General features: G+C 64.1%; 58 protein-coding genes (2 of these 58 cut by a window edge). 29 read left to right on the forward strand and 29 right to left on the reverse strand.

Annotated features, from left to right (window positions below):
- From coaBC to C8K44_RS11510, 8 genes are all read left to right on the forward strand, one after another.
- Positions 1–51: the 3' end of a bifunctional phosphopantothenoylcysteine decarboxylase/phosphopantothenate--cysteine ligase CoaBC gene (gene coaBC / locus C8K44_RS11475; RefSeq protein WP_109575919.1), read on the forward strand. 1167 nt of this gene lie to the left of the window's left edge; the window shows 51 of its 1218 coding nt (coding positions 1168–1218); its start codon lies off the left edge, out of view; it ends in the stop codon at positions 49–51.
- A gap of 101 nt (positions 52–152) precedes the next feature.
- Complete coding sequence (gstA, locus tag C8K44_RS11480) at positions 153–758, forward strand: glutathione transferase GstA (RefSeq protein ID WP_109575920.1); 606 nt, start codon at positions 153–155, stop codon at positions 756–758.
- A gap of 423 nt (positions 759–1181) precedes the next feature.
- Positions 1182–1271 (forward strand): K(+)-transporting ATPase subunit F, encoded by a 90-nt coding sequence (gene kdpF / locus C8K44_RS11485; RefSeq protein WP_067954606.1) that lies wholly within the window; start codon positions 1182–1184, stop codon positions 1269–1271.
- A 31-nt stretch (positions 1272–1302) separates the two neighbouring features.
- A complete protein-coding gene (kdpA, locus tag C8K44_RS11490; protein WP_109575921.1) occupies positions 1303–3006 on the forward strand; it encodes a potassium-transporting ATPase subunit KdpA in 1704 nt (567 codons plus the stop codon).
- Positions 3007–3043: 37 nt separating this feature from the next.
- A complete protein-coding gene (kdpB, locus tag C8K44_RS11495) occupies positions 3044–5116 on the forward strand; it encodes a potassium-transporting ATPase subunit KdpB (RefSeq protein ID WP_109575922.1) in 2073 nt (690 codons plus the stop codon).
- A gap of 12 nt (positions 5117–5128) precedes the next feature.
- Positions 5129–5698, forward strand: coding sequence for a potassium-transporting ATPase subunit KdpC (gene kdpC / locus C8K44_RS11500; protein WP_109575923.1), 570 nt, complete (start codon positions 5129–5131; stop codon positions 5696–5698).
- 56 nt (positions 5699–5754) lie between these two features.
- Positions 5755–8478 carry a sensor histidine kinase KdpD gene (locus C8K44_RS11505; protein WP_109575924.1) on the forward strand — a complete coding sequence of 908 codons (2724 nt, stop codon included), beginning with the start codon at positions 5755–5757 and terminating at the stop codon, positions 8476–8478.
- Positions 8475–9167, forward strand: a complete 693-nt coding sequence (locus C8K44_RS11510; RefSeq protein ID WP_109575925.1) for a response regulator transcription factor — start codon at positions 8475–8477, stop codon at positions 9165–9167. The genes C8K44_RS11505 and C8K44_RS11510 overlap by 4 nt, the downstream gene beginning before the upstream one ends.
- A 112-nt stretch (positions 9168–9279) precedes the next feature.
- Here the strand turns inward: C8K44_RS11510 and gyrB are convergent, their stop codons facing one another.
- Entirely contained in the window at positions 9280–11727 is a 2448-nt protein-coding gene (gene gyrB / locus C8K44_RS11515; RefSeq protein ID WP_109575926.1) for a DNA topoisomerase (ATP-hydrolyzing) subunit B, read from the reverse strand.
- A gap of 502 nt (positions 11728–12229) precedes the next feature.
- Between gyrB and C8K44_RS11520 the strand changes: the two genes are divergently transcribed.
- Entirely contained in the window at positions 12230–14131 is a 1902-nt protein-coding gene (locus tag C8K44_RS11520; protein WP_109575927.1) for a PAS domain-containing protein, read from the forward strand.
- Between the two features lie 62 nt (positions 14132–14193).
- Here C8K44_RS11520 and C8K44_RS11525 read toward each other — a convergent pair whose 3' ends face one another.
- Positions 14194–14640: a response regulator gene (locus tag C8K44_RS11525; RefSeq protein ID WP_109575928.1), complete on the reverse strand. Its 447-nt coding sequence runs from the start codon at positions 14638–14640 to the stop codon at positions 14194–14196.
- 136 nt (positions 14641–14776) lie between these two features.
- Positions 14777–15346 carry an NADPH-dependent FMN reductase gene (locus C8K44_RS11530; protein WP_109575929.1) on the reverse strand — a complete coding sequence of 190 codons (570 nt, stop codon included), beginning with the start codon at positions 15344–15346 and terminating at the stop codon, positions 14777–14779.
- A 182-nt stretch (positions 15347–15528) separates the two neighbouring features.
- Here C8K44_RS11530 and C8K44_RS11535 point away from each other — a divergent pair, with 182 nt between their 5' ends.
- Both C8K44_RS11535 and C8K44_RS11540 read left to right on the forward strand, forming a co-directional pair.
- Entirely contained in the window at positions 15529–16899 is a 1371-nt protein-coding gene (locus C8K44_RS11535; protein ID WP_109575930.1) for a cytochrome P450, read from the forward strand.
- Positions 16900–17104: 205 nt separating this feature from the next.
- A complete protein-coding gene (locus tag C8K44_RS11540) occupies positions 17105–17389 on the forward strand; it encodes an acylphosphatase (protein WP_109575931.1) in 285 nt (94 codons plus the stop codon).
- Positions 17390–17546: 157 nt separating this feature from the next.
- Here C8K44_RS11540 and C8K44_RS11545 read toward each other — a convergent pair whose 3' ends face one another.
- The 4 genes from C8K44_RS11545 to C8K44_RS11560 all read right to left on the reverse strand — a co-directional run bounded on the left by C8K44_RS11545 (position 17547) and on the right by C8K44_RS11560 (position 19854).
- Positions 17547–17777: a DUF3297 family protein gene (locus C8K44_RS11545; RefSeq protein WP_109575992.1), complete on the reverse strand. Its 231-nt coding sequence runs from the start codon at positions 17775–17777 to the stop codon at positions 17547–17549.
- Between the two features lie 164 nt (positions 17778–17941).
- A complete protein-coding gene (locus C8K44_RS11550; RefSeq protein WP_109575932.1) occupies positions 17942–18313 on the reverse strand; it encodes a YraN family protein in 372 nt (123 codons plus the stop codon).
- On the reverse strand, positions 18306–19205 hold the full coding sequence (gene rsmI, locus C8K44_RS11555) for a 16S rRNA (cytidine(1402)-2'-O)-methyltransferase (protein ID WP_109575933.1): 900 nt from the start codon (positions 19203–19205) through the stop codon (positions 18306–18308). The genes C8K44_RS11550 and rsmI overlap by 8 nt, the downstream gene beginning before the upstream one ends.
- 217 nt (positions 19206–19422) lie before the next feature.
- Entirely contained in the window at positions 19423–19854 is a 432-nt protein-coding gene (locus tag C8K44_RS11560; protein ID WP_109575934.1) for an EamA family transporter, read from the reverse strand.
- Positions 19855–19955: 101 nt separating this feature from the next.
- Between C8K44_RS11560 and C8K44_RS11565 the strand changes: the two genes are divergently transcribed.
- Complete coding sequence (locus C8K44_RS11565) at positions 19956–20423, forward strand: GNAT family N-acetyltransferase (protein WP_109575935.1); 468 nt, start codon at positions 19956–19958, stop codon at positions 20421–20423.
- 3 nt (positions 20424–20426) lie between these two features.
- Here the strand turns inward: C8K44_RS11565 and hemW are convergent, their stop codons facing one another.
- The 4 genes from hemW to rph form a co-directional block, all read right to left on the reverse strand.
- Positions 20427–21581 (reverse strand): radical SAM family heme chaperone HemW, encoded by a 1155-nt coding sequence (gene hemW, locus C8K44_RS11570; RefSeq protein WP_109575993.1) that lies wholly within the window; start codon positions 21579–21581, stop codon positions 20427–20429.
- A 182-nt stretch (positions 21582–21763) separates the two neighbouring features.
- Positions 21764–22411 (reverse strand): RdgB/HAM1 family non-canonical purine NTP pyrophosphatase, encoded by a 648-nt coding sequence (gene rdgB / locus C8K44_RS11575; RefSeq protein WP_109575936.1) that lies wholly within the window; start codon positions 22409–22411, stop codon positions 21764–21766.
- Positions 22411–22839 (reverse strand): VOC family protein, encoded by a 429-nt coding sequence (locus tag C8K44_RS11580; protein ID WP_109575937.1) that lies wholly within the window; start codon positions 22837–22839, stop codon positions 22411–22413. Before C8K44_RS11580 ends, rdgB begins: the two co-directional genes overlap by 1 nt.
- A gap of 10 nt (positions 22840–22849) precedes the next feature.
- On the reverse strand, positions 22850–23566 hold the full coding sequence (gene rph / locus C8K44_RS11585; protein WP_109575938.1) for a ribonuclease PH: 717 nt from the start codon (positions 23564–23566) through the stop codon (positions 22850–22852).
- A 150-nt stretch (positions 23567–23716) separates the two neighbouring features.
- Here rph and hrcA point away from each other — a divergent pair, with 150 nt between their 5' ends.
- On the forward strand, positions 23717–24787 hold the full coding sequence (gene hrcA / locus C8K44_RS11590) for a heat-inducible transcriptional repressor HrcA (protein ID WP_109575994.1): 1071 nt from the start codon (positions 23717–23719) through the stop codon (positions 24785–24787).
- Positions 24788–24819: 32 nt separating this feature from the next.
- Entirely contained in the window at positions 24820–25017 is a 198-nt protein-coding gene (locus C8K44_RS11595; RefSeq protein ID WP_109575939.1) for a hypothetical protein, read from the forward strand.
- Positions 25018–25042: 25 nt separating this feature from the next.
- Here C8K44_RS11595 and C8K44_RS11600 read toward each other — a convergent pair whose 3' ends face one another.
- Entirely contained in the window at positions 25043–26299 is a 1257-nt protein-coding gene (locus C8K44_RS11600; protein WP_109575940.1) for an Hsp70 family protein, read from the reverse strand.
- A 212-nt stretch (positions 26300–26511) separates the two neighbouring features.
- On the opposite strand from C8K44_RS11600, the gene C8K44_RS11605 reads away from it, so the two are divergent.
- Both C8K44_RS11605 and cysK read left to right on the forward strand, forming a co-directional pair.
- A complete protein-coding gene (locus C8K44_RS11605; protein ID WP_109575941.1) occupies positions 26512–27129 on the forward strand; it encodes a LysE family translocator in 618 nt (205 codons plus the stop codon).
- A 145-nt stretch (positions 27130–27274) separates the two neighbouring features.
- Positions 27275–28255: a cysteine synthase A gene (gene cysK / locus C8K44_RS11610; protein WP_109575942.1), complete on the forward strand. Its 981-nt coding sequence runs from the start codon at positions 27275–27277 to the stop codon at positions 28253–28255.
- Between the two features lie 161 nt (positions 28256–28416).
- Here cysK and C8K44_RS11615 read toward each other — a convergent pair whose 3' ends face one another.
- Together C8K44_RS11615 and C8K44_RS11620 are read right to left on the reverse strand one after the other, a co-directional pair.
- Positions 28417–29661: a DUF6596 domain-containing protein gene (locus tag C8K44_RS11615; protein WP_109575943.1), complete on the reverse strand. Its 1245-nt coding sequence runs from the start codon at positions 29659–29661 to the stop codon at positions 28417–28419.
- Positions 29662–29663: 2 nt separating this feature from the next.
- Entirely contained in the window at positions 29664–30014 is a 351-nt protein-coding gene (locus C8K44_RS11620) for a YciI family protein (protein ID WP_109575944.1), read from the reverse strand.
- A 225-nt stretch (positions 30015–30239) separates the two neighbouring features.
- On the opposite strand from C8K44_RS11620, the gene C8K44_RS11625 reads away from it, so the two are divergent.
- The gene (locus C8K44_RS11625) at positions 30240–30860 is read left to right on the forward strand and encodes a glutathione S-transferase family protein (protein ID WP_109575945.1); all 621 of its coding nucleotides are present in this window, start codon (positions 30240–30242) and stop codon (positions 30858–30860) included.
- Positions 30861–31119: 259 nt separating this feature from the next.
- Here C8K44_RS11625 and C8K44_RS27690 read toward each other — a convergent pair whose 3' ends face one another.
- Together C8K44_RS27690 and C8K44_RS11630 are read right to left on the reverse strand one after the other, a co-directional pair.
- Positions 31120–31272, reverse strand: coding sequence for a hypothetical protein (locus tag C8K44_RS27690; protein WP_199227073.1), 153 nt, complete (start codon positions 31270–31272; stop codon positions 31120–31122).
- A gap of 276 nt (positions 31273–31548) precedes the next feature.
- Positions 31549–32229, reverse strand: a complete 681-nt coding sequence (locus C8K44_RS11630; RefSeq protein WP_109575946.1) for a winged helix-turn-helix domain-containing protein — start codon at positions 32227–32229, stop codon at positions 31549–31551.
- A gap of 82 nt (positions 32230–32311) precedes the next feature.
- Here C8K44_RS11630 and C8K44_RS11635 point away from each other — a divergent pair, with 82 nt between their 5' ends.
- A complete protein-coding gene (locus C8K44_RS11635) occupies positions 32312–32515 on the forward strand; it encodes a DUF1127 domain-containing protein (RefSeq protein WP_245417454.1) in 204 nt (67 codons plus the stop codon).
- A gap of 67 nt (positions 32516–32582) precedes the next feature.
- Entirely contained in the window at positions 32583–32915 is a 333-nt protein-coding gene (locus C8K44_RS11640) for an NIPSNAP family protein (RefSeq protein WP_109575947.1), read from the forward strand.
- 95 nt (positions 32916–33010) lie between these two features.
- Here the strand turns inward: C8K44_RS11640 and mbfA are convergent, their stop codons facing one another.
- On the reverse strand, positions 33011–33994 hold the full coding sequence (mbfA, locus tag C8K44_RS11645; protein ID WP_109575948.1) for an iron exporter MbfA: 984 nt from the start codon (positions 33992–33994) through the stop codon (positions 33011–33013).
- A gap of 177 nt (positions 33995–34171) precedes the next feature.
- Between mbfA and C8K44_RS11650 the strand changes: the two genes are divergently transcribed.
- Positions 34172–34492: a hypothetical protein gene (locus C8K44_RS11650; protein ID WP_109575949.1), complete on the forward strand. Its 321-nt coding sequence runs from the start codon at positions 34172–34174 to the stop codon at positions 34490–34492.
- A gap of 130 nt (positions 34493–34622) precedes the next feature.
- Here C8K44_RS11650 and C8K44_RS11655 read toward each other — a convergent pair whose 3' ends face one another.
- The 5 genes from C8K44_RS11655 to C8K44_RS11675 form a co-directional block, all read right to left on the reverse strand.
- Entirely contained in the window at positions 34623–35438 is an 816-nt protein-coding gene (locus C8K44_RS11655) for a DUF2066 domain-containing protein (RefSeq protein WP_109575950.1), read from the reverse strand.
- A 57-nt stretch (positions 35439–35495) separates the two neighbouring features.
- The gene (locus C8K44_RS11660; protein WP_109575951.1) at positions 35496–36647 is read right to left on the reverse strand and encodes an ABC transporter permease; all 1152 of its coding nucleotides are present in this window, start codon (positions 36645–36647) and stop codon (positions 35496–35498) included.
- Positions 36644–37561 (reverse strand): ABC transporter ATP-binding protein, encoded by a 918-nt coding sequence (locus C8K44_RS11665; RefSeq protein ID WP_109575952.1) that lies wholly within the window; start codon positions 37559–37561, stop codon positions 36644–36646. Before C8K44_RS11665 ends, C8K44_RS11660 begins: the two co-directional genes overlap by 4 nt.
- 82 nt (positions 37562–37643) lie before the next feature.
- On the reverse strand, positions 37644–38594 hold the full coding sequence (locus C8K44_RS11670) for an HlyD family efflux transporter periplasmic adaptor subunit (RefSeq protein WP_109575953.1): 951 nt from the start codon (positions 38592–38594) through the stop codon (positions 37644–37646).
- Positions 38591–39274: a CerR family C-terminal domain-containing protein gene (locus C8K44_RS11675; protein WP_109575954.1), complete on the reverse strand. Its 684-nt coding sequence runs from the start codon at positions 39272–39274 to the stop codon at positions 38591–38593. Before C8K44_RS11675 ends, C8K44_RS11670 begins: the two co-directional genes overlap by 4 nt.
- A 78-nt stretch (positions 39275–39352) precedes the next feature.
- Here C8K44_RS11675 and C8K44_RS11680 point away from each other — a divergent pair, with 78 nt between their 5' ends.
- From C8K44_RS11680 to C8K44_RS11690, 3 genes are read left to right on the forward strand one after another with little or no spacing between them, the layout of a single operon-like run.
- The gene (locus tag C8K44_RS11680) at positions 39353–39826 is read left to right on the forward strand and encodes a CYTH domain-containing protein (RefSeq protein ID WP_109575996.1); all 474 of its coding nucleotides are present in this window, start codon (positions 39353–39355) and stop codon (positions 39824–39826) included.
- The gene (locus C8K44_RS11685) at positions 39823–40749 is read left to right on the forward strand and encodes a CHAD domain-containing protein (RefSeq protein WP_109575955.1); all 927 of its coding nucleotides are present in this window, start codon (positions 39823–39825) and stop codon (positions 40747–40749) included. Before C8K44_RS11680 ends, C8K44_RS11685 begins: the two co-directional genes overlap by 4 nt.
- Before the next feature lie 52 nt (positions 40750–40801).
- On the forward strand, positions 40802–41617 hold the full coding sequence (locus tag C8K44_RS11690) for a YiiX/YebB-like N1pC/P60 family cysteine hydrolase (protein ID WP_109575956.1): 816 nt from the start codon (positions 40802–40804) through the stop codon (positions 41615–41617).
- Here C8K44_RS11690 and C8K44_RS11695 read toward each other — a convergent pair.
- The 3 genes from C8K44_RS11695 to C8K44_RS11705 form a co-directional block, all read right to left on the reverse strand.
- Entirely contained in the window at positions 41598–43310 is a 1713-nt protein-coding gene (locus C8K44_RS11695) for a SulP family inorganic anion transporter (protein WP_109575957.1), read from the reverse strand. The genes C8K44_RS11690 and C8K44_RS11695 overlap by 20 nt on opposite strands.
- A gap of 78 nt (positions 43311–43388) precedes the next feature.
- Positions 43389–43640, reverse strand: coding sequence for a helix-turn-helix transcriptional regulator (locus C8K44_RS11700; protein WP_109575997.1), 252 nt, complete (start codon positions 43638–43640; stop codon positions 43389–43391).
- A gap of 78 nt (positions 43641–43718) precedes the next feature.
- Positions 43719–44414 carry a phosphatase PAP2 family protein gene (locus C8K44_RS11705; RefSeq protein WP_109575958.1) on the reverse strand — a complete coding sequence of 232 codons (696 nt, stop codon included), beginning with the start codon at positions 44412–44414 and terminating at the stop codon, positions 43719–43721.
- A 231-nt stretch (positions 44415–44645) separates the two neighbouring features.
- Between C8K44_RS11705 and C8K44_RS11710 the strand changes: the two genes are divergently transcribed.
- Positions 44646–46637, forward strand: a complete 1992-nt coding sequence (locus C8K44_RS11710) for a PhoX family phosphatase (RefSeq protein WP_109575959.1) — start codon at positions 44646–44648, stop codon at positions 46635–46637.
- Between the two features lie 46 nt (positions 46638–46683).
- On the opposite strand, the gene C8K44_RS11715 is transcribed toward C8K44_RS11710, so the two are convergent.
- From C8K44_RS11715 to C8K44_RS11725, 3 genes are all read right to left on the reverse strand, one after another.
- The gene (locus tag C8K44_RS11715) at positions 46684–47022 is read right to left on the reverse strand and encodes a hypothetical protein (protein WP_109575960.1); all 339 of its coding nucleotides are present in this window, start codon (positions 47020–47022) and stop codon (positions 46684–46686) included.
- 65 nt (positions 47023–47087) lie between these two features.
- Positions 47088–47861, reverse strand: coding sequence for a hypothetical protein (locus C8K44_RS11720; RefSeq protein ID WP_109575961.1), 774 nt, complete (start codon positions 47859–47861; stop codon positions 47088–47090).
- A 39-nt stretch (positions 47862–47900) separates the two neighbouring features.
- On the reverse strand, positions 47901–48497 hold the full coding sequence (locus C8K44_RS11725; RefSeq protein ID WP_245417455.1) for a GNAT family N-acetyltransferase: 597 nt from the start codon (positions 48495–48497) through the stop codon (positions 47901–47903).
- 284 nt (positions 48498–48781) lie between these two features.
- Here C8K44_RS11725 and C8K44_RS11730 point away from each other — a divergent pair, with 284 nt between their 5' ends.
- Both C8K44_RS11730 and C8K44_RS11735 read left to right on the forward strand, forming a co-directional pair.
- Positions 48782–49132: a hypothetical protein gene (locus C8K44_RS11730; RefSeq protein WP_109575963.1), complete on the forward strand. Its 351-nt coding sequence runs from the start codon at positions 48782–48784 to the stop codon at positions 49130–49132.
- Between the two features lie 44 nt (positions 49133–49176).
- Complete coding sequence (locus C8K44_RS11735) at positions 49177–49494, forward strand: hypothetical protein (RefSeq protein WP_109575964.1); 318 nt, start codon at positions 49177–49179, stop codon at positions 49492–49494.
- Between the two features lie 47 nt (positions 49495–49541).
- Here the strand turns inward: C8K44_RS11735 and C8K44_RS11740 are convergent, their stop codons facing one another.
- Positions 49542–50483, reverse strand: a complete 942-nt coding sequence (locus C8K44_RS11740; protein WP_109575998.1) for a homocysteine S-methyltransferase family protein — start codon at positions 50481–50483, stop codon at positions 49542–49544.
- Between the two features lie 232 nt (positions 50484–50715).
- On the opposite strand from C8K44_RS11740, the gene C8K44_RS11745 reads away from it, so the two are divergent.
- From C8K44_RS11745 to C8K44_RS11755, 3 genes are all read left to right on the forward strand, one after another.
- On the forward strand, positions 50716–51363 hold the full coding sequence (locus tag C8K44_RS11745) for a TetR/AcrR family transcriptional regulator (RefSeq protein WP_109575965.1): 648 nt from the start codon (positions 50716–50718) through the stop codon (positions 51361–51363).
- Between the two features lie 60 nt (positions 51364–51423).
- Complete coding sequence (gene lepA / locus C8K44_RS11750; RefSeq protein WP_109575966.1) at positions 51424–53232, forward strand: translation elongation factor 4; 1809 nt, start codon at positions 51424–51426, stop codon at positions 53230–53232.
- 307 nt (positions 53233–53539) lie between these two features.
- Positions 53540–55357 carry the 5' portion of an NAD(P)-binding protein gene (locus tag C8K44_RS11755; RefSeq protein WP_109575967.1) on the forward strand. 156 nt of this gene lie beyond the right edge of the window, so only the first 1818 of its 1974 coding nucleotides appear in the window; its start codon is at positions 53540–53542; the stop codon falls past the right edge of the window.

Here is a 55357-nt window from a genome sequence, read left to right on the forward strand (position 1 = left end):
GCGCGGCTGGCGGCGCTTGTCGCCGAAAGGCTGAAGACAATCACCGTCTGAGCCGCCTCGCTTCGGCAACATAGTGTTCACCGATTGGGTGCTTGGAGACTTCTCCCGCGCGTGCGAGGGGAGGGCATCAACATTCGGAGTTTCCCCGCGAAATGAAGCTTTTCTACATGCCCGGCGCCTGCTCGTTGGCCCCGCACATCGTCGCCAACGAAGTTGGCATCGACCTCGAGCTAGTCAAGGTCGACGGCAAGACCAAGACCACCGAAGCCCAGCAGGACTTCCTCGCCACCAACCCCAATGGCTACGTTCCGGCGCTGGTGCTCGGCGACGGCGAGCTGATGACCGAATCTTCCGTTCTGGTGCAGTACCTCGCCGACCAGAAGCCCGAGAGCGGCCTTATGCCCAAGGCCGGCGACATGGCGCGCTACCGTGTCCAGCAGTGGCTGGCCTTCGTCGCCACCGAACTGCACAAGGTCTTCGGCGCGTTCTTCAAGCCCAACACGCCCGAGGCCACCAAGGAAATCAACCGCGAGCTGCTCGCCAAGCGCCTCGCTTATGTCGACGGCAAGCTCGAAGGCCGCTCCTACCTGATGGGCGATGCCTTCACCGCCGCAGACGCCTATCTCTGGACGATCCTCGGCTGGGCCAAGCACGTCGGCATCGACCTGTCGTCCTTTGCCAACATCCAGCGTTATCTCGGCACTGTGGCCGCCCGCCCGGCGGTACAGAAGGCTCTGCGCGCCGAAGGCCTGGCTTGATCCTTGCCTGACCTGCCGCTGCCATCGCGGCAGCCTCGAACCTGACGATCGACGGCCCTCAGGCAACCGCCTGGGGGCCGTTTTGTTTATGGAATTCCTATTTCTTTCCGCGCCCCGCGCTCTCGAACCTTAATGCGGTTCGGGACCACATTGTCTCCTGAAATCCCAGCGTATCGGCCCCAAGACCTATCCGGTCTTCGGCAAGCACGATGCGTCAAGCAGATGCCACGTCCAACGTCGTCAGCTGAGCTGACGCCGTTGTTTCGCGTGGCTCATGGTCTTTTGCGCCACGGTGCAAGGCCGCAACGGAACAGGAGCCTTCGAAGATGGACATCTTCGTTCTCGCCATAGGCGTCGTCTTCTTCGCCTTGTGTTTTGCCTACGTCAAAGCCTGCGACATCCTCTGAGCGGAAGGACGCAAACATGTTGCTCGAATACATTCTTGGCGGCGCAGTGACCGTGTTCCTGCTTGCCTATCTGACCTACGCGCTCATCCGCCCCGAACGGTTCTGACCGTCCAGCGCTCGCACGGAAAGTTTCCCAAATGACCATCAATGGCTGGATACAGATCGCCGCGTTCTGCGGAGTTATCATTCTGCTCGTGAAGCCGCTCGGCGGCTACATGACCCGCGTCTTCAGTGGCGAACGCACGCTTTTGTCGCCCGTTCTCGGCCCCGTCGAGCGTGTGCTCTACCGGCTCGCCGGCACCAGCGAGCGCGAGGACCAGCACTGGACCGGCTATGCCGCTGCCATGCTGTCGTTCAACATCGCCGGCTTCCTGCTGCTTTACATGCTGCAGCGGTTCCAGGGCTCGCTGCCCTTCAACCCGGCTGCCATGGGTGCTGTGCCGCCGGAACTCTCCTTCAACACCGCCGTCAGCTTTGTCACCAACACCAACTGGCAGAACTACGGCGGCGAAAGCACGATGTCTTATCTTGTGCAGATGGCCGGCCTGACCGTCCAGAATTTCGTTTCCGCCGCCACCGGCATCGCCGTCGGCATGGCGCTGATCCGCGGCTTTGCCCGCGCCTCGGGCAAGTCGATCGGCAATTTCTGGGTCGACCTGACCCGTTCCACGCTCTACGTGCTGCTGCCGCTCTGCGTCGTGCTGACGCTCGCCTATGTCTGGCTCGGCGTGCCGCAGACGATCGGCTACTATGTTGCGGCGACCACTGTCGAGGGCGCCCAGCAGACAATCGCCGTCGGCCCGGTTGCCTCGCAGCTGGCCATCAAGATGCTCGGCACCAATGGCGGCGGCTTCTTCAACGCCAACTCCGCGCACCCGTTCGAAAACCCCGACGCCATCTCCAACTTCATCCAGATCGTGTCGATCTTTGCCATTGGCGCGGCGCTGACCAACGTCTTCGGCCGCATGGTCGGCAACCAGCGCCAGGGCTGGGCGATCTTCGCCACCATGGGCATCCTGTTTGTCGCTGGCGTTGCCGTCACCTACTGGGCCGAAGCCGCTGGTAACCCGCTGGTCCATGCGCTCGGAATCGACGGTGGCAACATGGAAGGCAAGGAAGTGCGCTTCGGCATTGTCCTGTCGTCGCTCTTTGCTGTGGTCACCACCGCCGCCTCCTGCGGCGCGGTCAACGCCATGCATGGGTCGTTCACCGCACTTGGCGGCCTCATCCCGCTCATCAACATGGAGCTCGGCGAAGTCATCGTCGGCGGCGTCGGCGCCGGTTTCTACGGCATCTTGATGTTCGTCGTCATCGCCATCTTCGTCGCTGGCCTGATGGTTGGGCGCACGCCGGAATATCTCGGCAAGAAGATCGAGGCCAAGGAGATCAATATGGCGGTGCTGGCCATCCTGTGCCTGCCGCTCGCCATGCTCGGCTTCACCGCGATCGCGGTGCTGATCCCTAGTGCCGTGGCGTCCGTCGGCACACCCGGCCCGCACGGCTTCTCCGAGATCCTCTATGCCTACACCTCAGGCGCCGCCAACAACGGCTCGGCCTTCGGCGGCCTGACCGGCAACACGCCCTGGTACAACATCACAATTGGCCTCGCCATGCTGATGGGCCGCTTCCTGGTCATCATCCCCGCATTGGCAATCGCCGGTTCGCTGGTCACCAAGAAAACGGTACCCGCTTCCGCCGGCACCTTCCCGACCGACAGTGCGCTGTTCGTCGGCCTGCTTGCCGGTGTCGTGGTCATCGTTGGCGGCCTGACCTTCTTCCCGGCACTTGCCGTCGGCCCGATCGTCGAGCACCTCGCCATGATCGTCGGCCAGACCTTCTGATGCAGCGCCGCAAAACTAAAGGACTGGAGTCTCTCACATGAGTGCCCACAAATCCGCGAGCCTGCTCGACGCTCGCATCATCCTCCCCGCCGTCGGCGACGCGTTCAAGAAGCTTGACCCGCGCAGCCTGTCCAGGAACCCGGTCATGTTCGTCGTCGCCGTCGTTTCGGCGCTGACCACCGTTCTGTTCGTCAAGGATCTGGTCACCGGCGCGGGCGGCCTCGGCTTCTCGTTCCAGATCATCCTGTGGCTGTGGTTCACCGTGCTGTTCGCCAACTTCGCCGAGGCCGTCGCCGAAGGCCGCGGCAAGGCTCAGGCAGACTCGCTGCGCAAGGCGCGCACCGAAACCCAGGCCAAGCTGCTCGATGGGGAAAGCCGTACCGCCTACAAGATGGTGCCGGGCACGGCCCTCAAGGTCGGCCAGGTCGTGCTCGTCGAAGCCGGCGACATCATCCCTTCCGACGGCGAAGTCATCGAAGGTGTCGCCTCCGTCAACGAAGCCGCCATCACCGGTGAATCGGCTCCCGTCATTCGCGAGTCCGGTGGCGACCGCTCGGCCGTGACGGGTGGCACGCAGGTACTGTCCGACTGGATCCGCGTGCGCATTACCGCTGCCGCCGGCTCGACCTTCCTCGACCGCATGATTTCGCTGGTCGAGGGTGCCGAGCGCCAGAAGACGCCGAACGAAATCGCGCTCAACATCCTGCTTGCCGGCATGACGCTGATCTTCGTTCTCGCCGTCGCCACCATCCCGAGCTTCGCCACCTATGCCGGCGGCTATATCCCGGTCATCGTGCTGGTCGCGCTGTTCGTCACGCTGATTCCCACCACCATCGGCGCGCTTCTCTCGGCCATCGGCATTGCCGGCATGGACCGTCTGGTGCGCTTCAACGTGCTTGCGATGTCGGGCCGCGCCGTCGAGGCAGCAGGCGACGTCGACACGCTTCTGCTCGACAAGACAGGCACCATCACGCTCGGCAACCGCCAGGCCACCGAGTTCCGCCCGGTCAAGGGCGTCACCGAACAGCAACTGGCCGACGCAGCCCAGCTGGCCTCGCTCGCCGACGAAACGCCCGAAGGCCGCTCGATCGTCGTGCTCGCCAAGGAACGTTATGGCATCCGCGCCCGCGATATGGGCACGCTGCACGCCCATTTCGTGCCCTTCACCGCCCAGAGCCGGATGAGCGGCGTCGATTTCGACGGCTCCTCCATCCGCAAGGGTGCGGTGGATTCGGTGCTCGAATACGTCAGGTCCTGCGCCGCGTCGGCTTCAGGCACGCGTGTCGACACGGAAGCCGTGCGTGGTATCCAGGCGATCTCCGACGAGATCGCCAAGCTCGGCGGCACCCCGCTTGCGGTTGTTCGCGATGCCCGCCTGCTCGGCGTCATCTACCTCAAGGACATCGTCAAGGGCGGCATCAAGGAACGCTTCACCGAGCTGCGCCGCATGGGCATCCGCACCGTGATGATCACCGGCGACAACCCGATGACGGCAGCCGCCATCGCAGCCGAAGCCGGCGTCGACGATTTCCTCGCCCAGGCGACGCCGGAGAACAAGCTCGGCCTCATCCGCGAGGAGCAGGCCAAGGGCAAGCTGGTCGCCATGTGCGGCGACGGCACCAACGATGCCCCGGCACTCGCCCAGGCTGACGTCGGTGTCGCGATGAACACCGGCACTGTCGCAGCGCGTGAGGCCGGCAACATGGTCGACCTCGATAGCGACCCGACCAAGCTCATCGAGATCGTCGAGATCGGCAAGCAGTTGCTGATGACCCGTGGCGCGCTCACCACCTTTTCGATCGCCAACGACATCGCCAAGTATTTCGCCATCATCCCGGCGATGTTCCTGGCCTTCTACCCGCAACTCGGCGCGCTCAACATCATGGGGCTGGTAACGCCGCAGAGCGCCATCTTGTCGGCGATCATCTTCAACGCGCTGGTCATCGTCGCCCTCATCCCGCTGTCGTTGAAGGGCGTGAAGTACCGGGCGATCGGTGCCGGCTCGCTGCTCCGCCGCAACCTGCTCGTCTACGGCCTCGGCGGCATCATCGTGCCCTTCATCGGCATCAAGGCCATCGACATGGCGATCAACGCCATCGGCCTCGTGTAAAGGACCTTCATTATGTTGAAGCAACTCAGGCCTGCACTTGTCATGATCGCGGCGCTCACCGTCATCACCGGCCTCATCTATCCCCTGGGCATGACCGGCATCGCGCAAGCGCTGTTTCCCCATCAGGCCAATGGCAGCCTGGTCGTCAAGGACGGCAAGGTCGTCGGCTCCGAGCTGATCGGCCAGGCCTTCACCGGCGAGCGCTACTTTCATGGCCGCCCCTCGGCCGCCGGCGACGGCTACAATGCCGCCGGCTCCAGCGGCTCCAACCTCGGCCCGACCAGCGCCAAGCTGATCGAACGCATCAAGACCGAGGCGGACACGCTCAAGCAGACCGATCCTGGCGCGCCGGTGCCGATGGATCTGGTCACCGCATCGGGCAGCGGCCTTGATCCGCACCTGTCGCCCGAGGCCGCCTACTTCCAGGTGGCACGGGTGGCCAAGGCGCGTGGCGCCAACGAAGCTGTCATCCGCAGCCTCGTCGACCAGTATGTCGAGGCACGAGAACTCGGCTTCATGGGCGAACCGGTGGTCAACGTGCTCAAGCTCAATTTGGCCCTCGACGCAGCGGTTGCGCCCTGACAAGGTCGCGCCGGAGTTCCAGCAGAACTCCGGCGCGCCAGACTGTAAAAGAACAGATGCCAGACGATATCAGGGACAAGGAAGCCAGGCCTTCGCCGGACGCGCTGCTTGAGACAGCCGAGCGTGAAGGACGAGGCCGTCTGAAGATCTTCCTCGGTGCTGCCCCCGGCGTCGGCAAGACCTATGAGATGCTGATGTCGGGCCGTGCCCGGCTCGCCGACCACACCGACGTCGTCATCGGCGTGGTCGAGACCCATGGCCGGCGCGAGACCCAGGCGCTGGTCGAAGGCTTCGAGGTCATCCCGCGCAAGGCGGTCGACTACAAGGGCCGCAAGCTCGACGAGATGGACCTCGACGCCATCATCGCGCGCAGGCCGGCACTGGCCCTTGTCGACGAACTTGCCCACACCAACGCGCCCGGCAGCCGCCATCCCAAGCGTTATCTCGATGTCCAGGAACTGCTGACCCAGGGCATCGACGTCTACACCACGCTCAACATCCAGCATGTCGAGAGCCTCAACGATATCGTCGCCCAGATCACCCGCGTTACCGTGCGCGAGACGGTGCCGGACTCGATCATCGACCGCGCCGACGACGTCGAGATCATCGACCTCACGCCCGACGACCTGATCAAGCGCCTGCATGAAGGCAAGGTCTATGTCCCGAGCACGGCGCGCCGCGCCATCGAGAACTACTTTTCGCCAGGCAACCTGACGGCCCTGCGCGAACTGGCACTGCGCCGCACCGCCCAGCGCGTCGACGAACAGCTTCTCACCCACATGCAGGCCCATGCCATCGAGGGGCCTTGGGCCGCCGGCGATCGCCTGCTTGTCGCCGTCGACGAGGATCCGCGCGGTGCTTCGCTGGTTCGTTACGCCCGCCGCCAGGCCGACCGCTTGCGCGCGCCGTGGGCGGCGATCCATGTCGAGACCTCGCGTTCGGCCAATCTGCCAGATGCCGACAAGGACAGGCTCGCCGCCACCATGCGCCTGGCCGAACAGCTCGGCGGCGAGGCGGTCACCATTCCTGGGCAGTCGGTCGCCGAAGACATTGTCCGCCATGCCAGCACCCACAATTTCACCCACATCGTCGTCGGCAAGGCGAGCAAGCCGCGCTGGCGCGAATATTTCGAAGGCTCGGTCACCCACGCTCTGATCCGCCAGGCCGGCAACATCAGCGTCCATGTCACTTCGGGTAGCGAGCAGGATGCGGCCCTCGCTGCGCAGGGCGTGAAGACGGCTCCCCAGCGCCGGCGTTTCGATCCGTGGCCTTATCTGACGACAGCGCTCCATGTCGTTGGCGCGCTCTTTGTCGGCATTGCGTTGCAGCAGTTCCTCGACGTTCGCAACATCGCCCTGGTCTTCCTGATGGCGGTGCTGAGTTCGGCCGTGACGTTCGGCCTGTGGCCGGCATTGTTCGCTTCCTTGCTCAGTGCCGTCGCCTATAATTTCTTCTTCCTTGCGCCGCTCTACACGCTCGACATTTCCGACCCCGAAAGCGTTGTCGCGCTGCTGTTTTTCCTCATTGTCGCGGTCATCGCCTCCAATCTGACCGGACGTGTCCAGCGCCAGGCTGCCGCCGCACGCGAGCGTGCGCGCATGACCGAGGACCTCTATCTCTTCTCGAAAAAGCTCGCCGGTACCGGCACGCTCGACGACGTGCTTTGGGCAACCGCCTTCCAGATCGCGTCGATGCTCAAAGTCCGCGTCGTGCTGCTTTTGCCCGAGGACGGCACCATCGCAGTCAAGGCCGGCTATCCGCCCGACGATACGCTTGTCGATGCCGACATCGCCGCCGCCAAATGGGCCTGGGAGCACAACCGCGCCGCCGGCCGTGGCGCCGACACCTTGCCAGGCGCCAAGCGCCTTTATCTGCCACTGCGCACCGGGCGCATGGCGGTCGGTGTCGTTGGTCTCGACAATGACCGCCAGGGCCCGCTTCTGACGCCCGAACAGCAACGCCTGTTCGATGCCCTCGCCGACCAGGCGGCAGTCGCCATCGAGCGTATTCAACTTGTCGCCGACGTTGACCGCGCCCGCCTTGCCGTCGAGGCCGACAGGTTGCGTTCGGCGCTGCTGACGTCGATCTCGCACGATCTCAAGACCCCGCTCGCCAGCATCATGGGAGCTGCCGGCGCGTTGCGCGAATTCGGCGTTTCGTTGCCAGAGGAGGGCAGGGCCGAGCTTGTCTCGACCGTGCTCGACGAATCCGAACGGCTCAACCGTTTCATTGCCAATCTGCTCGACATGACCAAGATCGAGTCGGGCGCCATGGAGCCCAACTACGCGCTCCACTACCCCGGTGACATCGTCGGCAGCGCGCTCCGCCGCGCCGCCAAGATCACTGCCAATCACAAGCCCGAAGTCGACATGCCGGCCGACCTGCCGATGCTGAAGCTCGACCCGGTGCTGTTCGAGCAGGTGTTGTTCAACCTGCTCGACAACGCCGCGAAATATGCCCCCGAGGGATCGACCATCCGCATCCGCGGCTGGGCCGACAGTGCGTCGGTTGCGATCCAGATCATGGACGAAGGCCCGGGCATTCCGCAGGCCGATCTCGAACGCGTCTTCGATACGTTCTATCGCGTGCGCAAGGGCGATCATGTCCGCGCCGGCACCGGGCTCGGCCTGTCGATCTGCCGTGGTTTCGTCGAGGCGATGGGCGGCACCATTGTCGCCTCGAACCGTGCCGACCGGCCCGGCGCGGTCTTCACCATCACCATGCCGGTACCGGCCGAGCGGCCAAACTTGGACGGACCAAACTTGGACGGAATTGCATGACCAACGCTTCGGTGAAGATCCTGATCGTCGACGACGAGCCGCCGATCCGCAAGCTGTTGCGCGTCGGTCTGTCGACGCAGGATTACGCCATCCTTGAAGCGCCGGCTGCAAAGCCGGCCATGGTGATGGTCAAGGCCGAGAAACCCGACCTCATCCTGCTCGACCTCGGCTTGCCCGACATGGGCGGCCACGACCTGCTCGCCATGTGGCGCCAGGAGGGCCTTGAGGTGCCGGTCATCATCCTGTCGAGCCGCACCGACGAGGCCGGTATCGTCAAGGCGCTCGAACTCGGCGCCGACGACTACGTGACAAAACCTTTCGGCATGAACGAATTGGCCGCGCGCATCCGCACCGCCCTTCGCCACCGCCTGCAGCAGCAGGGCGAAAAGCCGGTGTTCCAGACCGGCGAACTGTCGGTCGACCTGGTCAAGCGCATCGTCAGGCTGGGCGGCCAGGAGGTGAAGCTCTCGCCCAAGGAATACGACATCCTGCGCGTGCTGGTTCAGCATGCCGGCAAGGTCTTGACCCACCGCTACCTGCTCGAGCATGTCTGGGGCGGCTCGGCCGACGTGCAGTATCTCAGGGTCTATGTCCGCCAGTTGCGCCAGAAGATCGAAAAGACCCCCGACGAGCCGCAATACATCACCACCGAAACCGGCGTCGGCTACAGGCTGCGCGAGGCTGATTAGCGCCGCCATCGCACCGCCGGCGCTGGTTTCATTGGCAAGACGCCTGCCTTGAAAACGAAATCGCCCCCTCCGTGTTACGGAGAGGGCGATGAAGTTTGTCCGAACGAGCGTCTTAGACGTCCAGGTTGGCGACGCTGAGCGCGTTCTCCTGGATGAAGTCGCGGCGCGGCTCGACCTCGTCGCCCATCAGGCGCGAGAACAGCGCATCGGCGTCGGTGGCATCGTTCACCTTCACTTGCAGCAGCGAACGGACATTGGGATCGAGCGTCGTCTCCCAAAGCTGCTCGGCGTTCATTTCGCCAAGGCCCTTGTAGCGCTGCATGGTCAGGCCCTTGCGGCCCGAGGAAAACACGGCGTTCAACAGGGCCAGCGGTCCTGCCAGGGTTTCCGATGTCTCCTTGCGGCGCAGCACCGGCGGTTGGGCATAAATCTCGTTGAGGCGGCCGGCATACCGGTCGAGCGCGCGGGCGTCGGCCGAATTGATCAGCGCCATGTCGAGATGAATGCTTTCCTTGACGCTGCGTAGCGTGCGCTCGAAGACATAGCCGCCCGAACCGTCATTGGAGGTGGAGATGTGGCCGGTCCAGCCGCGCTCGATGTCCTCGGAGATCAGGTCGAGGCGCTGGGCGATTGTTTCGGTCATCGCCTTGGCGCTGCCGAGATCGTTGAAGATGTCGGGGTTGAGCGCGCCGGCGATCGCCGCCTGCTCGACCACGGGGCGCGAATAGCGCGTGTGCAGGCCTTCGATCAGCGTGCGCACGCCAAGCGCGTCGGTCACCGCCGCGCGCAGGTCCTGCCCGGTGCGCACCTCGCCCGACGGCAGCGTCAGCGACGCCTCGTCAAGGCCGACATCGATCAGATACTCCTCGAAGGCGCTTTCGTCCTTGAGGTACTGCGAGCTCTTGCCGCGCGTTACCTTGTAGAGCGGCGGCTGGGCGATATAGAGGTGCCCGCGCTCGATCAGCACCGGCATCTGGCGGAAGAAGAACGTCAACAGCAGCGTACGAATGTGCGCGCCGTCGACGTCGGCGTCCGTCATGATGATGATCTTGTGGTAGCGCAGCTTGTCGGCGTTGAACTCATCCTTGCCGATCGAGGTGCCGAGCGCGGTGATCAGCGTGCCGATCATGTCCGACGACAGCATGCGGTCGAAGCGCGCGCGCTCGACGTTCAGGATCTTGCCGCGCAAGGGCAGGATCGCCTGGTTCTGCCGCGAACGCCCGCTCTTTGCCGAGCCGCCTGCCGAGTCACCCTCGACGATGAAGATTTCGGACTTGGCCGGATCGCGTTCCTGGCAGTCGGCGAGCTTGCCGGGCAGCGAGGTGATGTCGAGCACGCCCTTGCGGCGGGTCAGTTCGCGCGCCTTGCGCGCCGCCTCGCGCGCCGCTGCGGCTTCCACCACCTTGGCGATCAGCGTCTTGGCTTCGGCAGGGTGTTCCTCGAACCAGGTCCCGAGCGCTTCGTTGACCAGGCTTTCCACGACAGGGCGGACTTCCGAGGAAACCAGCTTGTCCTTGGTCTGCGACGAGAATTTGGGGTCCGGAACCTTGACCGAAAGCACCGCCGTAAGGCCCTCGCGGCTATCGTCGCCGGTGATCGAGACCTTTTCCTTCTTGGAGATGCCGGACGTTTCGGCGTAGCTGGTCACCTGGCGGGTTAGGGCACCGCGGAAGCCGGCAAGGTGTGTGCCGCCGTCGCGCTGCGGGATGTTGTTGGTGAAGGCCAGCACGTTTTCGTGGTAGCTGTCGTTCCACCACATCGCCACTTCGACGGTGATGCCGTCGCGCTCGGCACGGATGGCGATCGGCGCGCTGATCAGGGGCTTCTTGGCGCGATCGAGATATTTCACGAATTCGATCAGGCCGCCGTCATAGAGCAGTTCCTGCACCTTCACGTCGGCATGGCGCTTGTCCGAAAGCACGATGCGCACGCCCGAATTCAGGAACGCCAGCTCGCGCAGGCGATGCTCCAGCGTGTTGTAGTCGAACTCGACCATGGTGAAGGTTTCGGACGAGGGCAGGAAGGTCACTTCCGTGCCGGTCTCGTCGCCGGCCTGACCGACAACCTTCAGCGGCGCAACCGCGTTGCCGTGGTTGAAGGTCATCTCGTGGATTTCGCCCTTGCGGCGGATCCTGAGCTTCAGCCACACCGAAAGCGCGTTGACCACCGACACGCCGACGCCATGCAGGCCGCCCGAAACCTTGTAGGAATTCTGGTCGAACTTACCGCCGGCATGCAGCTGCGTCATGATGACCTCGGCGGCGGAAACGCCTTCCGAGGGGTGGATGTCGGTCGGAATGCCACGGCCGTTGTCGGTGACGGTCACGGAGCCGTCGGGATTGAGCGAAACCGTCACCAGCGTGGCGTGGCCGGCCAGCGCCTCGTCGATGGCGTTGTCGACGACTTCGTAGACCATGTGGTGCAGGCCCGAACCATCGTCGGTGTCGCCGATATACATGCCAGGGCGCTTGCGGACAGCGTCCAACCCCTTCAAAACCTTGATGGAATCTGCGCCGTACTCGGCTTGTTCGCCGGGAAGGTTCTCGGACTGGTCGCTCATGAAAAACTTTCGTCTGACTGCCGCAGGAGGACGCGGCAAAATCGGCCCCGAATCGCACGCCCGTTGGTCTCCAAGATATAGGCGTTAAGTGTGGTTTTTCCAAGTTTTACGGGCCGTTTGCGCGGAGATAACCGCCTCTCGCTACAGCGTGCCATGGCGCACAGGTCGGCTTGGCATATCCCCCCGCCGGCAGGCCGAGCCTGGCTGGCGAAAACGGCAAACAGGTCCGCTCACATGCAGCCGCGCCGACATGCCGCATGCCTCACCTTCCGGTGCGAATAGCAGTACTGGCGTTCCCCAGCGGAATGATCGGAGTTGTTGGCAGGCGGCTGGATTTATGTGACTTTCCGGTCTCTTGTGCCGCACGGGTTCGGAACGAATTCCGCTTTGGCGCATTCCTGCTGGTCAATACTATGAGCGCCGCTTCCGTTTCACGCTGCGGGGCCGATTTTTACTGGCAGACACTTGCCGCAACGGATTTGAGCCGAGAACATACGCACCCATGCCCACCACAAGACCATTGAAGGCCAGCGACAAAGTTTCAAATCCGATCGTTTCGGGCGAATTGGCGGGGCTTATCGAGGCGCTCGACTGGTCGTCGACATCGATCGGCCCTATCGCTTCCTGGCCGGCGGTGGTGCGCATGACGATCCGCATCATGCTGGCTTCGGCCATGCCGATGTGCCTGCTCATCGGCCGCAAGGGCGTGATGATCTACAACGACGCCTATCGCGATATTGCCGGCGGCCGGCACCCGGACTGCCTGGGTACGTCGGTGTTCGACAGCTGGCCCGAAGTCGCGGAGTTCAACCATGTCGTCATGGAGCGCGTCTTTTCTGGGGAGACGTTGACCTTCGAGGACCAGGAGTTGGTGCTTCTGCGCAATGGCAGGCCCGAGCGCGTCTGGCTTGAACTCGACTACAGCCCGCTGCTCGACGACGATGGCGAAGCTGTCGGCGCGCTTGCCCTCCTGTCGGAAACCACAAAGCGCGTGCGGGCGGAAAGAGCACTTGCCCGTAGCGAGGAACGCCTGTCGCTGGCGCTGGAGGCGTCGGGCATCGTTGGCACCTGGGAACTCGACGTGACCAGCAGACTGGTAACTGCTGATGCGCGTTTCGCCGAAATGTTCGGCGTCGAGGTTGCGGACGCCGAACAGGGCATTTCGGACGACACCTTCTTGCGGCGCGTCCATCCCGCCGATCGCGATTTGGTCCTGCGCAAGACGGAAGAGGCGATCGCCACCCGTGGCGGTCTTCGAACCGAGTATCGTCTCATTGATGGCGACGGCGGTATCCGCTGGGTTCTCGCAACCGGCAGGTTCTTTGGCAATGCCCTCGGCGGCAATCCGCGCCTGCCGGGCGTTGTCATCGACATCACAGAGCGCAAGGCGGTCGAGGCCGCGTTGGCGGCCAGCGAGGCCGGCTTCCGTACGCTTGCCGACACAATGCCGCAGATGGTCTGGTCGACGCGGCCCGACGGCCACCACGACTACTACAACGCCCGCTGGTACGAATTCACAGGCGTTCCACAGGGCTCGACCGATGGCGAGGCCTGGAACGGCATGTTTCATCCAGACGACCAGGACCGTGCCTGGGAGCTGTGGCGCCATTCGCTGGCGACCGGCGAGCCTTACCAGATCGAATATCGCCTGCGCCACGCCAGCGGCGAATATCGCTGGACGCTTGGCCGTGCACTGCCCATCCGCAACGAGGCCGGGGAGATCATCCGCTGGTTTGGCACCTGCACCGACATTCACGAAACCAAGCTGGTTGCGGAGGAGCGCGAGGTTGTCGCGCATGAGCTCAGCCATCGCATCAAGAACATTTTTTCCGTGCTCAACGGCATCATCAGCCTTTCGGCACGCTCGTATCCCGACATCAAGCCGCTGGCTGATGAGCTCCGGCAGCGCATCAGCGCCATGGGAAAAGCACATGATTTCGTGCGTCCGCACAGTCAGGCGTCGCGGCCGCAAGGCAATCAGTCGTCGCTGCGGGCGCTGGTTGAGCTGTTGCTCGCGCCGCATGTTGGCGAAGTGCCCGGCCGCTTCGCATTCAATGGCGACGACGCCACAATCGACGATGGTGCCGCGACCCCGCTGGCGCTGCTGTTTCATGAGCTTGCCACCAATGCGGCGAAATACGGTGCGCTGGCCGAGGCCGATGGCCGCGTGGTCATCGACGCCGCTCGCGCCGGCGATCAGTTTCACATCGTCTGGAGGGAAACGGGCGGTGCACCGGTGTCGGGTCCGCCCCCTGGCGAAGGATTCGGCAGCCGCCTGATCACGCTCAGTGTCCAGGGGCAGCTTGGCGGTAGGCTTGAGCGCCGCTGGCTCCGCGACGGCCTCGAGGTCGAGATCGTCGTGCCGGCCTGCCAGTTGGACCGCTCAACGACGCTTCGCCGCTAGTTTTGGGCGACCAAGGGCGTACGGCATAGGCCTGAGCGCCCTTGCATCATCAATTGGCTCCGTCAGGCTCTCGCCTCGAGACCGTCTTCGGGATCGTTGGAATTATCAGCCGCAAACAGCTTCAGCCGCGCTGGCGGTTCGGCGGGCAAACGGTGGCGGCGTGCAACCGCGTATCGCACCGCTTGGCGCAATTCATCGTCAATCACCGGCTTGGGTAGCACTCCGATCGTGCCGGGAACGCCGTCGCCGAGTTGCGATGGATTGGCAGTCATGAACAGGACCGTCACGCCGAATTTCTCGGCCAGAATTCTGCCCAGCAAAGGTCCGGTGGGTCCGTCCCGGAGATTGAGGTCAACGAGCGCCACTTCGGCATGCTGCGCCAAGTCGAGTGCGCTCGTCGAATCCATGGCGATGCCGACCGGACGGTGCCCGAGCTCTTCGATCATGCTTTCGATTTCGGTGGCAACGAAAATCTCGTCTTCGACAACCATGATGTTGCAGTTCGTCATGTCACTCTTACACGCGTATTCCCTGTTTCCCGGTCGTTGGCCTAACGCTGCCACCAGCGATAGGTTGCACGTGAATCCGTTGATTTCTGGCAAAGATAATGCCGTTGCCCCGGGGTTTGGCCCGGGTGGCAATCGTTCATGCAGCCCGCAGGGGCTTCAGCGCCACGCTCCAGCGGAACAGCTCGTCGAGCATTACCTTGGCGCTGTCGTCGATCAGTGCGTTCGACTTGAACTCGCCGTTCTCGTCGAGATGCTGGGTGAAGGCCGGGATCGCGATTGCCTCGGGGATCGGCATGATCTTGACGGTGGTCAGCAGCATCTTTTCCGACTGCACGGCGCGCAGGCCGGCCGAAACGCCGCCATAGCTCAGGAAGCCGGCTGGCTTGTAGTTCCATTCGCGGGAGAGATAGTCGATGGCGTTCACCAGCGCGGGCGCCGCGAAGTAGTTGTATTCGGGCGTCACGAACACGAAGGCGTCGGCGGGATTGATCGCTTCCGACCACTGCTTGGTGTGCTCGTTTTCGTATTGGCCCAGGCGCGGGTGCTTGGGTTCGTCGAAGATCGGCAGGCCGAAGGCGTCGATATCGGTGATCACGGGTTCGAACTTGCCGTGCTCGCGCGCATAGGCTTCGAGCCAGCGCGCGAAAACGGGGCCGACGCGGCCAGGCCGGGTGCTGGCGACGACGATGTTGAGCTGGTGTTTCAAGATTTTCAGTCCTTGGTGCAAGGTATACAATGGTAACTGTCGGGGACATAGTCGCCGGAACCCTCCAGTGGCAAGAAGGCACTTTCCGGTAACCCAATCACATCCGGGTTACCTCGGCATGTCGGCCGCATGGACGCCTGCATCCCCTGCGCCTACATTGCGCCTGTGAGGCAGAGCATTTGATGGATACCAGACCAGAACCCTTCGTTCCCCCGGCGCCGACACCGCGAGCCACGCCGCCCTCGACACTGGAGATGATGCGGATCGTCTACCGCAACCCGCTCGAGCTGTGGGGCGAGCCTTCCTACAACGAGCCATGGATTTCGGTCACGGGCATTGGCGGCCCCTTGGTCATCGCCAACGATCCCGGCCTCATCCGCCACGTCCTGGTCGACAATGCCAGGAACTACAAGATGGCGACGGTCCGCCAGATGATCCTGCGCCCGATCCTGCGCGATGGGCTCCTGACCGCCGAGGGCGATGTCTGGAAGCGCTCGCGCAAGGCCATGGCGCCGGTCTTCACGCCGCGCCACATCTTCGGTTTCGCCAGGCCGATGCTTGCCTGCACGCTCGACTTCGTCAAACGTTACGACGACGTCTCCGACCCGGTCGACGTCGCCCACGACATGACCATGCTGACCTACGATATTCTGGCCGAGACGCTGTTTTCGGGCGAGATTTCAGGCGAGCCGGGCAGCTTTGCCCATGAGATCGACCGTCTTTTCGAGACCATGGGCCGCGTCGACCCGTTCGACTTTTTGCGGGCGCCGGAGTGGCTGCCGCGATTGACGCGCCTGCGCGGCCGCAAGACCATGGCCTATTTCCGCAAGATCGTCACCGATACGGTGGCGATGCGCAGCGAGAAGCTCGCGCGTGACGCCGACAGCGCGCCGGAGGATTTCCTGACCCTGCTTTTGCGCGCGGAAGGCCCCGACGGGCTGTCGCGCCAGGAGATCGAAGACAACATCATCACCTTCATCGGCGCTGGCCACGAGACCACCGCACGTGCGCTCGGCTGGACCATCTACTGCCTTGCCGAGGCGACCTGGGAGCGTGACCGCGTCGAGCAGGAGATCGATGGTGTGCTTGCGCGCGAGCCCGACCCGGTCAAGTGGCTCGACGCCATGCCCTATACCCGCGCCGCCTTCGAAGAGGCGCTCCGCCTCTATCCGCCGGCGCCCTCGATCAACCGCGAGCCGATCGTCGAGGACGAATACAAGGGCTTCAAGATTCCGCGCAAGGCGCAGGTGCTGGTCATGCCCTGGACGGTGCACCGCCACCGCAAGCTCTGGGACAGGCCCGACGCCTTCATGCCCGAGCGTTTCCATCCCGAAAACCGCGACAGGATCGACCGCTACCAGTACCTGCCGTTCGGGGCTGGCCCGCGTGTCTGCATCGGCATGAGCTTCGCCATGCAGGAAGCGATCATCGCGCTCGCCATCCTGCTCTCCCGCTTCCGCCTCGACACCACCGCCGAAACCAGACCATGGCCGGTGCAGAAACTGACCACTCAGCCGCAGGGTGGCCTGCCGATGCGGGTAACGAGACGTTAGGCGGCCTCATCCTGAGCCTGTCGAAGGATGGGGCAAGCGTCCTGAGCCTGTCGAAGGATGGGGCAAGCGCCACGCCGACGCCTCCCTCCCCCTTGTGGGGAGGGATAAAGGGTGGGGGTAAATCGAGGGGCGACGACGCTTGGGGCACCCCCATCCCTAACCCCTCCCCACAAGGGGGAGGGGAATCCTCGCGGTAGGAGGCCTCATGCCAGACGACCAGAAAGCCGTTCTCGTCCGCATATCAGGCCACGTCCAAGGCGTCAGCTTCCGCGTCTGGACGCAGCGCGAGGCAAGGCGTCTCGGCCTGAATGGCTGGGTCCGCAATGAGCGCGACGGTTCCGTCACCGCCCTGATTTCAGGCCCGGAAGAAGCGGTCGCGTCGATGCTGGAAGCGTTCTGGCAGGGGCCGCCGGGCGCCGAAGTCAGGAGCATCGTACCGGAGCCGGCCGATCCGTCCGGCGTGGCCGCAGGCTTCGATATCACCGGCTGACAAGTACACGTCGGGTCGTGTTCGCGCGCATGCCGGCTGATCGTGGGGCAGCGGCCGCAATGACTGGTGCTTCCTCTCCCCGGGCAGGGGGAGAGATGGTTCGCGCAGCGAACCGGAGTGGGGGTGCTTACCGCCTACGCCTGGCGGCAAGCCGCTATCACGGCTTCGGGAACGGCTCGACAGTGCCCTTGAGCTTGATGGTGATCGGCTCGCCGTAGCGGTCCTTGGACTTGCCGGCCGGCACGCGGATCCAGCCTTCGCTGACGCAATACTCGCTCACGTCCTGGCGCTCCTTGCCGTTGAACAGGATGCCGACGCCCGCCTGCAGCGCCTCGGCGTTGAAAAACGGGCTGCGCGGGTCGTTGCTCAGGCGGTCGGGAAGGGACATGGCCATCTCCAGTAACTCAGGCGCCTTCCGGCGCGAACCTTCATTTCCCGCATCGCGAGCTTTGCGAGGCCTGTTAAGGGCATTGGCGCCGAGCGTAAAGGCCTCGCCGCATCTGCTATGCAATCAGAACCGTTTTTCGGCATGCGCGATGCGCGGGATCGAGCTCAATTCCGCCCGTAAAACGCGTTCTCGACATGCACCGGCCAGCGCCACGGCAGCACCGCCACCATGTCGAAGCGTACCGACAGCCGGCCATAGTCGGGCTGGCGGGCGAGCCATAGGTCGGCGGCGCCCTCGATGCGCCGCTCGGAGCCATGGGCCACCGCCTCCATCGCCTCAACAAGTGTTTTCCGCGCCTTCACCTCGACGATCAGCACCAGGTCGCCGCGCCGGGCGATCAGGTCGATCTCGCCGAGCTTGGTCTTGTAGCGCCGGGCAACGATGCGAAAACCCTTGAGCATCAGCGCCAATGCCGCCAGCCACTCGCCGCGATGTCCGAGGCGCTGTGCTTTCTGGCGGCCAAGGCGGTCAGTCATCCGACCCTTCGCGCAGTTCCAGCAGGCGGCGATAGAGAGCTGGCTTTTGCCCGCCGGTCATGCGCGCTGCTTCCGCTGCCGCCTTCGATGCCGGCATCTCCTTGGCCAGCGAAAGCAAGAGCTTGTCGACATCCTCGGCCGTCTCGGCCCGCTCCTCGGGCGGCGCCACGCAGATGACGATCTCGCCCTTGGGCGTGTCCGCCTCGGCATAATGCGCGGCGAGCTCAGCCAGCGTGCCGGTGCGGATTTCCTCGAACGCCTTGGTCAGTTCGCGGCCGATCGCCGCCTGCCTGATCCCGAGCACGTCGGCCATGGCCGCGAGCGTATCGGCCAGCCGGCGCGGCGATTCGAAAAAGATCAGCGTACCCGGCACGGCCTTCACTTCCTCAAGGCGCGTCCGCTTCTGGCCGTCCTTCACCGGCAGGAAGCCGGCGAAGAAAAACGCATCCGACGGCAGGCCCGAGGCGGTAAGTGCGGCAAGCACCGCCGAGGCACCGGGAATCGGCACGACGCGGATGCCGCGCTCCTGTGCCTGCCCGACAAGGCGAAAGCCGGGGTCGGAAACCAGCGGCGTTCCGGCGTCCGAAACCAGTGCCACGCTGCGGCCGTTCTCCAACGCCTCGATCAGCCGTGGCCCGGCTTCGCTGGCATTGTGCTCATGATAGGCGGTCGGCCGCTGGCGGATGCCGTAGCGGTCGAGGAGGACGCGCGTCACCCTCGTATCCTCGCAGGCGACATGGTCGGCCGCAGCCAGCGTTTCGAGCGCCCTGAGCGTGATATCACCCAGATTGCCGATCGGCGTCGCCACCAGATAGAGCGCGGGCGTCAGCGGCCGCGCCGCGATTTCGGTCTGGCCGATGACATAGACCCGCTTGTTTTCGTTGTTCTGCACGCCGCCTCTCTTTCAGCCTTTCATTGGCATGGCGCCGAAGCACATGCAAAAGGATGTGATCGCTTTTGCCTTGGCTTTGCCACAGTGCGGGAAACAAATCGCCGCCGCGGATCGGAAACACAGCGATTCGTAAACAGAGGCAATCGTACTGGCCATGTCCCATCGCTTCGACGCCTTCATCTCCCGCCTTGACGCAGCCACCAAGGCGGCACCACCCTCACGCCTTGTAGGCGACCAGCACCGCTCCCGCCGCGATCAGCGCGACGCCGAGCCAGTTCGCCGTGCTAAGTCGCTCGCCAAGGAAAATGACGCCAAACACCGCAACAAGAACGACGCTTAGCTTGTCGATCGGCGCCACCTGCGCCGCGTTTCCGAGCTTCAGCGCGCGGAAGTAGCACAGCCACGACGCTCCCGTGGCGAGCCCCGAGAGCACCAGAAACAGATAGGTCTTGCGCGAGATTTCGCCCAGCGGCTGGAACTGGCCGGTGGCGGCGATGATCGCGCCGAGCACTAGAAGGATCACCACCGTACGAATCAGCGTGGCGAAGTCGGAATTGATGTTTTCGATGCCGACCTTGGCGAAGATCGCCGTAAGTGCTGCGAAAACAGCGGAAAGTATCGCCCAGAATTGCCAGGTTTCGTAGGTCATGTCTGGCTCCGTGATTATGATCTGTTGGCCGCTGGATATTTGCTCATGCGCCTTGTACCAGTCGCCGCCTCTTCGAAAGTCCCGAATAGGCAGCAGGCACCATGACGCACAAGACGTATTCCATCTCCGATCTTCGCGACAGGCCGGAATTCGCCGCCGATGTCGCCGACCGCATCTGGAATGCGTGGTGGCGTGACGACGGCCACGAACTCGCTTTCATCAGGGGCCTTGTGGACGAGAATTTTGCCTCGACCGGCCCGCGGGCGCTCGTCGCCCATGATGGCGACAGCTTCCTCGGCACGGCGCATCTGATCGACAACGATCTTGAATCACGGCCCCAATATTCGCCGTGGGTCGCGGCGGTCTGGGTCGATGAAGCCGCCAGAAAATCCGGTATCGGCGCGGCGCTGGTGCGGGCAGGTGCCGAGGCCGCGTTCGGCCAAGGCTTCGACACCGTCTATCTCTGCGCAAAACCAGCCAAGTCTGCCTTCTACGAGCGGCTGGGCTGGCAGCGGATCGAAGAGGACGTCGAAGGCCTCAACGTGTTTTTGATGAAGCGCCCGGCCTGATCGCTACCGCGCCAGGTCGGCAACCACCGCGTCGAGCACGATCATGCCTTCGGGCGTGGCGCGCAGGCGCGAATTGCCGATCGGCGCCACCAGGCCCTCGCCCTGCAGGATCGACAGCCGCGCCGATGACAGCGACTTGCCTGACAGCACCTCGTAGCGCGCGAGGTCGATGCCCTCGACAAGCCTGAGGCCCATCAGCAGGAATTCGTCGGCCTCTTCCGAGCGGTTGAGCATCTCGCCACCGGTGATGCCGTGGCCGCGTTCCTCGACCAGTTCGGCCCAGCGTTCAGGCAACCGTTCAGCAATCGTCACCACCCGGGTGCCGTTTTCGACAAAGCGGCCATGCGCGCCAGGGCCAACGCCGACGTATTCGCCGTATCGCCAGTAGGTCAGGTTGTGGCGGCTCTCGGCGCCCGGCTTGGCGTGGTTGGAAATCTCGTAGGCTGGCAGGCCGTGCGCCGCCGTCACCTCTTGGGTGATCGCATACAGCTCCGCAGCGTGCTCGCCATCCGGAATCTCGAACTTGCCGGCGTTGTAGAGCTGGAAGAAGCGCGTGCCTTCCTCGATTGTCAGCTGGTACAGCGACAGGTGGTCGACGGCATAGCTGATCGCCTGCTCAAGCTCGGCGGCCCAGGCGTCGGGTGTCTGGCCGGGACGGGCGTAGATCAGGTCGAACGACAGGCGCGGGAAGATTTCGCGCGCGAGCCCGATGGCATGCAGCGCTTCGGGAACATTGTGGAGCCGGCCAAGAAAGCGCAGATCGGCGTCGTTCAGCGCCTGCACGCCGAGCGACACCCGGTTGACGCCGGCTGCGCGATAGCCGCGAAAGCGTTCTGCCTCCACCGACGAGGGGTTGGCCTCGAGCGTGATCTCGGCATTGCCGGCAATCGTCCAGTTGGCGGCGATCGCATCGAGTACCGCCCCCACCGTCTCGGGTTTCATCAGCGACGGAGTTCCGCCGCCCAAAAAGACGCTCGTCACCTCGCGCGGACCGGTGCGGGCGCGCATCGTCGCAAGCTCGGTGGCGAAGGCGCGGGCGAAGCGCTCCTGGTCTACCGGCTGGTGGCGGACATGGCTGTTGAAGTCGCAGTAAGGGCATTTGGCCGCGCAAAACGGCCAGTGCACATAGACGCCGAAGCCGGGCGAACGGTCGTGCATCATCGCGCGATCCTCGAAGCCTGGCGCCGCCCCTCATCCCCCTGCCGGGACCTTCTCCCCGTGAACGGGGAGAAGGAGGCTGGCCGCAGCCGCGCCGCTCTTCCTTCTCCCCGTTCACGGAGAGAAGGTGCCCGAAGGGCGGATGAGGGGCGGCGCTGGTGTTCCAAGGGCAATAACATTCCTTACGCCGAACCGAGCATGGCGCGGGCGAATTTCTGGAAGGCCCGCGCCCGGTGCGACAGGGCATCCGCCTGGCCGGGCTTCCAGCCGTGCTTTTCCTCGGCGCTCATCTCGCCGAAGGTCTTGTCGAAGCCATCGGGCAAGAACACCGGGTCGTAGCCAAAGCCCTTTTCGCCGCGCGGTGGCCACACCAGGTTGCCCTCGGCCTCGCCACGGAAATATTCGGCGTGCCCGTCCGGCCAGGCCAGGCAGATGACGGCGACGAAGCGGCCGGTTCGCTGGTCGGAAGCCTTTGCGCCGCGTTCCTGCATGGCGTCTTCGGTGCGCTGCATCGCCATGGCGAAGTCGCGCGTGCCGTCGGGTCTCTCGGCCCAGTTGGCGGTGTAGACGCCCGGTGCGCCGTCGAGCGCGTCGACGACAAGCCCGGAATCGTCCGACATAGCCGGCAGTCCCGTCGCGGTCGCCGCGGCAAGCGCCTTGATGTAGGCGTTTTCCTCAAAGGTCGTGCCGGTTTCGTCGGGCTCCGGCAGGCCGTATTCCTTGGCCGATTTGGCGGCGATGCCGAACGGCGCCATCAAGTCGGCGAATTCGCGCAGCTTGCCGGCATTGTGGCTGGCGATCACGATCTCATTTTCGGCAAGCTTGCGCATCAAAGGCCCCATATTCTCGGCTCGGCGATTTCAAGCGAATTGCCTGATGGATCGCGGAAATAGATGGAGCGGCCGCCCTTCAATTGCTTGTCGGGGGAGGGCCACTCGAAATCGGCTTCGATGGCGATGCCTTCGCCTTCGAGCCGCGTCTTCCATTGATCGACTTCTTCGGCGGTCGCCGAAAAGCACAGATGTCCCTGACCCGTCGTGCCATGTGGTGGCACCGGCAGCCTGGCATCGGGCTTCGGTGGTTGCCGAGTTGCTTCCGCGTTGAACAAGAGCAGCACGCCTCGTCCGCAGCGGAAGAACACATGCCGCCCGGGCACCTTGGCGATCCGCTCCAGCCCCATCACCTCGCCGTAGAACGCCTCGGCGGCGTCAAGGTCGGTGACATAGAGTGCGGATTCGAGGATCGCCGAGGGCCGCATGGCGAATGTCTCAGCCCACCGCCATCTTCTGCAGGTCGACCAGCCGGGTAATGCCCTTGCGGGCAAGGCTCATCAGCGACAGGAACTCTTCTTCCGAGAAAGGCAGGCCTTCGGCGGTGCCCTGGATCTCGACGATGCCGCCCTTGCCGGTCATGACGAAATTGGCGTCGGTGCCGGCCGAGGAGTCTTCGACATAGTCGAGGTCGATCACTGGCTGGCCGTCATGGATGCCGCACGAGATCGCCGCGATATGGTCTTTCAGCACCTTGTCGACGCTGACCATCTGGCGCGCTTCCATCCAGCGCAGGCAGTCGTAGAGCGCGATCCACGCGCCGGTGATCGAAGCGGTGCGAGTACCGCCGTCGGCCTGGATCACGTCGCAGTCGACGGTGATCTGGCGCTCGCCCAGCGCCTGCATGTCGACGACAGCGCGCAAGCTGCGGCCGATCAGCCGCTGGATTTCCTGCGTGCGTCCGCCCTGCTTGCCGGCCGAAGCCTCGCGGCGCATACGCTCGCCGGTCGAGCGCGGCAGCATCCCGTATTCGGCCGTCACCCAGCCCTTGCCGGAGTTGCGCATCCAGCCCGGCACCTTTTCTTCAAGGCTCGCGGTGCACAAGACATGGGTGTCGCCGAACTTCACCAGGCACGAGCCTTCGGCATGCTTGGAAACGTTGCGCTCGAAGGAGATGGCGCGCATTTCGTCGGGTTGGCGTTTGGAAGGGCGCATACGGCTACTTTCTATGGCGAAATCGGAAAATTGTTGCCGGCTTGTAGCTCCATGGCAGCACCAGCGCAAAGGAAAACCGGTTCCGCTGCTGGAGCTGTTGTGTTCGCAGCCGTGCGGTCTATATCATTTTAGACGGAGTCCATGAAGCAGATGACCAAAGCGGTACCCGATCCCACGCTGCAATCGCTCGACATGCGCTCGCGCGACATCTTCCGGCGCATCGTCGATTCCTACCTCAGGGACGGCGAGCCGGTCGGTTCGCGCAACCTGTCGCGCATGCTGCCTTCGTCGCTGTCGCCGGCAACCGTGCGCAACGTCATGAGCGACCTGGAGCATCTCGGTCTCGTCTATGCCCCGCATATCTCCGCCGGCCGCCTGCCGACCCAAAAGGGCCTGCGCTTTTTCGTCGACGCTTTCATGGAACTCGGCGACCTCTCCGACGAGGAGCGCCGCACCATCGAGGCACAGGTCAAGGCCTCGGGCGAGGGTGCTTCGCTGGAGCACATGCTGACCGAGGCGAGCCAGATGCTGTCGGGCATGTCGCGCGGCGCGGGCCTCGTGCTCGCCGCCAAGAACGAGGTCGCCCTCAAGCATATCGAGTTCATCCAGCTCGAACCGACCAAGGCTCTCGCCGTGCTGGTGTCGCAGAATGGCGATGTCGAAAACCGCGTCGTCGAACTGCCGCTCGGCGTCACCGTCTCCCAGCTTCACGAAGCGTCCAACTTCCTCAACGCCCATATCCGTGGCCGCACCCTTGCCGAGGCCCGGATCGAAATCGCCCGCATCAAGGACGAGACCAAGGCAGCCCTCGACACGCTGTCGCAGGATCTCGTCGAAAAGGGCCTTGCCGTCTGGGCTGGCGCCGAAAGCGGCCTGCCGGCACGCCTCATCGTGCGTGGCCGTGCCAATTTGCTCGAAAACGTCACCGCCCAGGCCGACATCGAACTGCTCAAGCACCTGTTCGAGGACATGGAAACCCAGGACGGGCTGATCCAGCTTCTCGACCTCGCCGAAGAAGGATCGGGCGTACGCATCTTCATCGGTTCGGAGAACCGGCTGTTTTCGCTGTCGGGCTCATCTCTGGTCGTCGCGCCCTATCGCGACAAGGACGCCCGCGTCGTCGGCGCGCTCGGCGTCATCGGCCCGACGCGGCTCAACTACGCCCGCATCGTGCCGATGGTCGACTATACGGCGCAGTTGATCTCGCGCATGCTCAGGTGAGATAGTCGGCTGCCCTTACCCAGGAGGAAGCAATGGCATTCGAACAGATCAAGGCCGAGATTGCGGTCCTCTTGCAGGAGATGGTCAACCAGCCCGAAGACGAGCACGAACTGCACGAGCGCCTGCGCGAGAAGCTGGCCGAATTGCGGGCGCAAGGCTTGCCCGTGCCCGCCGACCTCGTCGAACTGGAAAAGCGTCTCGACGAGGATTTCTACAAGGCAGGCGCCTGAGACCTACAGCGCCGTTGCACTTCGATTAGCCGAACTTCCGCTGCGCATCGAGCGCAAGGCCCAGGCCCACGCTGCCGAAGGCGTCGCCCTGGACGATGTTGGCGCCCGGCACCAGCGCCAGGATGCTCTGGCGCGCCAGCGGGATGGCGGTCGAGCCACCGGTCAAGAACACCGCGGTGATGTCTTCAGCGCGCACCTGCGCTTCTTCGAGCGTATCGGCGACCGTCGCGGTCACGCGATCGACCGCGCTGCGAATGGTGTCTTCCAGCCCTTGCCTGGTCAGTGATGCATCAAAGCGCGCGCCCGGCAGCGCAACCTCGATCGTTGCTTCGTCGGCGTCGGTCAGTTCGATCTTGGCCTTTTCGACCTTGGTCGCCAAGGCATGGCCGAAACGCTGGTCGACGACCTCGATCAGCCTGTCGATCAGGTCGGGGCGCTCAGCCTCGAAGCGGATCTGGCGCAGGTCGAGCTTGGCCTTGGGCGTGTAGAGCAGGTTGATGCGCTGCCAGGTCGCGAGATCGATGAAATAACCCGCCGGCAGGTTGCGCTTGCCGTCCTTGGTCGGCGTGAGATAGCCGAGCTCGGGCATGACATGGGCAATGCTCAGCAGGCGGTCGAAATCTGTACCGCCGATATGGACGCCGCGATTGGCCAGGATGTCGGCCTTGCGGTCGCTGGAGGCAGCCCGTTTGGGCGAGACGCGGACGATGGAAAAGTCCGACGTGCCGCCGCCCATGTCGACGATCAGCGCCAGTTCTTCGCGCGTCACCGTGCACTCGTAGTCGAGTGCGGCGGCGATCGGCTCGAACTGGAAGTCTATGTGCTTGAAGCCTTGGGCGCGGGCAGCCTTCTCAAGCTCGCTCTGGGCTGCCGCGTCGGCCTCGGGATTGTCGTCGACGAACTGCACCGGGCGGCCGAGCACGACGTTTTCGACCGGCTCGCCGACATGGCCTTCGAGCCGATCCTTGAGGTGGCCGACAAACATGCCGATGATGTCGGTGAAGGCGATCTGGCGTGCCTTGATGCGGGTCTTTTCATGCACCAGCGAGGAGCCGAGCACGCTTTTCAGTGCGCGCATCAGGCGGCCTTCCGCACCGTCGGTGTATTCGCCGATGGCGCGGCGGCCAAGGGCGGTCTGGTTGTCTTCGAAGTTGAAGAAGATGGCCGACGGCAGCGTGACGTTTTCACCCTCGAGCGCAACGAGGCGCGGCCGGCCGTTCTCGATAACGCCGACGGTCGAATTGGAGGTGCCGAAGTCTATGCCGCCGAAAGCCGGTCGCATCGCCTAGTCCTGAATTTTCTGCATGAACGTGCCGCCCTCATGCTCTCGCGGGGCCGCAATGGGACAGTGCGCCTACACGACGGGGCGGCGAATGTCGATGACTTCAAGGTATTTTCCGGGAAAATGTGATCGCTGGCCCAACCCACGCGACATTCCCAGGATACCGCTTTCATGCCATATCAGCGCTGTCCAACCGGCTCCGAGCAACTCCCATGACCCTGACAGGATTCCTTGCCTATAGCGGCGCACTCGCGGTGGCTGCCGCCATTCCCGGCCCGGGCGTCACGGCACTCGTGGCGCGCGCGCTCGGCTCGGGTTTCCGCTCGTCGCTTGCCATGTCGCTTGGACTTGTGGTCGGCGACCTCACCTATCTCACCGCCGTCGTGCTTGGCTTGGCTTTCGTCGCCCAGTCCTTCGGCATGGTGTTTCTGGCGATCAAGTGGCTCGGCGTTGCCTATCTTGCCTGGCTCGCCTGGAATTTCTGGACCAGCGGCATCACGCCCGAGACGGTCGAGGCGAAGAACGGCAGGGGCGGGTTGTTTTCGAGCTTCCTCGCCGGGCTGACCGTGACCTTGGGCAATCCCAAGACGATGATCTTCTACCTGGCGATCACGCCGACGGTCGTTGACCTGCATTCGCTGACGCTTGCCGACTATGGCATTCTCGTTGCCATCACCATCGCCGTTTTGATGATCGTGCTCGTACCGTATCTGCTGCTTGCGTCCAAGGCACGCTGGTTCCTCAAGACGCCGCGCGCGCTCAAGCTGCTCAACCGCACTGCCGCCGGGTTCATGGTGGGTGCGGCGGCTGCGATCGCTGTTCGTCAGTAGCGATACTGTCTGGAATTTCATTCCCTTGGATTGGTGTTCACGGAAACATGTTTCCGTGAATTGCCCCTAATCAGCACGACGTCCACTCGGAATTTGCCCTGCGACACCCTATCTTCGTCGCACAAAATCTCAGGGAGCGAAATCGATGAACAAGCCCGTTACCTCCACGCGCGTGCCCGGTCGTGGTCGCGTCTATGGCTCGATCACCGAGACCATCGGCGATACGCCCCTGGTGCGGCTCGACAAGTTCGCCAAGGAAAAAGGCGTGGTGGCGAACCTCATCGCCAAGCTCGAATTCTTCAACCCCATCGCCAGCGTCAAGGACCGCATCGGCGTCGCGATGATCGAAGCACTTGAGGCTGACGGCCGCATCGTGCCGGGCAAGAGCACGCTGATCGAGCCGACATCGGGCAATACCGGCATCGCGCTCGCCTTCGCCGCCGCCGCCAAGGGCTACAAGCTGATCCTGACCATGCCCGAGACGATGTCGATCGAGCGCCGCAAGATGCTGGCGCTGCTCGGTGCCGAACTGGTGCTGACCGAAGGCGCCAAGGGCATGAAGGGCGCTATCGCCAAGGCCGAGGAGCTGGTGCAGACCATTCCCGATGCGATCATCCCGCAGCAGTTCGAAAACCCTGCCAACCCCGAGATCCACCGCGAAACCACCGCCGAGGAAATCTGGAACGACACCCAAGGCTCGATCGACATCTTCGTTGCCGGCATCGGCACCGGTGGTACCATCACCGGCGTCGGCCAGGTCATCAAGAAGCGCAAGCCTTCGCTGCACGTCGTGGCTGTCGAGCCCGAAGGCTCGCCGGTTCTGTCGGGTGGCCAGCCCGGACCGCACAAGATCCAGGGCATAGGCGCCGGTTTCGCGCCCAAGGTGCTGGACACGACCATCTATGACGAGATCGTCAAGGTCTCCAACGAGGACGCGGTCGCCAATGCCCGCCTCGTCGCCCGCCTCGAAGGCGTGCCGGTCGGCATCTCCTCGGGTGCCGCCCTTCAAGCCGCCGTCATCGTCGGCTCGCGCCCGGAAAACGCCGGCAAGAACATCGTCGTCATCATCCCGTCCTTTGCCGAACGTTATCTTTCGACGGTGCTGTTCGAAGGCCTGGGGAACTAAGCAATACTGCCCCTCAGCCTTACGCTCTCCCCGTTAAGAACCGGGAGAGGGGGTGTCGACGATTCCGCTTGTCCCTTCTCCCCGTCATTACGGGGAGAAGGTGCCGGCAGGCGGATGAGGGGCAGCGCAACCTGTGGCCGGGTTTCTGATTCTTCATCCGCTCACCGACCATCGAGGTCCGCCCGTTTTCGCTTGAGGAAAGCGCGTACAGCGTGGTCGGTCTCGAGGCCTATGGCGAGCGCATACGCCTTGTCGGCCTCTTCTGACATACCGAGGAGCGACAGAAGTTCAGCCCGCGCCGCCCAATAAGGCTGATACTGGTCGAGCCTCGCATCGCCGATGGCGTCGAGCATGGCGAGGCCTTCGACGGGCTCGCCCGCATATGCCACCGCGACCGCATGGTTGACGGCGACAACGGGCGAGGTCGAGATCGTCATCAGGCCGGCATAAAGCGTGGCGATTGCCGCCCAGTCGGTGGTGCCGGCAAAGCGCCGCGCCGCGTGAGCCGACTGGATCGCCCCTTCGATCTGGTAGCGGTCGATCGTGCCGAATGCGCCCGCCCGCACCAGCAGCGCGTCGGCCTCGGCAAGCAAGCTGGCGTCCCATGAAAGCGTATCCTGTTCGCTGAGCGGCACGAACGCGCCTTCACCGTTGCGGCGGGCGGGGCGGCGCGCCTCGGCATGCAGCATCAGCGACAGCAGCCCCAGTGCCTCCGGCTCGCCTGGCATCAGCTGAACCACCAGCCTGCCGAGCCAAATGGCTTCCGAGGCCAGGTTGCGGTGGCGGGATTCGGCGCCGCTGGCATCGGCCCAGCCCTCGGAGAAGGCGGCATAGATCGCCTCCAGAACGGCGGCGAGCCTTTCGCCGAGCTCCGCCGTTTCGGGGATGCGGAACGGCACGCCGGCCTGTTTGATGCGCGATTTCGCCCGCACCAGGCGCTGGCTCATGGTCGACGGTGAAACCAGGAAGGCCGAGGCAATGGTCGCCGCGTCGAAGCCGAGGACGGTCTGCAGGATCAGCGGCGCCCGCACGCCGGCTTCGATCGCTGGATGGGCGCAGGCAAAGATCAGGCCGAGCCGGTCATCGGGAAACTTCTCGCGCGCCATCTCCTGTTCCAGTTCTTCGCCGATCAGGCGCAGATGGGCCTGGCCTGCTTCGCCGGTCATTCGCCGCCGCTGCTGGTCGATCGAGCGCCGCCGCGCCACCGTCAGAAGCCAGGCCTCGGGATGGTCCGGCACGCCCGTCTGCGGCCATCTGGCCAGCGCTGCGGCAAAGGCATCGGCGAGCGCGTCCTCGGCACCCGCGACGTCGCGGGTGCGCGACGCCACATAGGCGACGAGCCTGCCATAACTTTGCCGGGCAGCGGCTTCCGCCGCCGCCCGTGCCTGTTCGGCCCCAGCGGTCATGCCTAGCGTGTCGGCCAGATGGGCCGTACCTCGACGGTGCCAAAGCTGGCGCTCGGGCAACGTGCCGCCCAGCCGATGGCTGCGTCGAGATCGGGCGCCTCGATGATGTAGAAGCCGCCGAGCTGCTCCTTGGTGGCGGCGAAGGGGCCGTCGAGTACCTCGGTCTTGTCGTTGCGCACGCGCACCACGGTTGCTGCGGACGCCCCGCGAAGGCGTTCGCCTGACACCATTGCGCCGGCTTTGATCAATGCCTCGTTGTAGGCCATGTAGGGCGCCGACATCTTCTCCTGTTCATCATGGCTTGCCGTCACGAACGGAGTGTCATCGTGGTGGAGTAGAAGCATGTACTGCATTGTCGTCTCCTGTTGGTTCCGAGCCGCATCGTCGCGGCCAAACGGAAGTCGGCTGAGAATGGCCTAATTCGACAGGCCAGCAGGTTTTTTTGGTGGGCGAGCCTAGCACAAGGAATTGGCTTGCTGGACCGGCGAAAAATCACCGCTGGCGAGTGCTCACGCGGCTTGAGCAGCGCCTAGCCACCATGTCATATCCGCCGCTGGGGATCCGGCTGGGGGACGAGAATGTACAGGCTTTATACGCGCGCCGGCAGCGGCGGCTTTGTCGTTGAGGCGGCGTTCGAACTGGCGGGTGTGCCATACGAGCGCATCGAGGTCGTCAAGGGTGTCGAGCCCGATCCGGAATTCCGCAAGATCAGCCCGCTGGGCCAGGTGCCGGCGCTGGTTTTGCCGGACGGTCATGCGATGACCGAGTCGGCGGCCATGTGCCAGCTGCTCGCCGAGCGCCATCCATATGCGCGCCTCTCACCGGCAGCCGAGGCTCCAGCGCGCGCCCACTTCCTGCGCTGGCTCACATTCATGTCGTCTGTGATGTATCCGGCAATCCTGCGCTACTACTACGCGCAGCGCTACACGGCGGATCCGCAAGGCGTCGAAGCGGTGAAAGTCGCAGCCGTCTGCGAGTTCGAAAGAGGCCTTGGCATCCTCGATGCCACGCTCGAGGGTCGCGATTGGCTCGCCGGCGAGCGCATGTCGGTCGCCGACGTCTACCTGCTGATGCTTGCCCACTGGCACCCCGAGGCCGGCAAGCTCGCTGCGGCCTGGCCGAATATCGAACGTGCCTGCGCGGCGCTGCGAGAGCACACTGTGCTCAAGCAGCTTAACGCCAGCCATGAGATGTGGTGAGCCCGGAGCCGCACTCCAGGGCTTGGCAAGTCAGCTTTTCAATGATGCGGCCGGGTTTGAGCTCCCGGCAGGCTGGGCCGCGGCTTAGAGCACGATCCCGAAAAGTGGAAACCGGTTTTCAGCCCCATCCCATCGGGATGGAATAGGCTCTAAAGCCGGGTAGAAACGATCGCCCGGCGTTCGCCGCGCAATGTCGTTGAGCGGTGGTCGCTGGTCGGGCGGGCAATGCGGCTTTCGTGACGTCCGGTAACGGTCATGATCAGTGGAACGTCACGCGTGCCTGGAGCGTGTTGGAGCGGCGCGCGCAGGCCGGTCCCGGACCGCGCATGTAGTGGCGCTCGGGGCGATAGGTCGGAGCGATGAACTCGCGAAACGCCACAGCGGCGTGAGTGAGGTGGTTCCAGATAGCCATTGTTCTTATCCCTGTCCTTTCGGGGCTCGTCCCGAACGTGGAAGTGATGATAGCCGGCGGATGTGAATCTTCGGTGAACGCGATGTTAATCTTCGTGTGAAAATGCGCCCGATCGCGGCTGAATTGCGTTCTTTTCTAGGCATTTAGGCCTGATCGGGCGGCATTGGTTAAGATGTGGCTTTTAGGCCACGAATGTATCCGCAAATTGCCGTGCCGCTATCCACAGGTTTCAGGCGCGGTTGCATCGAGCCAGCCCGCCGGCAATGGATTTTGCGGTCAGGCCAGGAAGAGTTTTTCGAACGCCTTGCGTCCGGGCGGGGTGAACTCGACGACCCTGCTGCCGGCTGGCCGGCGCGCCCATTTTTCGGCGATGATCTTGTCGAGGATCGCCGTGCCAAGCGATCCCGCGAGATGGGCGCGGCGAACGCTCCAGTCGAGACAAGCCCGGCACATCGGCCGGCGCGAATTGCCGAGCCCGGACGTGTCGATACCGACACCCGCAAAGAAGCTTGGTCCGGCCGGCCCTAGCCGAAGGGTTTCGTCGTCGCGCACGATGATTTCTTCGGCGACAAAGCGGTCGAACATCGCCACTGCGTGCTCGCCGGCGAGATGGTCGTAGCAGACGCGGGCCTCGCGCATCGACTTGTCGCGCGGCCCTGGCCGGGCGCGTTGCGGACCGGAATGGGCGGCCACGCCGCTGATGGCCTCGATCATCGCAGCCACTTCCGTGCCGGCAAGCGCGTAGTAGCGATGCCGGCCCTGGCTCGCCACTGTCAAGAGTTTGCCGTCCATCAGCTTGGCGAGATGCGAACTTGCCGTCGGCAGGCTGACGCCGGCTTCCAGTGCGAGTTCGCTTGCCGTCAGCGCTCCGCCATCCATCAGCGCGGTCAGCATGTTTGCGCGCGCCGGGTCGCCGACCAGGCTGGCGATGCGGGCGATATCGGGACCTTCCTTCATGGCGCTACCTCCATGGTTCGATGCTAGTCGAAGCATACTCGTCAGGCAATGCGTATTCTCCGAGCAGAGAAAGGATCTCGCCATGACGATGAAAACCGAACTTGCAGCGACGCCGAAACGTCTGGGCCTTGGCGCGATTGGCCGCGTGCTCGGCTTCTTCGCGCGCGGCTACGATCGCTATTTGCAACGGCTCGACCTTTCCGAACTGACCGACGAACAGCTGGACGACATTGGTCTGGTCCGTCGCGACGTCGAGCGCGAGAGCGCAAAACCCTTCTGGCGCTAGCCTCCCATACGATTTCGGCCGGACGCTTCGATGCGGGACGAACTATTGCCAACCGACGGAGACCAAAATGACCATCACCTGTTTCATCCGCTACGAGATCGACCCTTTCGGCAAGGCGGCATTCGAGCAATATGCCCGTAACTGGGGACAGGCGATCCCGCGCTGCGGTGCTGACCTGATCGGCTATTTCGCCCCGCACGAGGGCTCGGCCACGACCGCCTACGGCGTCTACGGCATTGAAAATCTGGCTGCCTACGAGGCCTATCGCGCACGGCTTGCGGCCGACCCGCTCGGACGTGAGAATTATGAGTTCGCCAGGCGCGAAAAATTCATCCTGAAGGAGGACCGCATCTTCCTCAAGCTGGCGTCGGGCCCGCATGCCCAGCGCATCATTCCATGATCGCAGTCATCCCGCCGAAGCGCGCTGCGGGTGCACGGTAGGATCTCTTGGCAATTGCTCCGCCGGACGGTCCGGCGGAGCAGAGCACGTATTTCTCAGGCGTTGCCGATCAGTACGCCTGCCGCAAACACCAGTGCGCCGCCAAGCACCACCTGGAAGGCGGCGCGCAGGAACGGCGTCTGCATGTAGCGGTTCTGGATATAGGCGATGATCCAGAGCTCGAAGAACACGACGACCGCGGCAACTGTGGTCGCGGTCCAGAAATGCGGGATCAGGTAGGGCAGGGCATGGCCAAGCCCGCCCAGCGTCGTCATGAGGCCCGTGGTGATGCCGCGCTTGACCGGTGAGCCGCGCCCCGACAACTTGCCGTCGTCCGAAGCGACCTCGGTGAAACCCATCGAGATTCCGGCGCCGATCGAGGCGGCAAGGCCGACGAGAAAGGTCTGCCAGGTGTCGTGCGTGGCGAAAGCCGCCGCGAAGATCGGCGCCAGCGTCGACACCGACCCGTCCATCAGCCCGGCCAGCCCCGGTTGCACATAGGTCAGGATGAACTGGCGCCGCTCGGCCGCCGTCTCCTTTTCGCTGACATGCTCGGGCACGTGTTCCTGTTCAAGCTTCTGGGCGAGCGACTCATGGCTCTGTTCGGCAACGGCCAGGTCGTCCAGCAGCTTCCGGGTCGATGCATCGGACGTGCGCTTGGCCGCCTCGACATAGAAGCGGTAAGCCTGCCGCTCCATCTGCTCGGCCTGCTCACGCACCTTGTCGATGCCGAGCGGCCGCACCAGCCAGTCCGGCTTGCGCTCGTAATAGCCGCGCACATGCTCGCGCCTGATCAGCGGGATGCGTTCTCCGAAGCGCTTTCGATGCTGCTCGATGAGCTGGTCGCGATGACCGTCCTCCTCCTCGGCCATGCCGTCGAACACCTTGGCCGACTGCGGAAACTCGTCGCGCAGCCCGTCCGCATAGGCTCGGTAGATACGGCCGTCGTCCTCCTCCGACGAGATGGCGAGCGCCAGGATCTCTTGTTCGGAAAGGGAATCGAAGGCGCGGCGGCCAAAGCCGAAGACACGGGATAACATGAGAAAATTCCCTCAGTTTAGAATGATTCTAAACTAGGTTGTCAGCGCTTGCAGGTCAATGCGCGTGCCGGCTTGTGACTTTTTTGCCGCATCGTTTTGTGTCCGCGACACAGCTTCTTGTTATAGCGAAATGTTTGGCTATATAGCCTAATCTCAAGCGATAGAGAGGATGTCCCGATGGCGGCCAAGCCAGCACACCACTTCGACCCCAAGCCCGTGCTCGAGCTGATTGCCAGCATCGAGGCCGACTTGCTGCGCCTCAAGGGCATGCTCGAGCCTGCACCCGAGAAGTTCGATCCGGCAAACCCGCACAACAAGACTTGCGATGGCAAGCTCACCCCCGACGGCGTGGAGTGCTGCTACCGCATGTTCGACGAGGGCAATTCGCGCTACTCGGTGGCGCGCGCCATGAAGATCTCGTTCGCCGCCGCCACCCACCGCTTCAATGCCTGGCGCAAGGCCGGCGGCGAAAAGCGGGTTCGGTCGCTGCTGGGGTGAGAAACGTCCGGCCGCGGGCCGGCGAAAAGCCAACGATTTGGCTTTTCGAGTTTCGAACGCCCGGAGCCATAGCGGAGGGCCGGGGCGAACGAATGGCGCTACTTGCTTTCTCCCGTTTTGGATGCGCCCGCTAAGGATCGCCATGCCCCGACAGCACCTGTGCCGCGCCGGCGACGGCATTGCGGAAGGCGTCGTCGAAGCCGACTCCTGAAATGCCCCAGTTGTGGTTCTCGCCATCGGCTTCGGTCCGCCAGTTGGCGACCCAGCCGAGGTCTTCCTCGCTCCACATGAGCGTGCCGACGAGCGCGACGTCGCCCCCGGCGATCCTCGCCAGCGTGTCGAGCCGCGCGGGATCGGCGCTGCCCAGTGTCTTGGCCACCAACCCGGCCTGCGACAATTGCCGTTGGCTGGGCACCACCAGCGGCAGCGCCAGCCTGTCGGCCGCGCTCAGCAGCGCCGTTCGCATGTCCTGGTCGCGTTGACCGTTGCTGTCGCTGGCGAGCATGCTTTCGACACTCTTGGTGTCGCGAATGGCAACGACGGCGACGAGCCGGGGACGTGTGAGCCACGGCTCGCGGCCGAGCGTATGCAAGAAGGCGTCGAGTTTCGGCGGATCGAAGACGCAGGTCAGATCATGCGGCCGGTCGTAGCTGCCTTGCTCGTCATGGAGCGGGATGCCGCCCATGCGGTCGCGAAACGTATGGCTGGCGACGAGCTCGCCGGCATGTTTGGCCTGTTGCGCCAGTGCCTGCTCGTTGAGCAGCCGGCTGTCGCCCGTCACCTTCACCACCACGTCGCGCAGGCACTGGGCGAAACCGATGTCGCGGCGCTCAGGCGCGGTACCACTGGTGATGACCCGGGTTGTGTAGAGGTCGGACGCTGGCATTGGGCCAAGCAAAGCCATGACCCAAAGCGCCACCCCAAGCCCAATTCCGCCGCGAAGCATGCCCGCACTCTCCGTTCGGAGGCTGCAAGCTATCAGAGCAGGCGCCCGTAAAGAAGATCAGTCGAGCGTGCGCCGGAACCTGAGCAGGGCCAGGGCGGCAAAAAACATGACGAACAGGCCGAGAATACCGACTTCGGTGGCGATTGCCGGGAATTCCGCGCCCTTAAGCATGACGGCGCGGATGATGCGCAGGAAATGCGTCAAAGGCAGGATCTCGCCAAGCGCCTGCGCCCAGCCGGGCATGCCGCGATAGGGAAACATGAAGCCCGACAGCATGATCGAGGGAAGGAAGAAGAAGAAGGTCAGCTGCATCGCCTGCATCTGTGTGCGGGCCATGGTCGAGATGGTGTAGCCCAGCAGCACCAGCGCCATGACGAAGACCAGGATCGCCGACAAGAGCAGCGACAGCGATCCGACGAAGGGGATGGCAAACAAAAGCTTCGAAGCGATCAGCACGACCGCCACCTGCACCGCGCCGACGACGAGATAGGGCAGGACCTTGCCGAGCATGATCTCGAAAGGGCTCGCCGGCATGGCAAGCAGGTTTTCCATGGTGCCGCGCTCGGTTTCGCGGGTCAGCGCCATCGAGGTCATCATCACCATGGTCATCTGCAAGATGACGCCGAGTAGGCCCGGCACGATGTTGTATTGCGAGATGCCCTCGGGGTTGTAGCGGCGATGCACGACCACTTCGAGCTGGCCTTTCGCCGCCTCGGCCGCTGCTGCCTGCATGCCCTGCGCCCGTAGCAGCGCCTGGCCGGCTACCGTGCCGAGCGTCGACACCGCGCCGCTCGAGGCCGAGGGGTCAGTGGCGTCGGCCTCGATCAGGATCTGGGGCGAGTTGCCGCTTGCCACCCGGCGCCCGAAGTCGGCGGGGATGGTGACGACAAAGGCGACAGTGCCGCTGGCCATCAGCTCCTCCGCCTCCGCGGCGGTCGTGGCGACATGTTCGAAGCGGTAGTAGTCGGTGTTTTGCAGGGCGGCCACGATCGCGCGGGTGTACTCGTCGTTGTTCATGGCAAGCAGAGCCGCGGGCAGGCTCTTGGGGTCGCTGTTGATGGCAAAGCCAAACAGCACCAGCTGCATCAACGGCACGCCCAGCATCATGGCGAAGGTGATGCGGTCGCGCCGCATCTGGATGAACTCCTTGGCCAGCAATGCGCCGAGCCGGGCGAAGGAGAAGAAGCTGTTGCTGATGCTGCTCGTCATGACATGTTGTCCTTGGAGCCGGCCATGAACTGGATGAACACGTCCTCCAGGCTGGTCTCGCCCGGCTCGACGGTGATGCCGCCTTGGCCGCTGATGTCGGCAAGGGCCGCTTCGAGCTTCTGGCGGTCGGAGCCGACGACATGCAGTGTGGCGCCGAATGGCGCGACCTGGTCGATGCCGGGCCGGCCTTCGAGTGCCGTCGCCACCTGGTCGAGCCGGGGGCCCGACACCACGAACGTCGTCAGGCCGGCGTTGCGCACCACCTCCTCGACGGTGCCCGATGCCAGCATCTTGCCATAGGAGATGTAGCTGATGCGATGGCAGCGCTCTGCCTCGTCCATGTAGTGGGTCGACACCAGCACGGTCAGCCCGCCACGGGCGAGGCGATGGATCTCATCCCAGAACTCGCGCCGCGCCTTGGGATCGACGCCGGCCGTCGGCTCGTCGAGCAGCAGGAGCTTGGGCTTGTGCATGATGCAGGCGGCGAGTGCCAGGCGCTGCTTCCAGCCGCCCGACAGCGTCCCGGCGAGCTGGTCGCGCCGGCTGGTCAGGCCAAGTTCGTCCAGCGTTCTCGCCACCTGCTCCTCGACCGGCCTCAGCTTGTAGAGCCGGGCTACGAATTCGAGATTTTCTCCGATCGTCAGGTCCTCGTAGAACGAGAACTTCTGCGTCATGTAGCCGACTTCGCGCTTGATCTTCAGGCTGTCTTTCCGCAGGTCGTATCCCAGCACCTTGCCTTCGCCCTCGTCAGGCGTGAGCAGCCCGCACATGATGCGGATCGTCGTGGTCTTGCCCGAGCCGTTGGGTCCGAGGAAGCCGACGATCTCGCCCTCGGCCACCGTCATGGTGACGTGGTCGACGACGGTCTTGTTGCCGAAGCGCTTGACCAGGTTCTTGACTTCGATGGCGTTCATTGCTGCCTCCGGCAAGGGACCAGTCAGGCAGTAGGGCAAGATGTTCAGCCGCTTTTCCTACTGCCCTAACTGCCTCAATGCCCTATTCCCCTGCCTTGATTGCCACATCGACGATCTGCCCCGGCTGCAACACCGAGTTGGCTTCCTCCGGACGTGCCTCGACGAGATAGACCAGCTTCTGGCGGGTCTCGAGCGAGTAGATGACCGGCGGGGTAAACTCGGGATCGGGCGAGACGTAACTGATCTTGGCCGTCAGCCCGTCAGGACAACCGTCGCAGCGCACAGCAAGTCGGGTGCCGATGCTGAGCTTGGAGAAGTCGGTCTCGGGAATATAGACCACCAGCTTGACCGCACCGTCCGGCAGCATTTCGAGCACCGGCGCAGAAGGACCGGCAAGGTCGCCGGGATTTCGGATGACGTCGGTGACACGGCCGGGTGCGGGTGCCGCAAGGGTGCGTTGCGACAGGCGCCATTGGGCCTGGCTCAGCTGCTGCTCGGCCACTTTCACTGCGTTTTCCGCGGCATTGATCGTCTCGACGCGGGCCGGCAGGCGGCCGACCGCCAGATTGGCCGTCGCCTGTCCGACTGCGGCCTGGGCAACCTCGAGCTGCGTGGTCGCGTCATCGAGCTGGGCCTGGGTCGCGACGCCGCGCTTGGTCAGGTCCTGGGTGCGGGTCAAGGTGCGCTGCGCTTCGTCGACCTGTGCCTGTGCCGAGCGCAATGTCGCTTCGAGGACCGCGATTTCTTCGGGCCGCTTGCCGATCTGGAGGTCTGCGAGCAGGGCCTTCGCCTGGGCGAGGGCGGCCTCCGCCTGCGCGACGGCAATGTTGGCGTCGGCCGTTTCCATCAGCGCCACGGGCTTGCCTGCTTCGACACGGTCGCCACGCCTGACGGCGATCGAATTCACCTGGGTGACCTCTATGGGCGCAAGCAGGACAAAATCGCCCTCGACATAGCCCACAGCGAGCGGTGCCGGCCCGGCGCACGCCGAAAACAGCGAAGCCGCGAAGGGGATCGAACACAGAATGCTCATGGCTTTGCTGCCTTCCGCGCGGCGATGATTGCCGTGATGTTTTCCTTTGCGATGCCGATGATCTTGCTGGCCTCGACTGGTCCGATATCCGCCCAGCCCATGCGGCGCAGGACGGCGGCGCGGGCGATGCGGAAGTAGATCACCTGGCCGATGATCATGAACACGGTGATGCGGGCGCGCTCGCTCTCGGCCTCGTCGCCGGTGGCGGTCGCCCACAGCAGGCACAGCCTGCGGTGTACCGGCTCGAACACGCCGGTGTAGATGCGGTCGAGCGCGTCGGTGGGCTGCGACAGCTCGCGCAGCACGAATTGCACGATCTCGCCGGCCTCGGGGCGAGCGACGATGAACCTGACCATGCGTTCCACCGCCGCCTCGATCTGGGCTTCGGCTTCTTCAGGTGTGACGGGGTGCGGCCGCGCCGGTGCCATATTGCCTAGCGCCTGTCCGGCAATGGTCTGGATCGTTTCAATGATGTAGTCGGCGGCGGCGAGCCTAAGTCCCTCCTTGCTGCCGAAATGATAGGCGATCGAACCGATATTGGCGTTCGCTGCGCCGGCGATCTCGCGGGTCGAGGTGCCATCGAAGCCCTGGCGTCCAAAAAGCTTCAGCGCGGCGATGATCAGCCCCATGCGGGTGGCGTCGGCGGCGGAAGCGTTTTGTGGGGTTCGCGTCTTGCTCATATGCATAGTTTAATCAATCGATTGATTAAAGTCAAGAACGATGTTGCCCTGCGCGCGGCGCTACGCTTTACTGGCTTCATGGCAAAGGAAATCGAACGCAAGTTCCTGGTGACGGGACCGGAGTGGCGCAGCCTTGTCGAAGCCGAGATTCGAATCCGGCAATTCTATCTGGCCTCCAACCACGGGCGTTCGGTCCGTTTGCGCATCTCGGATGGCAAGGCGGCGACGCTGACCCTCAAATTCGGTTCGAGGGGCCGCGAGCGCGACGAGTTCGAATACGCGGTGCCGCTGGCCGAGGCCGAGGAGATGCAGGATTTCGCCATCGGCCGTGTCATTGAGAAGACACGCCATCATGTTAGCCATCGTGGCCGTCTCTATGAGGTCGATGTCTTTGGCGGCGATTTGAGCGGGCTGATCATCGCGGAGCTCGAGACGCCAGAGGATGTTCCAGCCGCGGAGCTGCCGGCGTGGATTGGCCAGGAGGTCACTGGCGACCCGCGTTACTACAACGCGTCGCTTGCGCTCAGCGATGCCCCGGAAGCCGCTGCATGAGCTTTCGCATCGATCCGCGGCTGCCGCTCACCCAAGAGGTTCGCCGCATCGCCGGCGATGAGATCGACAAGATAGTCACGCATCTTGATACCGCCCGCGACAATCCGGAAAAGGCGCTGCACAGCGCCCGCAAGCGCATCAAGGCGCTGCGGGCGCTGTTGCACCTTGTGCGCCCGGGCGACGAGGCCTTCTGCCGCGCCGAGAATGATCGCTATCGCGCCATCTCCAGGTCGATTTCCGGTCCGCGCCAGGCAACGGCATTGATCGAGACGATCGACCGGCTGATCGCAGGTTTCCAAGAAGAGGCGGAACCCGCAGGCCTTGCCGGCATCCGCGCGATGCTGGTGCGCCACCGCACCGAAAGGGCCTATGGCGAGACAGGGCTTGGTGCTGTGCTCGACAGCGCGGTTGCCGAGTGCCAGGCTGGCCGAGCGGCGATCCAGGCGCTTTCACTTCCCGATTTGCCTGAAAATGCCGCCGATGTGCTCGCCGATGGCGCGCTTGCCACGCTGCGGCGCGCACGCAAGGCGCTGGGCCACGCGCGCGAACGCGGCGAACCCGACGATTTTCACGACCTGCGCAAGGCGGCGAAAACGCATGCCGATCACCTCTCCTTGCTGCGCAAGCTGTGGCCATCGCCGGTCAAGCCTCTGCGTGAGCGCGTCGAGGCCCTTGGCGAAAGTCTGGGCGAACTGCACGACATCTTCGTCATGCGCGCCCTGGTCGAGGCACGCGAAGCGCCGTTCGATAGTGCGGAGCCGAAGCATCTGCTGCGGCTGCTCAAGCGCTCGGAAAGGACTTTGCGCAAGCTGTGTCTCGCTGATGCCGCCGAACTGTTCGACGACAAGCCCAGGCGCACGGTGCGCAAGCTGGCCAGCAAGTGTCGCGACGATCTCATCATGGTCGAAGCCGAAGTAGATTGACGTCGGGTCTGGCTGGCTTCTTCTGTCGGCACCATGTTACTTGCTCGGTGTCATGACCGAGAAGACCGATACACTGCTCGACCGCATAGGCCGCTGGCTTGCTTCACGCCTGCAGGTGGCATCGTCCGGCTACGAGCCCTACACGCCCTCCGATCCCGAAACGCTTCGCCGCACGCTCGAACCGGGCGACATCCTGCTGATCGAGGGCAACCAGCGCATTTCGGCCGTCATCAAGTACCTGACCCAGTCGACCTGGTCGCATTCGGCGCTTTATGTCGGCGACGTGCTGCCCGAACCGGCCGACGGTTCCGAGCGGCCGCGCCTCATCGAGGTCAATCTCGGCGAAGGCTGCGTCGCCGTGCCCTTGTCCAAGTACCGCACCTACAACACCCGCATTTGCCGCGCCAACGGCCTGTCGCCGGAGGATCGCGAGCATGTCGTTCGCTTTATGGTCAAAAGGCTTGGGCTGAAATACGATCTCAAGAACATCTTCGACATGCTGCGCTACTTCATGCCGAGGCCGCCGGTACCGGTGCGCTGGCGCCGCCGCATGATCGCCTTCGGCTCGGGCGACCCGACCCGCGCCATCTGCTCGACGATGATCGCCGAGGCTTATGGCGAGATCCGCTACCCGATCCTGCCCGAGATCACCCGGGCGCCGGGCCGCGCCTCGGCCCAGTCCAACTACATGCGCCGCGAGATCCTGCATATTCGCCACCATTCGCTCTACACGCCACGCGACTTCGACCTGTCGCCCTATTTCCGCATCGTCAAGCCGACGCTGGAATATGGCTTCGACTACAAGCAGGTCAGTTGGGGCGATCAGGAGCACTCGGGCGAAAGCCGGCCTATGTCACCTCAGCCTTGAGCAGGTCTAGAGCGTCCTGCACGGTCGCCGCGTAGCTAACGGCGGGCTGCTTGACGCCGTGGGTGATCAGCATCCGGCGTGTCTGTGGCGACGCCCCCGTGATGAAGAAACGAACGCCTGCCTGGTGCGCCTTGCGTGCGGCGCCCTCCAGAACGTTCGCCGCCGTCGAATCGAGAAACGGAACACCCGAGCAGTCGAGGATGAAGTTCTTGCGCTGGTCGGCGATGCGGTCGAGCACGGCTCCCACCGTCGACGCTGCGCCAAAGAAGAACGCACCCGAGATCCGGTAGATGACGGTGTCAGCGTCCCCCGCGTCGCTTGCCTCATAGGCGTGGCGGCTGCCATTGGTCGTGTCCGCGACATCTTCCTGCACCAGCGGCTGGTCGCTCTCCACCGCGATGCTTCTTGCCATGCGGTCGATGAACAGCACCGAACCGAGCGCGAAGCCGACGACGATGCCTTCGGTCAGGTCGCGGAACACCACCAGCAGGAACGTCACCATAAGTACCAGCGAGTCGCCCCAAGACGAGCGTATCAGCGTGGCGAAGGCCTGCTTCTCGACCATGTTCCATGCCACCACGGCGAGCACTCCGGCAAGGGCGGCAAGCGGAATATAGCTCGCCAGAGGTGCCGCGATCAGCATGAAGGCGAGCAGGAAAAGGGCGTGCAGCATGCCGGCCACCGGCCCGTGTGCGCCTGCCCGCACGTTGGTCGCGGTGCGTGCGATGGTGCCTGTCACGCAGATGCCGCCAAACAGCCCCGAGCCGATGTTGGCGAGGCCCTGCGCCACCAGTTCGCAGTTCGAGCGGTGGCGGCGGCCGGTCATGCCGTCGGCAACCACTGCCGACAGCAGCGACTCGATGGCGCCCAGCAACGCGAAGGCCACCGCATCCGGCAGCACTGATATCGCCTTGTCGACGCTGAAGGCGGGCAGGGCAGGCAATGGCAGGCTGCGCGGAATGCCGCCGAAGCGCGTGCCGATGGTTTCCACCTGCAGCGCCAGCAAGGCGACGGCGACTGAGCCTATTCCGACCGCGATCAGCATGCCCGGCCAGCTTGGGCGTAAGCGCTTGAGCGCAACGATCGTGCCGATGGTCAGCACCGCGACCGCCACGGCCGACACGTTGACCGTGCCGGCTGCCTGCGCCAGCGCTGTCAGCTTCGGCACCAGTGCTCCCGGCTCCTTACCAGCCAGCGTCAGCCCAAACATTTCGCTGAGCTGGCTGGCGAAGATGATGACGGCGATACCGGTAGTGAACCCAACCGTCACCGGATAGGGGATGAACTTGATGTAGGTGCCGAGCCGGAGATAGCCGATCGCCATCAGGATCAGGCCCGACATGACAGTGGCGAGGACCAGACCGTCGACGCCTTCGCGCGCCACGGTCGCGGCCACCAGGACGATGAAGGCGCCTGCCGGTCCGCCGATCTGGAAACGGCTGCCGCCAAGCGCCGAAACGAGGAAGCCGCCAACGATCGCCGTGAACAGGCCCTTATCGGGTGAAACGCCCGAGACAATGGCGATCGCCATGGACAAGGGCAGTGCGACGATCGCCACCGTCAGCCCGGCAACCGCGTCGGCCCGAAGCTGGGCAGGACCATAGCCTTCGCGCAGAACCGTCACCAGCTTGGGCGTGAACAGCTCGGCGAATGTAGGCTTCTTGTGTCGGGCCAAGTCAGGGTTTGCGTCCATGATCCATTCCGCGGCATGCGACGGGATCGTCGGCAACAACTGTCGGCGGTCGCCGTCACGACTATCTCTCGCGGACCGTCAGGCTCGAGCCACGGTCTTCTTCAGGCGCACGCCCCGACCGCCGGTCTCGTTTTCGCCGATCAGTTCTACCCCAGCATTTTCGATCGCCTGGATGACCTTGGTCAGCGTATCGACCACGCCGCGCACAACGCCTTCGCTCGCTTCCATGCGCTGGATGGTCGGCACAGAAACCCCGGCCATTTCAGCCAGCGTCTTCTGGTCGATGCCTGCCAGCGCTCGTGCGGCGCGCATCTGTGCGGCTGTGATCACCTGGAATGTTCCTGTCTTCGTCCGCAGAATGAATGTATCATACATTCATGGTAATGTTTCAAGCATGAATACAGATGGCTAGCGCATGTCCATGTCGGCGCCTTGGTCCTTCAGCAGGACGCGGCTGACCAGCCAGCACAGGGTTGCCCAGGCAAAGCCGGCGCACCAGCCGGCGAGCACGTCGGATGGCCAGTGCACGCCGAGATAGACCCGGCTGATGCCGACCATCAGCGTGGTCAGAATGGCAATGGCGAAGACGAAGATCGTCGTTGCGCGCCCCGGCAGGAATCGCGCGAGCAACGCGCCCAGCGTCAGGTAGGTCACCGCCGACAGCATCGCGTGCCCGCTTGGAAAGCTCATCGTGTAGACCTGCGCCAGATGCGGCACCAGGTCGGGCCGCGGACGGTCGATGCCGAGTTTCAACAGGCTCGACAGGACCTGGCCGCCGGCCACCGAGGCGAACACGAACAGCGCCGGGCCCCAGCGCCTGGTCATGCAGAGATAGATGATGGTGATGGCGGTGATGTAGATCAGCACCGAGGCGCTGCCGAGCGCGGTGATGTCGCGCATCGCCTCTTCCATCCACAGCGGGCCGATCGGATCGGCCGTGTTGCCGGCCTCGCGGAAGAACAGCAATATGTCGGTGTCGAAGGCATGCGGGGCGGCATCGCGGGCGATTTCGGAAAGCTCGACGAAGCCCCACAGGCCGCCGGCGATGATGATGCCCGCCGCCAGCAGCGAAAATTCGATTCTATTCCACAAGCTCTGATGCATCGTCCTGCCGTTCTGTTCCGCTCTCGGGATGGCCGCTTCCGGGCCAATGCGCAACAAGTGGGGACGCCTTTCCCAAAGAAAAGGCGTGCAATCAACAGGTCGCAGCGCATGAGGGCCAATCACACTTTCTAGCGAGGGCTGATTTCCGGCGAGACTGTCATGCTACTGTTATCTCGTCCGATTAGCGGTCTCGGCGAACCCCAAGCCGAACACCAGCCAGAGGTCGAGACGATGAACCAGCACACACCGGGCGATCGCAAATTCCGCACCAGCATGCTCGAGGCAAATGACGGTCCCGGTCACAACCCGACCGACAACCGCACCATGGGCGACATCATCGCCAAGCGCTTCTCCCGCCGCAGCTTCCTCCAGGGTTCGCTTGCCGTCTCGGCCATCGCCGCCACCGTCAGCCCCATTGCCATCCTGCTCGCCGACGACGCCCGCGCCGCCACGGCATCCGCCTTCGCCTTCGACGAGATCGAGGCCGGCATCGACGACAAGCACCACGTTGCGCAAGGCTACGACGCCGACATCCTGCTGCGCTGGGGCGATCCTATCTTCGCCGACGCGCCCGAATTCGATCCGGCCAACCAGTCGGCGGAAGCGCAGGCCAAACAGTTCGGCTACAACAACGACTATGTCGGCTACATCGCGCTAGAAGGTTCGGCCGAGCACGGCCTGCTCGTCGTCAACCACGAATACACCAACGATCACCTGATGTTCCCCGGCATCGTCAAGATCGTCGAAGGCAAGATCGACGTAACGCCCGCCGACCAGAAGCGCGTCGACATCGAGATGGCCGCCCATGGCGGTTCGGTCGTCGAGATCCGCAAGGACGCGGGCAAGTGGCAGGTGGTGCGCGACGGCAAGCTCAACCGCCGCATCACCTCGACGACCGAGATGGAGCTGACCGGCCCGGCCGCCGGCCACGACCGCCTCAAGACCAACGCTGATGCCACCGGCACCAAGGTGTTCGGTACGCTCAACAACTGCGCCGGCGGCGTGACGCCCTGGGGCACCTACATCATGGCCGAGGAAAACTTCCACGGCTATTTCGGCGGCGAGCTGCCGGCCGATCACCCAGAAGCCGCCAACTACAAGCGCCTCGGCGTGCCGGAAGGCACCTATGAGTGGCTGAAGTTCTACGACCGCTTCGACGTCTCCAAGGAGCCGAACGAGCCCAACCGCTTCGGCTGGATCGTCGAGGTCGACGTCCAGGACCCCAATTCCGTCCCGAAGAAGCGCACCGCCCTTGGCCGCTTCAAGCACGAGGGCGCCGAGTCCATCGTCGCCGCCGACGGCCGCGTCGTCTTCTATCTCGGCGACGACGAACGCTTCGACTACGTCTACAAGTTCGTGACCGCGGGCAAGTTCAATCCCGACGACCGCGCCGCCAATCTCGACCTGCTCGACGAAGGCACGCTCTACGTCGCCAAGTTCGCCGAGGACGGCTCGTTCGTTTGGCTGCCGCTGGTCCAGGGCGAGGGCCCGCTGACGGCCGACAACGGCTTTGCCAGCCAGGCCGACGTCGTCATCGAGGCGCGCCGCGCCGGCGACCTGCTCGGCGCAACCAAGATGGATCGCCCCGAAGACATCCAGCCCAATGCCGTCAACGGCAAGGTCTATGTCATGCTGACCAACAACTCCAAGCGCAAGGCCGACCAGGTCGACGCCGCCAACCCGCGCGCCGAAAACGCCTTCGGCCACATCATCGAGCTGATCGAGGAAGGCGGCGATTTCACCGCCACCAGGGGCAAGTGGGAAGTACTGCTGAAATGCGGTGATCCTTCGGTCGCCGAGGTCGGCGCCTCGTTCTCGACCTCGACCACGGACAATGGCTGGTTCGGCATGCCCGACAACTGCGCCGTCGATTCGGCCGGCCGCCTGTGGGTCGCCACCGACGGCAACTCGCCGAAGGCCACCGGCCGCACCGACGGCCTCTGGGCCGTCGACACCGAGGGCGATGCGCGCGCCACCTCCAAGCTGTTCTTCCGCGTGCCCGTCGGTGCCGAGATGTGCGGCCCGCTGTTTGCGCCAGATGATCAGACCGCCTTCGTCGCCGTCCAGCATCCGGGCGACGGCGGCGAGGATTGGGAAGGATTTGGCCGTCCGTCCTACTATGAGGACCTGTCGACCCGTTGGCCCGACTTCAAGCCCAATATGCCTGTGCGTCCGGCCGTCGTTGCGATCACGAAACAGGGCGGCGGCAAGATCGCCGTCTGAGCGGTGAAGCTTCGAAACAGGAGACGGCCGCGCTCAGCGGCCGTTTTCATTTGCCGGCCAGTGCCGGCCCGAGCGTGATCAGCGCAACGGCCACTACCGCCAGGCCTACGCCAATGCCCTGGATGCCGCTCAGCTTCTCGCCGAAATAGACGATTGCCACCAGGTTGACCGCGATCAGCTGGATCACCGCCGACAGCGAAAACGATACCGACATGCCGAAGTCGCGCACCAGGCGCAGCATGATCAGATTGCCCAGCGAATACAGCACCAGCGTAACCACCAGCTTGCCGATGGTCGGTTCGATGCCCCAGGTCTTGGCCACCATCGCCGCGATCAGGAAGATGACGGTCGAAAAACCGAGCAACGAAAGGCCAATGACGGACATTTTTTGAAAGCTCCCAGGAAACTGTCCGCGATTTGCGCCAAATGCTCCCCAAGCGTCAAGCGTGCCTACGGCTGACGATCGCCGACCGGGATCGTTGAAACGATCCGCGCGGAAAGCGCCAGATCGTCGTTGGTCGATTGAATGGCCAGGGATTTGACCGCGAGGTGGGCAAGAACGCGATGGCGCCATTGCTCCACCAGCCCTGCAAGCTCATCCGTCTCGGCAGGCGTGAGCGACGAGGCGAAATGATAGTAGCCGATCAGGTAGAGCCGGGTTTGCATGGCGCCGCACGCGTCCTGGATCAAGGCGAAGATGTCGTTGCCGCCGCGCTGTTCGGGATAGACCGGAAAATAGATCCTGCCGGTGTTGAACTCCCCCAGGAACGGTCCGCCAATCCGTACCGAAAACCCTCTTGTCGATCTCAGCACCGTGGCAGCGGCATCCGCGCAACGGCCGAATTCCGGCTCGGCAAGACCGTTGACGATTGTCGCATGAAGCTTCGATGCGCGCTGCTGCGACAGGGTCCACTCGATCTTGTCGCTGAATGAAAACGCGCGAAGCTCTCTTTCGAACGCTCCAAACACCTCGGACCGGGCAAGTTCGCCCGCGTCGATCGGCAAGACCAGCGAATGTCGCGCTATCTCATATCTTCCGTCGAGATAATCGGTGCCTTCCTTGCTGGCTATGGCATCGGGATGGCCCGGCGACACCAGAGGCAGATGCGCGAGCCGATAGGCAGCGTCGAATGTCAGCGCCCCGCCTGGCAAAAAGACCCGGCGCGCAGCCTCATATGCCATCACCGTGTCGTCGCAATACTTTGTGTCTGCAGGACCGTCCATTTGTTTTCTCGAAGCGCGAGCGGATCTAGCCAATGCGGCTCACGGCTTCACCATCAGCACCCAGTTCTCGCCCGGATTGTCCCAGCCTTCCTTGACCATCGGCCGTGTCGCCACCACCCGGTAGCCGGCATTGTCGTAGAGATGGCGGGCCGTCGCATTGGCGTCCGACACGATCAGGCTGGTTCCGGTGCAGCCGGTCGCCTCCGCGATCACGTCGGCCATGGCGAGCAGCCTGGAGCCGAAGCCCCGGCCGCGCGCTTCGGGCACCGTCGCCACGACGTTGACATACCAGCTGCCGGTCGCCATCGCCTCCAGCTCGTTCATCGGCACGAACATCGCCGGCGTGTCGGGGTCGGCGGGTGCCGGCACGATGGGATAGCCGATCAGGCAGGCCAGCACCTTGCCGTGCTCCAGGACCACCGCATTGCGGTAGGAAAAGCTGCCTGCTTCGCGCTGCGCCCGCTGGCGCCCCACTTCCCATGGGTCGCCGCCATCGGCCATCTTGGTCCAGAGATACAACGGCAGGCCATGGCCGGCCATGTTGACCAGCTTGGCAAGTACGGTCGCATCGTCCTTGGTGGCCGGACGCGCTTCGGCGACCCAGCCCTCGTCGCTATGCTCAGCCTTTTCGGCCATGACCGCTTCTCCCATGCCAGCCACCCCTGGAGCCCGTGCCTCCGCTGGCAGACATATAGGAGCGCGCGCCAACACCCCAGTCAACCGCCTCTTTCGGCAGGCATCCTGGCTGGCGGCACGCCCGTTTGGCATCGAGGCAGGTCGCCGAAAAGTTGTGTTTTTAAACTTGATATTTTTAGTCCAGTTTTGTATTGGCTCGTCCTGGGTGGCGGGTTAGGCTCACCATGGCCGCGCATCGAAACATGCGTGGCCATGGTCGGGAATGGAAACAGGAGGCGAACCAAATGATTCATGTCGCTCCCATCGCAGGTTTTGCTGAGCACCAGCAAGCGGACGCCGGCCGCTATCTCGCGCTTCTTGGCCGTGTCGAGGCGCTGTGCCGGCAGGTCGACAGCGCTCGCCAGACCGCCAATGACAGCCTTGGCCGGCTCAACGCGCTCCCCCAGCCCGAGGTCGGCGACAGCTCCATGCTTGTCGCCTTGCTCGATATCCACCGGCGCGACCGGGAGGCCCTGTTCGAGGCGATGCGCCAACTCGAGTCGGCACGCGAAGCCTTGCGGGCCGCTGCCTCGACGATCGCTCCTTCGAGTGTTGCCCCGCTGCATGAGGACATGCAGCAACTCAACCGCCGATAACTTGCAGCCCATTGAGGCGCCAAAAATTGATCTGGAGACTTCCGTTGGCACATGCGATTGAAGATGAACGGCGTCACGAGGAAGCGCAGGCGCATATCCGCGCGACGATCATGAACGAATTCTGCGAGGTCATGCGCAAGACAGGCCTGCCGCCGATGGTCGTGATGCGCCTCGCCGCCCAGGCGGTGGGCTCGGTCTATCGCGAGACCGCCGATGCCCATTCGGGCCCTGGCGCCTGTGCCTGCGGCTGGTGCCCGCGCCAGGAGTCAGACGTCGACATGCTGTGTTCGGCGCTGCTCGCCGCCTGCGGCCGTCGCTCAAGCCGCAATCTGCATCTGATGCCGATTGCCGGCACGGCCTGACCGCGGCCCGCCCGACCGAGCGGAGGGGCCGCGGGAACAGCTTTGCTTCAGGCCGGCAGGCAGGCCTCGCAGATCGCCGCGACGTGGCGATGGTCGGTGCCGCAGCAGCCGCCAAGGATGCGCATGGTCGGAAACGATGCCGTCAGCGCACTGTAGTGCCGTCCGAGATCGGCCGGGTCGCCAGCGTCCAGCGTTTCTGAGTTGTCGAGTTCGGCATGGCTCTTGGTCGAGGCGTTCGCCTTCACGCCGCGCACGCGCTCCAGCCATGGCTCTCCGGCCGCCAGTGCCGAGGCGAAATGGCTCGGATGGGCGCAGTTGATCATGTAGTAAAGCGGATAGGCCCCGGTCTCGCTGTCGGTGGTCTCGATCGCTTCCTGCAGCGTTCGCCCGGTCACCAGTCTGCCGTCCGTCTCCACCGTGAACGAGATCATGCAAGGCATGCCGAGTGTCTTGGCTGCACGGACGATGCCGATCGCCTCGTCGATGTTGTTCATCGTGTAGGCCGCCACCATATCGGCGCCTGCCTCCTCAAAGGTGGCGATCTGGGCGGCGTGGTAGGCCTCGTATGCGGCGGCATTCATGTTGCCGGCCTTGTAGCCGTCGCCGCGCGGACCGATGGCGCCGCTCACCACCAGTGGCGTTTCAGGCGTCTCCCATATGTCGCGCAGCTCTTCGAGCAAGCGGATCGAGCTTGTGTTGACCGCCTCCAGGGCCTCGCTGTCGTAGCCAAGCTTTTTGCCCCAGTCCGGATTGGCGCGCCACGTCGCGCTGTCGAGCACGAAACCGGTGCGGCGCCGGCGGGCGATGTCGAGATATCTTTCGTAGTATCCCTTCAGCCGCTGTCGGCCCTCGGCCGTGTCGAGCAGCACGAACGAAGCGAAATGCGGCAGCTCGACACCGTCGTGAAAGATCAGTGTTGTTTCCATGCCGCCGTCACTGAGGAACAGGCCGCCATTCATCTGCGGCAGGTTGTTGCGATACTTGGCCATGACATTCTCCAACAAGCTCCCGTCCTGCCGCACGGCCCGGCATCGGGAATGCCGTGTTTTTGCCTCAAGCCGGCGATCGAGACTAGAAATCTCGCGGTCCGGTCGTGGTGGCGCCGCAAATTATGCCGAAACGTCAATGGGTTGGCCCGCCGTGTGGCGGCATATGCATTCTTGGTGATATTGTCAGGGTGCCGAAAACCGTACTTCAAGTACAGTGTTTTGGAGGTCGGACATGGGCAAGGGCCTGGAAACCCGTGAGCGCATTCTCGCGATAGCCGAGGCGTCGGTGCTCGCCAAGGGTTTCGGCGCCACCTCCATCGACGAGATCATCGCCGATGCCGGCATTACCAAGAGCGGCTTTTTCTATCATTTCAAGGATAAGAACGAACTCGCCCGCGCCATGCTGTTGCGCTACGTCCGTTCCAACAACCACCTTTTTGACGATGTCTTTGGCCGCGGCACGCAGCTGTCCGACGACCCGCTGCAGGCTTTCCTCATCGGCCTCAAGCTGCTGGCCGAGGTCATGGCCGACCTGCCCAATGGCCATCCCGGCTGCCTCATCGCCTCGGTCTGCTACCAGGAGCGCATGTTCGACCGCGAGGTCCGCGCCATCGCTGCAAACTCGGTCCAGGGCTGGAACGCCCGCTTCCGCGCCACGCTCGACGAGATCGCCAAAGTCCATCCGCCGCACGAGGCGGTCGATCTCGACACCGTCGCCGACATGATGTCGTGCATCGTCGATGGCGGCATCATCATGTCCAAGCTGATGGATGACCCGCGCCGGCTCGAGAAGCAGGTGCTGGCCTTCCGCGCCTTCGTCAAGATGCTGTTTGCGCCCGCGCCAGCCAGCCGGCCGGCCCACGCCGTCTCCGCCGCTTGAGCCGCTACCGCAGCAAAAGCCGCGCTTGTGAAGCCTTTCCGCCCCTGCTAAAGCGCGCGCATGACCACACCGCTCGACCACATCCGCAATTTCTCCATCGTTGCCCATATCGATCACGGCAAGTCGACGCTTGCCGATCGGCTGATCCAGTCCACAGGTGGGCTGGAGCTGCGCGAGATGACCGAACAGGTCCTCGACAATATGGACATCGAGCGCGAGCGCGGCATCACCATCAAGGCCCAGACCGTTCGCCTCAACTACAAGGCCAAGAACGGCGAGGACTATGTCCTCAACCTGATCGACACGCCCGGCCACGTCGACTTCGCCTACGAAGTCTCGCGCTCGCTGTCGGCCTGCGAGGGCTCGCTGCTCGTCGTCGACGCCTCGCAAGGCGTCGAGGCGCAGACGCTGGCCAACGTCTACCAGGCCATCGACAACAACCACGAGATCGTCGTCGTCCTCAACAAGATCGACCTGCCCGCCGCCGAGCCCGAGCGCATCAAGGAGCAGGTCGAGGAAGTCATCGGCATCGACGCCTCGCAAGCCGTCTACATCTCGGCCAAGACAGGCCTCGGCATCCCCGACGTGCTGGAGGCGATCGTCACCCAGCTGCCACCGCCGCGCGAGGGCGACGCCGACGCGCCGCTGAAGGCGATGCTGGTCGACAGCTGGTACGACACCTATCTCGGCGTCATCGTCCTGGTCCGCATCATCGATGGCAAGCTCAAGAAGGGCCAGACCATCCGCATGATGGAGACCAACGCCAAATACCTGGTCGAGCGCACCGGCGTCTTCACCCCCAAGATGGTCCAGGTCGACGAGCTCGGCCCCGGCGAGTTCGGCTTCTTCACCGGCTCGATCAAGGAAGTGGCCGACACCCGCGTCGGCGACACCATCACCGAGGACAAGCGCCCCACCGCCAAGGCCCTGCCGGGCTTCAAGCCGGCCCAGCCGGTGGTGTTCTGCGGCCTGTTCCCGGTCGACGCCGCCGACTTCGAGGACCTGCGCGCCGCGATGGGCAAGCTGCGCCTCAACGACGCGTCGTTCTCGTTTGAAATGGAAACCTCGGCAGCGCTGGGCTTCGGCTTCCGCTGCGGCTTCCTCGGCCTTTTGCACCTCGAGATCATCCAGGAACGGCTTGAGCGCGAGTTCAACCTCGACCTCATCGCCACCGCGCCTTCCGTCGTCTACCGCATGAACCTCAACGACGGTTCGACCAAGGAGTTGCACAACCCCGCCGACATGCCCGACGTGGTCAAGATCGCCTCGATCGAGGAGCCGTGGATCCGCGCCACCATCCTCACCCCGGACGACTATCTCGGCTCGATCCTGAAACTCTGCCAGGAGCGCCGCGGCATCCAGGCGGACCTCAGCTATGTCGGCAAGCGCGCCATGCTGGTCTACGACCTGCCGCTCAACGAGGTCGTGTTCGACTTCTACGACCGCCTCAAGTCGATCTCCAAGGGCTACGCCTCCTTCGACTACCACCTCACCGACTACCGCGAGGGCGACCTCGTCAAGATGTCGATCCTGGTCAACGAGGAGCCGGTCGACGCGCTCTCGATGCTCGTCCACCGCACGGCCGCCGAAAAGCGCGGCCGCGTCATGGTCGAGAAGCTGAAGGAGCTGATCCCGCAGCACATGTTCAAGATCCCGGTCCAGGCCGCCATCGGCGGCAAGGTCATTGCGCGTGAGACCATCTCGGCGCTCCGCAAGGACGTCACCGCCAAGTGCTACGGCGGCGACGTCACCCGCAAGCGCAAGCTGCTCGAGAAGCAGAAAGAGGGCAAGAAGCGCATGCGCCAGTTCGGCAAGGTCGACATCCCCCAGGAAGCCTTCATCCAGGCCCTCAAGATGGGCGATAACTAGTCTGCCTTTTTCCTTCTCCCCTCCTGAGCCGCGAGCCTGCCGAGCGGTCGAAGGGGCGGGGAGAAGGTGGCGGGGGCGAGGGCCGGATGAGGGGCGGCGCCAAGCTTGCCGGCTTCGTCCAGGCATCAATGGCGCGCGCCGAAAGGCGGGCCACCCCACCTCATTCCACAGTCATCCCGCAATGCAAACTCGTATTGCACTGCAGCGTCGAATTATTCGCCGCGGCATAGTCTTCGACTGTTCTGTCGATTTACTGACACAGTGAAGATGGCTAGCCTTCCCCTCGCATTCTGCCAGGGGAATCATCATGAACTGGACTGAAAAGGACAAGAAGCTGGGTATGGATCGCGCCATATCCAGGCGCGATTTCATGGACGGCGTGGCGATGGCGATCGGCGGCGCGGTTGCCTTGCGCGCCATGGGCCCCGGCCGGGCGCATGCGCAATCCGCCCCCGTTGCCTACCCGCCCGCAGCAAGCGGCCTGCAGGGCCAGACCGACACTGCCCAAAACGTCATGCACGCCGTCCGCGACGGCACCTACTGGTCCGACGCCGGGCCGGTCACCGCGAGCGCCGAGAGCTACGACCTCGTCGTCGTCGGTGCCGGCATTTCGGGTCTTGCGGCCGCCCACACCTTCCGCAAGCAGGCCGGCGCCGACAAGCGTGTGCTGATCGTCGATCCGCTCGAGGACTTCGGCGGCCACGCCAAGCGCAACGAATTCACCGCCTCGAACGGCGCCAAGCTCATCGGTTATGGCGGCAGCCAGTCGATGCAGACGCCGAGCTTCTTCAGCCCCGCCGTCAACGCGCTGCTCACCGACATCGGCATCGATCCCAAGCGCTTCGAGACCTTCTACGACCAGAAATGGTCCGAGGATCGTGGCCTTGCGGGCGCCATCTTCTTCTCCAAGGAGCAGTGGGGCGAGGACAGGCTGGTCATCCGCTCGGGCAAGCCGTCCGAGTGGGTGGCCAAAACGCCGCTCAACGACAAGGCCAAGGCCGACCTGATCCAGCTCATGGAAGCGCCCGGCGACTATCTGCCCGGCCTGACCAGCGAGCAGCGCCTGGAGAAGCTCGCCGAGATCACCTACAAGTCGTTCCTGCTCGACCACGCCAAGGTCGATCCCCAGCTGGTCGACTATTTCGCCACCTCCACGGCGGGTTATTTCGGCGTCGGCATCGACGCGGCCAGCGCGCTCGACGCCCGCGCCAACGGCAATCCCGGCTTCGACGCAATGGACCTCGGCGAGGACGTGTCGAAATACAACAGCCCCTCGGGCCGTCTCGCCTTCACCGACCCGGACGACTACATCTACCATTTCCCCGACGGCAATGCCGGCATCGCCCGCGCCCTGGTGCGCGCTTTGGTGCCGGCAGCACTCGCCGGCTCGACGATGGAACAGCTTGTCACCGAAAAGGTCGACTATTCGGCGCTCGACAAGCCCGAAAGCCCGGTCCGCATCCGGCTCAACGCGACAGTCGTCAAGGTCGCCCATGACGGCGCTCCCGATGCCGCCAAATCGGTCACCGTCACCTACGCCGACAAGGACGGCAAGCCGGTCAGCGTCAAGGCAGGTAACGTCGTGCTCGCCTGCTGGCACCGCGTCATCCCCTACCTCACCGACGAGCTCGGCCCCGACCAGGTCACCGCCCTCAACGACCAGCAGAAGGTGCCGCTGATCTACACCAACGTGCAGCTGCGCAACTGGCAGGCCTTCGACAAGCTCAAGATCGACGGTTTTCGCGCGCGCGGCGATTTCTGGTCCGGCGCCGAGATCGATTTTCCTGTCTCGATGGGCGACTACAAATTCGCCGACAAGCCGGGCGATCCCGTCATCCTGCACCTCTCCAAGGTGATGACCAGCCCCGGCCTCGCCCCACGCGAGCAGGCGCTCGCCGGCCGCCGCGCCCTGATGACGCTGAGCTTCGAGGAGATGGAGCGCTCGATCCGCGACCTGCTCGGCCGCGCTTTGTCAGGCGGCGGCTTCGACCCCGCCCGCGACATCGAGGCCATCACCTGCAATCGCTGGTCGCACGGCTACGCCTACGAATACATGCGCCCTGGCGACGCCTTCTGGCCCGACGGCCCGCTGCCCATCGAAGCCGCCCGCAAGCCCTGGGGCCGC

It is taken from the genome of Aminobacter sp. AP02, from assembly GCF_003148805.1.
Taxonomy (GTDB): Bacteria; Pseudomonadota; Alphaproteobacteria; order Rhizobiales; family Rhizobiaceae; genus Aminobacter.

Coding starts and splice junctions, on each gene's coding strand:
- C8K44_RS11675 (WP_109575954.1), bottom strand. CDS start 39,274: ATGAGCAAGACGCGAACCCCACAAAACGCTTCCGCCGCCGACGCCACC.
- kdpB (WP_109575922.1), top strand. CDS start 3,044: ATGAGTGCCCACAAATCCGCGAGCCTGCTCGACGCTCGCATCATCCTC.
- kdpA (WP_109575921.1), top strand. CDS start 1,303: ATGACCATCAATGGCTGGATACAGATCGCCGCGTTCTGCGGAGTTATC.
- C8K44_RS11670 (WP_109575953.1), bottom strand. CDS start 38,594: ATGAGCATTCTGTGTTCGATCCCCTTCGCGGCTTCGCTGTTTTCGGCG.
- cysK (WP_109575942.1), top strand. CDS start 27,275: ATGAACAAGCCCGTTACCTCCACGCGCGTGCCCGGTCGTGGTCGCGTC.
- C8K44_RS11665 (WP_109575952.1), bottom strand. CDS start 37,561: ATGAACGCCATCGAAGTCAAGAACCTGGTCAAGCGCTTCGGCAACAAG.
- C8K44_RS11600 (WP_109575940.1), bottom strand. CDS start 26,299: ATGCGACCGGCTTTCGGCGGCATAGACTTCGGCACCTCCAATTCGACC.
- hemW (WP_109575993.1), bottom strand. CDS start 21,581: ATGCACGACCGTTCGCCCGGCTTCGGCGTCTATGTGCACTGGCCGTTT.
- C8K44_RS11545 (WP_109575992.1), bottom strand. CDS start 17,777: ATGTCCCTTCCCGACCGCCTGAGCAACGACCCGCGCAGCCCGTTTTTC.
- gstA (WP_109575920.1), top strand. CDS start 153: ATGAAGCTTTTCTACATGCCCGGCGCCTGCTCGTTGGCCCCGCACATC.
- C8K44_RS11535 (WP_109575930.1), top strand. CDS start 15,529: ATGGATACCAGACCAGAACCCTTCGTTCCCCCGGCGCCGACACCGCGA.
- mbfA (WP_109575948.1), bottom strand. CDS start 33,994: ATGTTATCCCGTGTCTTCGGCTTTGGCCGCCGCGCCTTCGATTCCCTT.
- C8K44_RS11690 (WP_109575956.1), top strand. CDS start 40,802: ATGACCGAGAAGACCGATACACTGCTCGACCGCATAGGCCGCTGGCTT.
- C8K44_RS11725 (WP_245417455.1), bottom strand. CDS start 48,497: ATGGCCGAAAAGGCTGAGCATAGCGACGAGGGCTGGGTCGCCGAAGCG.
- C8K44_RS11730 (WP_109575963.1), top strand. CDS start 48,782: ATGATTCATGTCGCTCCCATCGCAGGTTTTGCTGAGCACCAGCAAGCG.
- C8K44_RS11720 (WP_109575961.1), bottom strand. CDS start 47,861: ATGGACGGTCCTGCAGACACAAAGTATTGCGACGACACGGTGATGGCA.
- C8K44_RS11695 (WP_109575957.1), bottom strand. CDS start 43,310: ATGGACGCAAACCCTGACTTGGCCCGACACAAGAAGCCTACATTCGCC.
- lepA (WP_109575966.1), top strand. CDS start 51,424: ATGACCACACCGCTCGACCACATCCGCAATTTCTCCATCGTTGCCCAT.
- rph (WP_109575938.1), bottom strand. CDS start 23,566: ATGCGCCCTTCCAAACGCCAACCCGACGAAATGCGCGCCATCTCCTTC.
- C8K44_RS11520 (WP_109575927.1), top strand. CDS start 12,230: ATGCCCACCACAAGACCATTGAAGGCCAGCGACAAAGTTTCAAATCCG.
- C8K44_RS11595 (WP_109575939.1), top strand. CDS start 24,820: ATGGCATTCGAACAGATCAAGGCCGAGATTGCGGTCCTCTTGCAGGAG.
- C8K44_RS11650 (WP_109575949.1), top strand. CDS start 34,172: ATGGCGGCCAAGCCAGCACACCACTTCGACCCCAAGCCCGTGCTCGAG.
- C8K44_RS11710 (WP_109575959.1), top strand. CDS start 44,646: ATGAACCAGCACACACCGGGCGATCGCAAATTCCGCACCAGCATGCTC.
- C8K44_RS11505 (WP_109575924.1), top strand. CDS start 5,755: ATGCCAGACGATATCAGGGACAAGGAAGCCAGGCCTTCGCCGGACGCG.
- C8K44_RS11615 (WP_109575943.1), bottom strand. CDS start 29,661: ATGACCGCTGGGGCCGAACAGGCACGGGCGGCGGCGGAAGCCGCTGCC.
- C8K44_RS11685 (WP_109575955.1), top strand. CDS start 39,823: ATGAGCTTTCGCATCGATCCGCGGCTGCCGCTCACCCAAGAGGTTCGC.
- C8K44_RS11625 (WP_109575945.1), top strand. CDS start 30,240: ATGTACAGGCTTTATACGCGCGCCGGCAGCGGCGGCTTTGTCGTTGAG.
- C8K44_RS11640 (WP_109575947.1), top strand. CDS start 32,583: ATGACCATCACCTGTTTCATCCGCTACGAGATCGACCCTTTCGGCAAG.
- C8K44_RS27690 (WP_199227073.1), bottom strand. CDS start 31,272: ATGGCTATCTGGAACCACCTCACTCACGCCGCTGTGGCGTTTCGCGAG.
- C8K44_RS11655 (WP_109575950.1), bottom strand. CDS start 35,438: ATGCTTCGCGGCGGAATTGGGCTTGGGGTGGCGCTTTGGGTCATGGCT.
- C8K44_RS11620 (WP_109575944.1), bottom strand. CDS start 30,014: ATGCAGTACATGCTTCTACTCCACCACGATGACACTCCGTTCGTGACG.
- C8K44_RS11605 (WP_109575941.1), top strand. CDS start 26,512: ATGACCCTGACAGGATTCCTTGCCTATAGCGGCGCACTCGCGGTGGCT.
- C8K44_RS11580 (WP_109575937.1), bottom strand. CDS start 22,839: ATGCGGCCCTCGGCGATCCTCGAATCCGCACTCTATGTCACCGACCTT.
- C8K44_RS11560 (WP_109575934.1), bottom strand. CDS start 19,854: ATGACCTACGAAACCTGGCAATTCTGGGCGATACTTTCCGCTGTTTTC.
- C8K44_RS11565 (WP_109575935.1), top strand. CDS start 19,956: ATGACGCACAAGACGTATTCCATCTCCGATCTTCGCGACAGGCCGGAA.
- C8K44_RS11660 (WP_109575951.1), bottom strand. CDS start 36,647: ATGACGAGCAGCATCAGCAACAGCTTCTTCTCCTTCGCCCGGCTCGGC.
- kdpF (WP_067954606.1), top strand. CDS start 1,182: ATGTTGCTCGAATACATTCTTGGCGGCGCAGTGACCGTGTTCCTGCTT.
- C8K44_RS11510 (WP_109575925.1), top strand. CDS start 8,475: ATGACCAACGCTTCGGTGAAGATCCTGATCGTCGACGACGAGCCGCCG.
- C8K44_RS11635 (WP_245417454.1), top strand. CDS start 32,312: ATGACGATGAAAACCGAACTTGCAGCGACGCCGAAACGTCTGGGCCTT.
- C8K44_RS11705 (WP_109575958.1), bottom strand. CDS start 44,414: ATGCATCAGAGCTTGTGGAATAGAATCGAATTTTCGCTGCTGGCGGCG.
- C8K44_RS11715 (WP_109575960.1), bottom strand. CDS start 47,022: ATGTCCGTCATTGGCCTTTCGTTGCTCGGTTTTTCGACCGTCATCTTC.
- C8K44_RS11745 (WP_109575965.1), top strand. CDS start 50,716: ATGGGCAAGGGCCTGGAAACCCGTGAGCGCATTCTCGCGATAGCCGAG.
- C8K44_RS11525 (WP_109575928.1), bottom strand. CDS start 14,640: ATGACGAACTGCAACATCATGGTTGTCGAAGACGAGATTTTCGTTGCC.
- hrcA (WP_109575994.1), top strand. CDS start 23,717: ATGACCAAAGCGGTACCCGATCCCACGCTGCAATCGCTCGACATGCGC.
- gyrB (WP_109575926.1), bottom strand. CDS start 11,727: ATGAGCGACCAGTCCGAGAACCTTCCCGGCGAACAAGCCGAGTACGGC.
- C8K44_RS11740 (WP_109575998.1), bottom strand. CDS start 50,483: ATGGCCAAGTATCGCAACAACCTGCCGCAGATGAATGGCGGCCTGTTC.
- C8K44_RS11550 (WP_109575932.1), bottom strand. CDS start 18,313: ATGACTGACCGCCTTGGCCGCCAGAAAGCACAGCGCCTCGGACATCGC.
- C8K44_RS11630 (WP_109575946.1), bottom strand. CDS start 32,229: ATGAAGGAAGGTCCCGATATCGCCCGCATCGCCAGCCTGGTCGGCGAC.
- rdgB (WP_109575936.1), bottom strand. CDS start 22,411: ATGCGCAAGCTTGCCGAAAATGAGATCGTGATCGCCAGCCACAATGCC.
- kdpC (WP_109575923.1), top strand. CDS start 5,129: ATGTTGAAGCAACTCAGGCCTGCACTTGTCATGATCGCGGCGCTCACC.
- C8K44_RS11540 (WP_109575931.1), top strand. CDS start 17,105: ATGCCAGACGACCAGAAAGCCGTTCTCGTCCGCATATCAGGCCACGTC.
- C8K44_RS11680 (WP_109575996.1), top strand. CDS start 39,353: ATGGCAAAGGAAATCGAACGCAAGTTCCTGGTGACGGGACCGGAGTGG.